Below are 57,671 nucleotides of genomic sequence, written 5' to 3' on the forward strand. Positions count from 1 at the left end.
CGTCGATACACCACTCCAGCGGACGTGACCCGGGGCCGCGGGCCAGCGTTCCGCTTCAGGGCTGCCGGGGACGCCCCCGGAGCCCCGGGCCCGGGGCTCCGGGCTGTGGTTCGGTTCGGGCCCAGAGCTCGGGGCTTTGCTCCCAGGCCCCGGCCGGGGGCTTTGCTCCCGGGCTCCGGGGTGGGGTTCGCGCTGGGTCCGGGCTCTGGGGCCCTTTCTGCGTGTATCGATAGGTGCGGCTTCGCCGTGGGGTGGGGTTCTGCCCTGGGGCCAGGGTCCAGGGGCGGGCCCCTGGTATCGGGAAGGGGCGGGGCGGGGGCAGATCCGGTGGGCGCCCCGAAGCCGTGCTGGCGAGAAACCATTAGGTGAGGGAGGATCGCCGGGCGATACTCGGGCGGGTGTTCTTGACGATATCCACCACCGGCACGGCCGAGCGCCCCGCGACCGATCTCGGGTTTCTGCTGCACAAGCATCCCGACAAGGCGCAGCGGTTCTCCACCTCCTACGGCACCGCACACGTCCTCTACCCCGAGGCCACCGCCGAACGCTGCACCGTCGCGCTGCTGTTGGAAGTGGACCCCGTGGCGCTGGTGCGGCGGGGCCGCGGCAAGGGCCGGGGCGGCGCCCCGGACTCCGCGCTCGCGCAGTATGTGAACGACCGCCCGTATGCCGCCTCCTCCCTGCTCGCGGTCGCGCTGAGCTCGGTCTTCTCCAGCGCTCTGCGGGGCCAGTGCAAGGCACGGCCCGAGCTGCCGGAGCGGGCGCTGCCGCTGCGGATCGAGGTGCCCGCGCTGCCCGCGCGCGGTGGTGCGGCCCTGGTCGAGCGGCTCTTCGCGCCGCTGGGCTGGGCGGTGACGGCCGAGCCGGTGGCGCTGGACGAGGAGTTCCCGGAATGGGGCGACTCGCGGTACGTACGTCTGGTGCTGGAAGGCGACTTGCGGCTGGCCGACGCCCTGCGCCAGCTGTATGTGCTGCTGCCCGTGCTCGACGACGCCAAGCACTACTGGGTCGCCCCGGACGAGGTCGACAAGTTGCTGCGCTCCGGTGAGGGCTGGCTGGAGGGCCACCCCGAGCAGCGGCTGATCACCAACCGCTATCTGGTCCGGCGCTGGTCGCTGACGCGCAGCGCGCTGGAGCGGCTGGAGCTGGCGCGGCTCGCCGAGGCCGATGACACCGCGGCGGAGGAGATCGACAACGCCGTCGGGGAACCGTCGGCGGCCGAGCTGGTGGGCGAGGACGAGAACGAGGCCGGGACCGGGGCCGAGGAGCCGTCCGTGCCGCTGGCGGTCCGGCGGCGGGAGGCGATACTCGACGCCCTGCGCGGCGCCGGGGCGGCCCGGGTGCTCGATCTGGGTTGCGGGCAGGGCCAGTTGCTGGGCGAGCTGCTGAAGGAGGCGCGGTTCACCGAGATCGTGGGCGTCGATGTGTCGATGCGCGCGCTCAACGAGGCGGCGCGGAGACTGCGGCTGGACCGCCCCGGCTTCGACACGGGCGCGGCCGAGCGGCAGTCGGCGCGGCTGAGGCTGACCCAGGGCGCGCTCACCTACACCGACTCCCGGCTCGCCGGATATGACGCGGCGGTGCTCAGCGAGGTGATCGAGCATGTGGATCCGCCCCGGCTGCCCGCACTTGAGCATGTGGTGTTCGGTGCCGCACGGCCCAAGGCCGTCGTGGTGACCACGCCCAACGCGGAGTACAACGTGCGCTGGGAGACGCTGCCCGCCGGGCGGATGCGCCACGGCGACCACCGCTTCGAGTGGACCCGCGAGGAGTTCCGGGCCTGGGCGGAGCAGGTCGCGGAACGGCACGGCTACGCGGTGGAGTTCCGCCCCGTGGGCCCCGAGGACCCCGAGGTCGGCCCGCCCACCCAGCTGGCGCTCTTCCGCGGCGCCGCCGAGGGCGGCGACGACGGCACCGACAGCCGGAGCGGAGACCGCGCCGCCACGACTGCCGTGGCCACCGCGGGCACTGCGGCTGATACGGCCACCGCGGCCACCGCGACCACCGCGAAGGAGGCGGCAGCATGACCGAGGAGAAGCGCACCATCGGCGTGCCCGACCTGTCCCTCGTGGTGCTCGTCGGCACCACCGGCGCCGGCAAGTCCACCTTCGCCCGGCGCCACTTCCTGCCCACCCAGGTCGTCTCCTCCGACGTCTGCCGCGGGCTGGTCGCCGACGACGAGAACGACCAGAGCGCCACCCCCGACGCCTTCGACCTGCTCCACTACATCGCGGGCAAGCGGCTGGCGGCCGGACGGCTGACCGTCGTCGACGCCACCAACGTCCGCAGCGAATCCCGCCGCAGCCTGATCGCGCTCGCACGCGAGCACGACGTCCTGCCCGTGGCCATCGTCCTCGACGTCCCCGAGGGCGAGTGCGCCCGGCGCAACGCCCAGCGCCCCGACCGCGCCGAAATGCCCGGCCATGTCATTCCCCGCCAGCGCCGTGAGCTGCGCCGCTCGCTGAAGTCCCTGGAGCGCGAGGGGTTCCGCAAGGTGCACGTCCTGCGGGGCGCCGATGAGGTCGAGGCCGCGGAGGTCGCCACCGAGCGCCGCTACAACGATCTGCGCCACCTCACCGGCCCGTTCGACATCATCGGCGACATCCACGGCTGCCGCTCCGAGCTGGAGACCCTGCTGGGCAAGCTGGGCTATGCCCTGCGCCGCGACGAGCTCGGCCGCCCGGTCGACGCCGCCCACCCCGAGGGCCGTACCGCGGTCTTCGTCGGCGACCTCGTCGACCGCGGCCCCGACAGCCCCGGGGTGCTGCGCCTGGTGATGGGCATGGTCGCCTCCGGCGCGGCCCTGTGCGTGCCCGGCAACCACGAGAACAAGCTCGGCCGCTATCTGAAGGGCCGCAAGGTCCAGGTCACCCATGGCCTCGCCGAGACCGTGGAGCAGCTGGACCGGGAGCACCAGGCGGACCCGGCCTTCGCCGACCGGGTGCGGGACTTCATCGAGTCGCTGGTCAGCCACTACGTACTGGACGGCGGGGGGCTGGTGGTGTGTCACGCCGGGCTGCCCGAGAAGTACCACGGCCGCACCTCGGGCCGGGTCCGCTCGCACGCCCTGTACGGGGAGACGACCGGCGAGACCGATGAGTTCGGCCTCCCCGTGCGCTACCCATGGGCCGAGGACTACCGTGGCCGCGCCGCCGTGGTCTACGGCCACACCCCCACCCCCCGCGCCTCCTGGCTCAACAACACCATCTGCCTGGACACCGGCTGTGTCTTCGGCGGCCGGATGACCGCGCTGCGCTGGCCGGAGCGCGAGCTGGTGGACGTTCCGGCCCAGCAGGTCTGGTACGAACCGGTCAAGCCGCTCACCACCGAGGCCCCCGGAGGCGCCGACGGGCGTCCGCTGGACCTGGGCGATGTGCGGGGCCGCCGGATCGTCGAGACCCGCCACACGGGCCGGATCGCGGTCAAGGAGGAGAACGCGGCGGCGGCGCTCGAGGTCATGAGCCGGTTCGCGGTCGACCCCCGGCTGCTCGGCTATCTCCCGCCCACCATGGCGCCGACCGCCACCTCCAAGGAGCCGGCCGCCGCCTCCGAGGAGGGCACCGGCGGAGCCGCCGACGGCGGCTTCCTCGAGCACCCGGCGGAGGCGTTCGCCGCCTACCGCGCGGACGGGGTGCGCCAGGTGATCTGCGAGGAGAAGCACATGGGCTCGCGCGCGGTGGCGCTCGTCTGCCGTGACGCGGACATCGCGCGAGAGCGCTTCAGCACGCCGGACGGCGTCTCCGGGGCGCTCCACACCCGCACCGGACGGCCGTTCTTCGACGACGCGAAGCTCACCGAGACGGTGCTGGGCGGGCTGAGCGGCTGCCTCGAGCGGGCCGGGCTGTGGCAGGAGCTGGACACCGACTGGGTGCTGCTGGACGCCGAGCTGCTGCCGTGGTCGCTCAAGGCCGAGGGGCTGCTGCGCCACCAGTACGCGGCGGTGGGCGCCGCCTCGCGCGCCGTCTTCCCCGGCGTCCTCGCGGCGCTGGAGGGCGCGGAGGCGCGCGGTGTCGAGGTGTCCGCACTGCTCGGCAAGCAGCGCGAACGGGCGTCGGACGCGGCCGCGTTCACCGCTGCCTACCGGCGCTACTGCTGGCCGGTCGACGGGCTGGACGGCCTCCGTATGGCGCCGTTCCAGATCTTGGCCGTCCAGGGCCGCAACCTCGCCACCGCGCTTCCGCACGACCAGCAACTCGCCCTGATCGACCGGATGATCGAGGCGGAGAAGCCCGCCGCCGACGGCACCCGGCTGCTGGCCCCCACCCGCAGGCTGATCGTCGACACCGAGGACGAGGCGTCGGTCGCCGAGGGCGTGCGCTGGTGGCTGGACCTGACGGCCGCGGGCGGCGAGGGCATGGTGGTCAAGCCGCTCCAGGGCTTCGTCCGCAAGGGCGACGGCCGACTGGTCCAGCCGGGCGTGAAGTGCCGGGGCCGCGAGTATCTGCGCATCATTTACGGCCCGGAGTACACCCGCCCGGACAACCTGGCCCGGTTGCGCGAGCGTCACCTGGGCCACAAGCGCTCACTCGCCCTGCGCGAGTACGCGCTCGGCCTGGAGGCGCTTGACCGGCTGGCGGAGGGCGAGCCCCTGTGGCGCGTCCACGAGGCGGTCTTCGCGGTGCTCGCCCTGGAGTCGGAGCCGGTGGACCCGCGGTTGTAGGGACGACGGTTCGGAGTCTCCGGGGGGGCGTGACGCCTGCGGCGGGCTGTTCCCCTCCCCTTCCCGAAACTGGGGCTCCGCCCCAGACCCCTGGGCCCCGGGCCCTGCGGTGGAGCCCCTGCCCTGCGGCGGAGCCGCGTGGAGCCGCCGCGTGGTCCGCCGGACACCCGCGCCTCGGGCCCGGCCGTGGCCGGGCCCGAGGCGTCAAGCGGCCGGGGGCCGGGGGCCGGGGCCTTCCCGGGCCAGCAGCTGGCGTCCGCGCCGCAGGCGTCCGGGCGGCCCAGCCCTCGAGCGGGCCGAGGGCCGACCGGGACGGCGTTCCTGGGCCCGGGGGCCCGGGCCGTCTGGGGTCAGACGGCCGACGGGGTTCGCGCTTCGCGGGAGCGGAAGGCGCGGCGGTAGTCGTGTGGGGGGACCCCGACCGCTCGGGCGAAGTGGCGGCGCAGGTTGGCCGCCGTGCCCAGTCCGCACAGTTCCGCGATCCGGTCCACCGGCAGCTCGCCGCCCTCCAGCAGCTCGCGGGCGCGCGCGATCCGCTGGCCCTGCAGCCAGCGCAGCGGCGTCGTGCCCGTGGCGGCGTGGAAGCGGCGGGCCAGGGTGCGCGGGCTGGTGTGGGCGCGGCGGGCGAGGTCGGCCACGGTCAGCGGCTCGTGCAGCCGCTCGGCGGCCCAGTGCAGCAGCGGGCCGAGCGAGTCATCGGTGCGCTCCGGCAACGGCGCCTCGATGTACTGGGCCTGGCCGCCCGGCCGGTGGGCGGGCGCGACGAGCTGCCGGGCCAGGGTGTTCGCCGCCTCGGTGCCGTAGTCCTCGCGCACCAGATGCAGACAGACGTCGATGCACGCCGTGGACCCCGCCCCCGTCAGTACGTCGCCGTGGTCGACGTAGAGCACGGACGGATCGAGCCGTACGGCCGGATAGCGCTCGGCGAACAGCGCGGCGTACATCCAGTGGGTGGCCGCCGTACGGCCGTCGAGCAGTCCGGTCGCGGCGAGGGTGAACGCGCCCGAGCACAGCGACACGATGCGGGCGCCGCGCCGATGGGCCTCGCGCAGCGCGTCGATCAGCTCCTGGGGCGGATCGCCGCGCACATCGGCCGAGGCCGGGACGATCACGGTGTCCGCCGTGATCAGCTCCTCGGTGCCGTACGGGGTGTGGGTGGCGAACCACGAGCGGGCGGCGACCGGTGCACCGGCCCCCTCACCGCCCGGCCCGACGGCACAGACCCGCAGCTCATACCAGGGGTCGGGGAGTTCGGGGCGATCGGAGCCGAAGACATGGCAGGGCACCGCCAGATCGAAGATCGGCATGCCCGGGGTGACGGCGAGGGCTATGGACCGCATGGCAGAAATGTAGCGCATGCTGTCACTCCTGCCACTCGTTCCGCCGGGTCCCGGGAACGATGCTGGACGGGCATGACGACCCCTTCCGCGAAGGGCCGGGGGAGCGGTGTGTCCGCACCCGCCACGGCCTCCGCCCCTGATACGGCCCCTGGCAGCGATACGGTCCCCGCCGCTGCCCCCGACCAGACCGACCCAGCCCCCGGCCGCCGCCGCTGGCTGATCCTCGCCGTCGCGTCGGCGGCCCAGTTCCTCGCCGTGCTCGACATGATCGCGGTCAATATCGCCTTCCCCGCGATCGGCGCGGACTTCAGCTCGGCGTCCACCGCCGACCTGTCCTGGGTGCTCAACGCCTACACCATCGTGCTCGCGGCGCTGCTGGTCCCGGCCGGGCGGTTGGCCGACGCGATCGGCGGGCGGCGCTCGTTCCTGACCGGTATCGCGCTCTTCGGGCTCGCCTCCCTCGCCTGCGGGGCCGCCCCCGGGCTCGGCACGCTGATCGCGGCGCGCGTGGTGCAGGGCGTGGCGGCGGCCGTCCTGGTGCCCACCTCCCTCTCGCTCGCGCTGCCCGCCTTCCCGGCGCGCGAACGGGCCACGGCGGTCGGCGTCTGGACGGCGGTGAGCGCGGTCGCGGCGAGTTCGGGGCCGGTGGCGGGCGGTCTGCTCGCCGCCACCGACTGGCGCCTGATCTTCCTCGTCAACCCGCCCGTGGTGCTGGCGGCCTGGGTGGCCGGGCTGCGGCTGCTGCCGCGCACCGGGCCCGTACGCGGTCAGCGCCGCCGCCTCGATCCGCTGGGCACGCTGCTGGTGCTCCTGGCCACCGGATCCCTCACCACCTCCTGCGTCGAGGCCGCCGACTGGGGCTACGGCGCCCCGGCCACCCTCGGCTTCCTCGCGGCGGGCCTGGTCCTGGGCGCGCTGGCCGTGGCACACGTACGCCGCCACCCGGATCCGGTGGTGGACCCGGCACTGTTCAGGACCCGTGCCTTCACCGCCGCCGCGCTCGGGCTGCTGAGCTACTTCCTCGCCTACGCCTCTCTGCTGCTCGCCGCGACGCTGCTGTTCACCGGGGCGTGGGGCTGGTCCACGGTCAGCGCGGGGCTGGCCGTCACGCCCTGGCCGCTCACCGTCCTGGTGGTGTCGATGCTGTCGGGGCGGATCGTACGGGTGCTGGGGGAGCGCACCGCGGCGATCACCGGCGGGCTGTGCTTCGTCGCGGGGCCGATGTGGTGGCTGCTCCTCGCGGGCGGCGACGGTACCCACTACGCCGTGGAGCTCATGCCCGGCCTGGTGCTCGCCGGGCTGGGGGCGGGGCTCTACCAGCCGGTGATGTTCGCGGCAGCCGGACTGCTTCCGGCCCGTCAGCTCTCGCTGGGCTCCGGGGTGTTGATGATGTCCCGGCAGGGCGGCTCGGCCCTGGGCGTCGCGGCCCTTGTCATGATCACCGGGGGCGCCGCACGGCCGGGGCTTGACGCGCTGCGCGCCGGGTGGGTCTTCACGGCCGTGACCGCCGCGCTCGCGGCCGTCGCGGGCACCGCCTTGCGCACCCGCGTTCGCACCGAGCCCGGGGAGGTGCGTACCGCGGAGGTCGGGGAGGCCACTGCCGAGGTCGGGGAGGCGCGTACCGGCCAGGGCGAGGAGACGCGTACCGGCCAGGGCGGGGGCAATGGATCCGGCGCGGCCCCGATACGGCGCTGTGGAACGGACCCGATACGGCACCATTGACGTGCCCGTGCCACCTGCCTAGCGTGCTGAGCGGTCCTTGGATTCTCCGCAGGCCATGACGACGACGAGCTGAGCGGGGAGGGCGGATGAGTCTCTTCGAGGACGGGCGGCCCTTTCTCCACGCGCTCCCCGCCGAGGACCGCCGCGCCCTGCTCGCCCTCGGCACTCCCCGCTCCTACGCCCCCGGCGAGGTCGTGTTGCGCGAGCACGACCGCACGACCTTCGTCGTGGCGATCACCTCCGGCTGGGCCACCGTCTCGGTGGAGACCGAGCGCGGAGTGCGGCTGATCCTGGCGCTGCGCGGGGCGGGCGAGGTCGTGGGCGACCAGGCCGCGGTGGACCACGGCTCGCGCAGTGCCACCGTCACCGCGCTCGGGCCGATGGAGGCGGTGGTGGTCTCCGGCGACCGGTTCCGGGCGTATCTGGCCGCCCGTCCCGTCGCGACCGTACTGATCATGCGTCAGTTCAGTTCCCGGCTGCGCAGCTCCGACGGGGAGCGGCGCTCACTCGCCTCCGAGAAGGTGCTCCAGCGGCTGGCGGCCCGCCTCGTGGAACTCGCCGAGCGCACCGGCCGCTCCGGCGCCGACGGCACCATCACCATCGATCTCCAGATGCCCCAGCACGACATCGCCGCCGCCGTGGGCTCGACCCGGGAGGCGGTCGCCAAGGCGCTGCGGCTGCTGCGCGGCCAGGGTGTGGTCCGGACCGCCTCGCGCCGCTTCGAGGTGATGGACATCGGGCTGCTGCGGCTGCTGGCCGAGGGCCGCGCGACGGGGGAGCAGATTCCGGCGCGGCCCCGGGACTGAGCGCGGGCGCGCACTCTCCCGCGACTGGGCGTGGGCGCACACTCCTTCGCTTTTCCGCGCGACTGTGTAAACGGCTACAGCCGTCCCGCCGCTCCCCGGCGACCCTGGAGTTGGCACAGGGCGCGGGACCGTGGGCGACGGGGGTGCGCACGGCCCGGCCACTGTCCGGTGACGGCCTGCCGGACAGGGCCCGAGCGCCCCGCACCGGAGAAGGGCGGCGGGGTGGGCAGGGGGACGAGGCCCCGCCGCCCGCTTCCGGCCTTCACCGGCCCCCGGTCACCACCACATCGCACCACATCGGACCACATCGCGGGACGGGGACCACGGCATGGAGGACGGCGGGCGATGAGCGCAGCGGAAGAGATGAGCACACCGGAAGGGGTGAGCGCCCCGGCACAGTCGCGGGGACGACGGCTGGACTTCCCCCAGGGCGACCCGCTGGACGGCGCGGGCCAGCCGGGTGGTGCCCGTACGGCCCGTGAGGCCCGCGCCCATCTGCACATCACCTACGGCCCCGCCCGGCCGTGCGCCGAACCGGCGCCGTACCCGGTGCCCGACGGCCCATTGCCCGAAGGCCCGGTGCCGCGCGAGGAGTTGGCCCGGCTGCGCCGACTCCACCGTGCCGTCCCCGGCCATGCCGCGATGCGCGACCAGCTGCGCCGCACCCATCTGCTGGCCCTGTGCGGCGAGCCCGGCACCGGCCGCGCCTGGACCGGGCTCGCCCTCCTCGCCGAGCTGGCCGAGCTGACCGGCGGCGGGGTCTCCCGGCTCCTCTACACCGGCCCGGACGGGGCGTCCGGCGTCGAGAAGGGCGTGGAGACGGGCGTGGAGAAGACCGAGCGCGGCCATGGCTATCTCCTCGAACTCCCCGCCGACCAGGCCGAATCCGCGCCCGAATCCGCGCCCGGGTCCACGGCCGGACACCTGCTGGACCGGCTGCGCGCCCACTTCGCCGAGCACGAGGCGTTCTGCGTGGTGCTGGTCGCGGGCGGCCCGGTCGCCGACCGGCTGTTGCGCGGCCGCCGCCACGCCGTGGCGTACCGGCCCCCGGCCGCCGCCGACGTCCTCGACCGCCACCTCACCGAACTGCTCGCCGACCGCCCCGCCGGACTGCTGGAGACGGCCCGGGCCACTGCCCGGCGCCCCGAGCTGGCCGAGGCGCTTGGCCTGGACGAGCCACGGCCCGGCGAGGCCGCCCGGCTGGCCGGGTACGTGGCCGCGCACGCCGAGGGGCGGCTGTCCGACGAGCGGCTGCTCGAGCACTGCCGTTCGTTCGCCCCGCACCAGGCCCGGGAGTGGTTCCTGGAGGCCGGGCACCCCGGCACACTGCCCGCCGCGCTGCCCGCGCTGCGCGCCGCCGCGCTGCGGATCGCGCTCGCCGTCTTCGACGGTTCGGCGCACAGCGTCATGGCGGAGGCCGCCGAGCTGCTGGCCTGGGAGCTGGCCGTGACGCTCGATCCGCAGTACGCGCCCGGCCGCCCGCTGTTCTCCGCCCACCCCGGGGCCTGCCTCGCCACGGCGCGCGCGGTGCACGGCGAGGGGGTGGAGGACCTGGGGGACGCCTCGGTGCCCGTGCGCGCGGTGTGGTTCGAAGGGCGGCGGCTGGCGCCCGCCGTGCTGCACGAGGCATGGGACGCCCACCACAACCTCCGCGGCCCGATGGCCCGTTGGCTGCGCGGGCTGTGCGACGACCCGCGCCCCCAGGTGTGGGTGCGTGCGGCGGTCGCGGCGGGCGTGCTGTGCGCCCGCGACTACCTCTACGGCCTGGTCGAACTGGCGCTGCCACTGGCCCGTACGGACAGCCCGGTGCAGCGGATGGCGGCGGCCACCGCGCTCGCCGAGGCGTCCCGCGCCCCGGAGGTGCGCCCGGCCATCAACGGGCTGCTGCACGCATGGGCGCGCGGCGACGACGAGCGGGAGCGCGAGACCGCCGCGCTCGCCCACGGCTACGGCCTTGCGGCGGGCTCGGTCGCGGCGTCCCTGGAGGAACTGGGGCGGCTCGCCCGCGCCGACGACGGCCGCACCACCTCCTACGGCGTGGTGCGGCTGCTGGCCGCGGCCGAGCCGGAGACCGTACTGGCCGCGCTCACCCACTGGCTGCGCGACACCCGGCGGGCCCGCCGGGACCTGGCGTTGCTCGCGGCACTGCGCGCGGTCACCACCCGCACCTCGCATCTGTGGGGGCTGTGCGAGGTGCCGGAGCTGGAGCCGTACGCCGCCTGGCCGCTGGCCACGGCGCTGCTCGCGGCCCATCCGGAGTGCGGCCCGCGCCTGGCCGAGCTGCTACGGGCCGCGCTGACCTGGGCCAGATCGGCCGGGGCGGCGGAGGACGCGCTGGTCGGCTGGATCCGGCGGGCGGCGGGGGACGAGCGGCAGCTGGCCGTGTTGTGCGACTTCCTGCCCCGGCTGGCACAGGACGGCGACGAACCGATCGACGCCGGGGCGGCCACGCGGATACGGGAGGTGCTGGAGGCACTGTGAGGAGAACGTCAATGGTGAGAGAGACAGAGGACCCGACAGGCACGCAGACCACAGGCAAACCCACAAACGACCCCACCGCCCGGCCCACCGACGGACCCACGGATGGGCCCACCGACGGGGCCACGGGTGGGTCCACCCGCGCGACCATGGCTGGGCCTACCGGCGGGCCCACGGGCGGGGCTACCCGCGAGACCACGGGCGGGCCTACCGGTGGGCCCACAGGCGCGGCCACCCGTGAGGCCATGGGTAGGCCCACCGACGGACCCGCGGGTGGGTCCACCCGCGCGACCATGGATGGGCCCACCGGCGGACCCACAGGCGGGGCTGCCCGCGAGACCACGGGCGGGCCCATCGCCTGGCCCACCGACGGGGCCACGGGTGGGCCCACTCGCGCGCCCATGGCTGGGCCTACCGGCGGGCCCACGGGCGGGGGCACCCGCGAGGCCATGGGCGGGTCTACCGGTGGGCTCACGGGCGGGGCTGCCCGCGAGACCACGGGCGGGCCCATCGCCTGGCCTACCGGCGGGCCCACGGGCGGGGCTACCCGCGAGACCACGGGCGGGTCTACCGGTGGGCCCACAGGCGCGGCCACCCGTGAGGCCATGGGTAGGCCCACCGACGGGGCCACCGGCAGGGGCGCCCACGGGCTCACGGAAGGGCCGACCGGCGGCGCCACCCACGGGACCACTGGCAGGGCCACCCATGCCCACGGCCATACCGGGAGCCCGGCGAGCGCGGGGGCGCGCCGGACCTCGGTCGCCGGGGCGCGGATGCTGCGCGAGGCGCTGCGCCACGGCGGGGACGCCCTGTCCGCAGTGCTGCGGGAGGCCGACGACGGACAGCTGCTGAGCGCGCTCGACGAGGGGCTGCCCGCCGAACGGGCCACCCGCGTCGTGGTCGAGCTGGTGCGCCGCGCGCCCGAGCGCGGACCGGAGCTGGCGGACGCGGTCTGCGAGAAGGTGCTGCTCGCCCAGCTCTACCTCGACCCGCCGCACCGTGCCCCGGGCGGCGTGGGCGCCCCGGGCGGCCCGGCCCCGGACCCCGACCGCAGACTGCGGGTGCGCAACGCGCTGATGCTGTACGAGGGGCTGGTCCGCCCGTATGCGCGGCGCGGCGCGGTGCCGGAGCTGATGGCGTGCGTCCTGCCCGGCCTGTGGACGGCCGGGGACGGCGCGGGCCGTGAGGTGGTGCGCCGGATCGTCGGCACCCGGCAGAGCACGGGGTTCGGCGAGAAGGGCTGGAAGGCGCTGTTCGGCGGCATGGCCGAGGAGCGCCGCGAGCACCAGGAGGCGGCGGCCCGCGCCGCCCGCCGCGCGGCATGGCGCCGCCGTCGGCGCGGGCGCGCCGAGGACGGCAACCGCATCGACCTGCAACCCGGCCAGCTGTGGGTCTCCGCCCTGCTGGGCTTCATCGCGGTGGCGCTGGTGCTGATCGTCGTGATCGCAGCCGGATAGCCACACGCCCCGGCCCGGGCCCGCCACCGGAACCACCCCGAGCCCCACCCCGCCGTGGCCGACCGGGGCACTGCGCGCCGCTGCGGCTGATACGGGCACCGCCCGCGCTGGGGCTGACGGGGGTGCCGCCCCCCACCGGGGGCGACGGGGGCGCCGCCCCCGCCGTGGCTGACACGGACCCGGCTACGGGGCACCACCCGCCGCCGGGGCCGACAGGGCGCCGCCCCGCCCGTGGCTGACACGGGCCCCGCTGGGGCCGACAAGGACGGCGTCCGCTGCCGCGGCTGGCACGGACCCGGCGCCCCTGCCGGGGCCCACCCGCACCCCGGACCCCGCGCCCTTGCCCTGGCAGGCACGGGCGGACCCGGACCCCAGGCTCCCGCCGGGGGCGATTGGGGCGCCGCCCCCGCCGAGGCCCGGGACCGAGCCGGGCCCTGCCCCGCCGTGGCCGATACGCACGCCGCCCGCCGCCGGGGCTGGCCGGGGTCCCGTACCCGCCGAGGTCGGCAGGGCCTCCGACCCCCATCGCCGCGGTCGGCGCGGCCTCCGCCCCCCCCACCGGGGGCGACTGGGGCGCCACCCTTGCCGTGGCCGGTGTCGTGGCGGGCACGGCCCTGCCCCTGGTGGGGCTGGCACGGGGCCCGCCCGCTGCCGGGGTCGGCCGGTGGGTAATTTTCGCGGGGCCCGCGGCGGGGGCCGACCGGCGCCTGATCGTCGCCCGGGTGGCGGGCCGCGGGGCGCTTCCCGTGCGGCGCGCGGGTCCCTCTACGACTCCGCCGAAGGCGGATCCGTGTCGCTGAGCGTTCAGAATGGGTCGCGAGCGGCGAAGATGGGGTCATGGGATTCCATGTCGACTCCGAGGCCGGGCGGCTGCGCCGCGTCATACTGCACCGTCCCGACCTCGAGCTCAAGCGGCTCACACCCACCAACAGGGACACCCTGCTCTTCGACGACGTCCTGTGGGTGCGCCGGGCCCGCCAGGAGCACGACGGCTTCGCCGACGTGCTGCGGGACCGCGGGGTCGAGGTGCATCTCTTCGGGGACCTGCTCACCGAGAGCCTGACCCTGCCGGACGCGCGGGCGCTGGTGCTGGACCGGGTCTTCGACGAGAAGGAGTACGGGCCGCTGGCCACCGATCATCTGCGCGCCGCCTTCGACGAGCTGACCGCCCCCGAGCTGACCGAGGCGCTGATCGGCGGCATGACCAAACGGGAGTACCTGGAGCGGTATCCGGAGCCGGTCTCCGTCCGCTTCCACGCCATGGAGCCCGATGACTTCCTGGTCAATCCGCTGCCGAACCACCTCTTCACCCGGGACGCCTCCGCGTGGGTGTACGACGGGGTGTCGATCAACGCGATGCGCTGGCCCGCCCGCTGGCACGAGACGGTGCACTACGAGGCCGTCTACCGCCATCACCCGCTCTTCGCGAAGGAGGAGTTCCACGTCTGGTCGGAGGGCCAGGCCGCGTACCCCTCCACCATCGAGGGCGGCGATGTGCTGGTGCTCGGCAAGGGCGCGGTGCTGATCGGGATGAGCGAGCGGACCACCCCGCAGGCGGTGGAGATGATCGCCCACCGGCTCTTCGAGGCCGGTTCGGCCCGGACGATCGTGGCGCTCGACATGCCCAAGGGGCGGGCCTTCATGCACCTGGACACCGTGATGACCATGGTGGACGGGGACACCTTCACCCAGTACGCGGGGCTGGGGATGCTCCGCTCGTACACCATCGAGCCGGGCGCGGGCAGCCAGGACCTCAAGGTCACCGACCATCCGCCGGAGCATATGCACCGCGCGATAGCCGCGGCCCTCGGCCTGGACTCCATCCGCGTGCTCACCGCCACCCAGGACGTCCACGCGGCCGAGCGCGAGCAGTGGGACGACGGCTGCAATGTGCTCGCGGTGGAGCCGGGCGTGGTGGTCGCCTACGAGCGGAACGCGACGACCAACACCTATCTGCGCAAGCGCGGGATCGAGGTCATCGACATCCCGGGCAGCGAGCTGGGCCGGGGCCGGGGCGGGCCGCGGTGCATGAGCTGCCCGGTCGAGCGGGACCCGGTGGAGCCGTAGGGCCGAAGCCTCGCCCGCTGGCCGTAAGGCCGGGGTTCATCCACCCGTCTCCGTATATATGCAGAGCGTCGTATATGCTTCCATGGTTCCGGGCCGCGGCACCCCGCCGTAGCCGCTGATCCGCCACGTTCGCCGTGACCTAGGAGCCACCCATATGGCGATTGACCTCACCGGCCGCCACTTCCTCAAGGAGCTGGACTTCACCGCCGACGAGTTCCGCCGCCTGATCGAGCTGGCCGCCGAGCTGAAGGCGGCCAAGCGCGCGGGGACCGAGGAACGGCGGCTGCGGGGCAGGAACATCGCGCTCATCTTCGAGAAGACCTCCACCCGCACCCGCTGCGCCTTCGAGGTCGCCGCCGCCGACCAGGGCGCCTCGACGACCTATCTCGATCCGGTCGGCTCCCAGATCGGTCACAAGGAGTCGGTGCGGGACACCGCGCGGGTGCTCGGCCGGATGTATGACGCCATCGAGTACCGGGGTCACGGCCAGGGCGTCGTCGAGGAGCTCGCCGCCCACGCCGGGGTGCCCGTCTACAACGGACTCACCGACGAGTGGCACCCCACCCAGATGCTCGCCGATGTGCTGACCATGACCGAGCACAGCGAGAAGCCGCTGGACCGGGTCGCGTACGCCTACCTCGGCGACGCCCGGTACAACATGGGCAACTCCTACCTCGTCACCGGCGCCCTGCTGGGCATGGACGTCCGGATCGTCGCGCCAAGCCTGCTGTGGCCCGACAACACCATCGTGGAGCTGGCGCGGCAGCTCGCCACCGCCTCCGGCGCCCGCGTCTCGCTCACCGAGAACGTCGAGGAGGGCGTGCGGGGCGCGGACTTCGTCGCCACCGATGTGTGGGTGTCCATGGGTGAGCCCAAGGAGGTCTGGGACGAGCGGATAGCGCTGCTCGGGCCGTACGCGGTGACGATGGACGTGCTCCGCGCCACGGGCAACGACGCGGTGAAGTTCCTCCACTGCCTGCCCGCCTTCCACGACCTGGGCACCGACGTCGGCCGGGAGATCCACGAGCGGCACGGGCTGACCGAGCTCGAGGTCACCGACGAGGTCTTCGAGTCCGAGCACTCCGTCGTCTTCGACGAGGCGGAGAACCGGATGCACACGATCAAGGCGATGCTGGTCGCGACGCTGGGCGCTCGGTAGCGCTTCGACGGGCGGTCGTCGGTCGTTGGCGATCGTCAGTCGTCAGTCGTTAGTCGTCGGTGGGGGGGGCTCTCAGTCATCCGCGGGTGGGAGGACGAACCAGACGGCCTTGCCGTACGGGGTCGGCCGGTAGCCCGCGTCGGCGCTGAGGGTGCGGATCAGCAGCAGACCGCGTCCGCTCTCGGCGAGGCCGTCGGGTCTCCTCGGCCCCTCCGGGCGCCCCAGCGAGTCCAGCCCGCCGGGCGGATTCGGGTCCTGGTCGTGCACCTCGACCTGCCAGCCCCCGGTCGGCACCAGCTCCACCACCAGCTCTATCGGCTCGTCGCCGGTCGTGTGCCGCACCGCGTTGGCCACCAGCTCGGCCGTCAGCAGCTCCGCCGTGTCGCCGTCCACGGGTGCCCCGATGTCGGCCAGGGTGTTCCGGATCAGCGCACGCGCCAGCGGTACGGCTGCCGTGGTGTGCGGCAGGGCGAAGCGCCAGGTGGCGGCGTGGGAGGGATCGGGCACGGAAGGCGTCCAGTCGGTCGGCGTGAAGCGGAGTACCGCAGCCCTTGACGGTATGAAGCGGACGATAGTTCCGGAAGGGGCTGTGGGCCACTCTTGACGGGACCTAGGGACCGAAAGGCGCATTCGCGCCATACGAGGCAAATGGGCGGCTTCGGTCGCCCGGCGGCAGGGCAGCAGCAGGCTCCGCGCGCGGCACGAGGCCGTGCCGTCAGCGACCCCCATGACCGCTTCAGGCGTGCGCCGCCAACCGCGCCGCCAACCGCTTCAGGCGCGCGCCGCCCACGCCCCGTCCGTGAGTCCGAGCAGCCGCCCGACCGTGGCGGCGTCCGGCAGCGGGCCATGGTCCCCGGTCACCCCGAGCGCGGACCCGGCCGTGATGTGGCCGAGCCGCAGTGCCGAGGTCAGTGGCCCGCCGCGCAGCAGCCCCGCCAGGAAACCGGCGGCGAAGGCGTCCCCCGCGCCGACCGGCTCCACCACCTCCGTGCGCGGGGCCGGGACCGTGACCTCCGGCCCGTCGCCGAAGGCGGTCGCGTCCCGGCCGCCGTCCTTGACGACGAGCAGACGCGGACGCGGCAGCAGGGCGCGTACGCCGCCCGCGTCGAGGTCCGCGCCCCACAGGTGCCGCGCCTCGTCGAGGCCGACGAAGACGATGTCGGCGCGGTCGGCCAGGCCGCGCAGGACCGTGGCGGCGGCCGTGCGGTCCGGCCACAGCGCGGGGCGGTGGTTGACGTCGAAGCTGATGGCGTGGCGGCGGTCGGCCGGAGGGGTCGCGAGGGCCCGTTCCACCAGGGCCCCGCAGGACGGCGAGAGCGCGGGGGTCACGCCCGTGAGGTGGACGAGCGCCGCCGACCCGAACCGCGGATCGTCCAGGACGTCGGGTCCCAGCGCCGAGGCGGCGGAACCGCGCCGGTAGTAGTGGACGCGGGTGCCCGTGGGGCCGGGCTCCTTCACCAGCAGGCCCGTCGGCCGGTGGGGGTCGGACCGTACGCCCGAGACGTCGACGTTCGCCGCGGCGACGGCGGTGCGCACCCGGCGGCCGAACGGGTCGTCGCCGAGGGCCGAGAGCCATGCGGCGGAGATGCCCAGGTCCGCGAGGTACATCGCCACGTTGGACTCCGCGCCCGCCACGGCGAGCCGCAAGGCATCGCCGGTGTCCAGGGACGCGGTCGGCTCGGGAGCGAGCGCGGCCATCGTCTCGCCGACGCAGACCACGCTGCCGCCGGTGGGGGGCCAGGACGCGTCGGTCCGCGATGCCTCGTCACCGGCGAGCGACGGGCCGCCGGTCGGCCATGACGAGGCCGCCCCCGCCGCCGCACTTGGCGCGGGCCCGCGCGCTCCCGTGCCGCCTGCGGAACGCGGCGCGCTCACACCGGACCCCCGGTCGGCCGGGCCGCGCTCGGGCGGTACGCCGCCGCTGGCGGTCCCGGCACCTCCACCCGGACCGAGAACAGGGCGCCGTCGTCCCGGCCCGGTGACGTGAGGCCCACCGTGGCCGTCGTGATGTGCAGGACGTCGCCCTGGAGACACACCCCGGCGGGCTGGCTCGCGGGCAGCCGTACGGTGCGGTCCAGCGTGCCGTCCGGCAGATGGCGGCGGACCGTCCCCGTCCCCCAGACCGCCATCCACACCGCGCCCTCGTCGTCGACGGCCATCCCGTCCGGGCTGCCGTCGTCGACCGTGAGATAAGTCGTCGGCGGGCCGGGCGTGCCCGTCGCCGGGTCGACCGGGTAACGGCGGACGACCCCGCGGGCGCTGTCGGCCAGGTACATGGTGCGGCCGTCGGCGGTGAACGCCGGTCCGTTCGGAATGGTGATGTCCGTCAGCACCCGCACCACCGTGCCGTCGTGGTCCACCCGGTAGAGGGAGCCCGCGTCCTCGTCGGCGTCGTACGCCATGCTGCCCGCCCAGAACCTACCGGACGGGTCGGCGGTGCCGTCGTTCATGCGCCGGGCGGGACGGGCACCGGCCTCGGGCCGCGCCAGCCAGGTGGTGGTGGAGTCCGGCCCGAGCAGGCAGATCCCGGTGCCCGCGGCGGCGATCCAGGTGCCGGGCCGGTCCGCCACGGGTGCCACCGCGCCCAGCGGGACGGGCAGTTCGGCCAGCGTCTCCAGGGGCGCGGCCGGGTCCTGGGGGGCCGTCAGCAGACGGCCCTCGAGGATGTCGACGAGTATCAGGGCCTCGCCGGTCCAGCGGATGCCCTCGCCCAGGCCGAGGCGGTCGGGACGGGTGGGGCGCGGACCGATGGGCCCGGTGGGGTTCTCGGTCACGGCGTGGCCTCCAGGACCGCGGTACGGAAGGCGTGGGCGCGGGCGCGCAGGGCGTCCAGGCCGCCGCCGTCCGCGCCTCTGTCGCCGTTCCCGCCGCCGCTATCCGCGCCGCCCCCACCGCCCCCGCCCGCATCGCCGCCGTCCGCGGCCTTGCCGACCAGCGGCGAGCCGATGCCGACCGCGGTCGCTCCGGCGGCCAGATGGGCGCGGGCCGCGGCCTCGTCGATGCCGCCGACCGGTACGAACACCTCGTTCGGGAACGGGCCCCGCAGCGCCTTGAGATAGCCCGGCCCGCCCGCCTGGGCGGCCGGGAAGATCTTCAACGCCTCGGCGCCGAGCGCGCGTGCGGCGATGATCTCGGTCGGGGTCATGACCCCGGCCAGCACCGGCAGGCCCAGTTCGCGCGCGGCGGACAGCCCCTCGCCCAGGCCGGGCGTGACGGCGAAGTCGGCGCCCGCCCGGTGGGCGGCGCGGGCGTCGTCGGCGGTGAGCACGGTGCCCGCGCCGAGCGGACGGCCGGGGCCCAGGGCCTTGCGGGCCCGCTCGATGACGGTCAGTGCGTCCTTGCCGGTCAGCGACACCTCGATCAGTTCGATGCCCTCGTCGGCCAGGGTCAGTACGGTGCGCAGCGCGGCCTCGGGGTCGCTGCCGCGCACGATGGCGACCAGCCGATGGGCGGCCAGGGCGGCTCGCAGGTCCACGGGCGGAACTCCTCGTAACACTCGTAGCAAGGGACGGTTCAGGGGCAGCGGCAGGTCGTGGCGAGCGTGAGCCGCCAGTGGACCTCGCCCGAGGCGGGGACCCGCGCGGCGTCGGCGGGCCCCGCCTCGGCGAGGTCGAAGGCGCGGCCGAGCATCGGCTCGACTCCGGTGCTGCGGTAGGGGTTTCCGGCGGGGAAGCCGCCGAGGTTGCGCCACACGGCGACGGACAGCGGCTGCCCGTCGGCCTCGAGCGCGAGGGCCAGGCACCGTTCGCCGTCGTGGACGCGGGCGCGCGGGGTGTCCACGACCGCGCCGACCGCGGTGGAGTCGTCCGGTCCGAACCGGTCGAGGGCCAGGCCCAGGGGTGCGGGCCAGTCGCCCTCCACCCACGGCGCCCCGGTCGGCCAGGGCCGGTCCAGCAGCGGCGCGGCCTCCGGGAAGAGCCGGGTGCGCGCCCCCTCGCGCAGCCGCAGGGTCGCCCGCGGGGTCAGGTCGAGCAGGGCGTGGGCGGCCCAGATGAAGCGGAAGCCCGGGTCGGCGGTGAGGACGTAGTCGGCCTCGGCGCCGTCGGCCGTACCGCGGATCGTGCGCGCCAGCGCGAACCGGTCGCAGCGCACGGTGTCCGCGTCCCCCTCGCGCCGCCACGGACGCGACCAGGCGTCGCCGTGGTCGGGGGTGCCGCGGACGGTGGGGACGCACTCCTCCAGGCCGCCCGCGTCCACGAAGTCGTCCCCGGGCGACACCCGCTCCCGCTCCGGAGCCGGGCGGCGCCACAGCCATTCGTGCCCGTCCGCGCGGAGCGAGGTCCAGCGGCCGCCGTGCGCGGGGTCGGTGACGATCTCCAGCACGCGGTCACCACTCCGCGAACGAGCCGTCGGGGTGCCGCCAGACCGGGTTGCGCCAAGCGTGCCCGGTGCGGTCGGCCGCGCGCACGGCCGCCTCGTCAATCGTGACGCCGAGGCCCGGCGCGTCGCCGCGGGACGCATGACCGGCCACGAAGCGGAACGGCTCGGGGTCGACGAGGTACGACAGCAGGTCGGCGTCCCTGTTGTAGTGGATGCCGCGGCTCTGCTCCTGGATCAGGAAGTTCGGCGTCGCGAACGCCACCTGGAGGCTGGCCGCCAGCGCGATGGGGCCGAGCGGGCAGTGCGGGGCGAGCTGGGCGCCGTAGGTCTCGGCGAGCGAGGCGATGCGGTGGACCTCGGAGATGCCGCCCGCGTGGGACAGATCGGGCTGCGCGACGGCGATGCCCGCGGCGAGGACCGGCAGGAACTCCGTACGGCCGTAGAGCCGTTCACCGGTGGCCAGGGGCACCGGGCTCGCGGCGACCAGGCCGGGGAGCAGGTGGCCGTGCTCGGGGACCACGGGCTCCTCCACGAACAGCGGGTGGAGGGCGGCCAGTTCGGGCAGGACACGGCGGGCCGCGGCGGCGCTGAAGCGGCCGTGGAAGTCGACAGCCACATCGCGGTCCGGGCCCAGCGCCTCGCGGGCGGCGGCCACGCGGTCCACGACCGCGGTGGTCTCGGCCGCGGTGGGCATCGGCGATGTGGCCCCGGCGCCGTTCATCTTCACCGCCGTGAAGCCCGCCTCGACCTGCGCGGCTATCTGCTCGGACAGCTCCGCGGGCTCGTCGCCGCCGACCCAGGCGTACACCCGGACGCGGTCGCGCACGGGGCCGCCCAGCAGGGCGTGCACGGGGGCGCCGTAGGTCTTGCCCGCGATGTCCCACAGGGCCTGGTCGAGACCGGCGACGGCGCTGGACAGGACGGGTCCGCCGCGGTAGAAGCCGCCCTTGGTGAGCACCTGCCAGTGGTCCTGGATGCGCAGCGGATCCTGGCCGATCAGCTGGGCGGCGAGGACGTCGACGGCCGTGCGCACCACCTCGGCGCGCCCCTCGACCACGGGCTCGCCCCAGCCGACCACGCCGTCGTCGGTCTCGACGCGGCAGAACAGCCAGCGCGGCGGTACGAGAAAGGTCTCGATACGAGTGATCTTCACTGACCGGTGGGCCCTTCCGTGTTGGTGTCCGAGCCGCCGATCCGGTCCAGGTCGCGACCGGCCTGGTCGAGCAGGGCCCGCATGGCGGCCTCGGCGGCCCGCGGGTCCCGGTCGCGCACGGCGTCCAGGACGGCGCGGTGGGCGGGTACGGGATCCTGGCTGTGCGGGGAGCTGTGCACGATGCGATCGCGGTAGGCGAGGCCCGACTCGATCACCATCTCCATGCGTTCGAGGAGTTCGTTGTGGGTGGCGGCGAGCAGCGCGCGGTGGAAGGCGAGGTCGGCCTCGACGGCGTGGGCGGCGTCGGAGCCGTCCTGCCCCATCGCGTCCACGGCGGTGTCCAGCGCGGCGAGGTCGTCCTCGGTGCGCCGCTCGGCGGCCAGCCGTACGGCCGCGGGCTCGATGATGCCGCGCACCTCGGCGAGGTTGCGCAGCAGCGCGCTGTCGGCGTCGGCGGTGCGGTCGCTCTCGAACTGCCAGCGCAGGACGTCGGCGTCGAGCAGGTTCCAGTCCGAACGGCTCCGCACGAAGGTGCCGCGCTTCTGCCGGGCGTCGACCATCCCCTTGGCGGCCAGGACCTTCAGCGACTCGCGCAGGGCGGTGAGGCTGACATCCAGTTCGCTCTGCAGGGCGACCAGGTCCAGGGTGGATCCCTCGGGGAGTTCGCCGCTCAGGACGCGGCGGGCCAGGGCCTCCACGGTCTGGCCGTGCACGCCGCGGCGGGCGTAGGGCGTCATGTCGTACTGCCTTTCTGGTGCGAGCTGATCGCGGTGGTCATGCGGAGGACTTGACGACGCTCCAGCCGCCGTCCACGAGAAGACTCGCACCGGTGATGTACGAGGACTCGTGGGAGCCGAGGAAGGCGATGGCCGCGGCCACCTCCTCGGGGGTGCCGAACCGCCCGGCCGCGGTTTCTGCGACGCTGCGCGCACGGTCCTCGGGGGACACCCGGTCCCAGGCCGCCGTCAGGATCGGGCCGGGCAGCACCGCGTTGACCCGCACCTCGGGCCCGTACTCGACGGCGAGCTGCCCGCACAGCGACAGCAGCGCCCCCTTGGAGGCCGCGTAGGCGGGGTGGCCGGGGATGCCCTTGTGGGCATGGACGGACGAGGTCAGGACGACGGCTCCGCGGCGGGCGCGCAGATCGTCGAGGACGGCCCGGAAGCCGAGGAAGGCACCGGTGAGGTTGACGGCGAGCTGCCGCTGCCAGGAATCCAGGGACGTCTCGTGGGCGGGGGTGACATCGACCGTGTAGGCGTTGCTGACCAGCACGTCGACGGGGCCGAAGCTGCGGGCGGCGGCGGCGATCCGCCGCCAGCCCTCCTCCGTGGAGACGTCGGCGGTCACGAAGCGGGCTCGGCCGCCGTCCCCGCCGATCCGCTCGGCGACCGCAGTGCCGCGCTCCTCGGCGATGTCGGCGAGCACGACGGCGGCGCCCTCCTGGGCGAGGCGTTCCGCGGTGGCGGCGCCGATGCCGGAGGCGGCTCCGGTGACCACGGCGGTGCGGTCGGTGAAGCGGTCACCGCGGCGGCGGGGCTGTTCCATCGGGGGTCGGGCTCCTTCGCTGGACGTCGGGGGATGTGCCGTCGGCAGCCTCTACTGCCGCATCAGCACCACCAGTTCCGCATCATGGTCGGCGCTCCAGGCGAACGGCAGCCCGTAGTGCAGCAGATGGGCGCCGCTGTAGCTGGTCTCGGACGCGGCGTCCCGGTAGCGGGCGCCCGGGTCGAGGCCGCGCAGCCGGAGCCGGGCCGGACGCCCCGGGACGAGCGGGGCCCCGTCCAGGCGGCCGGTGCCGAGCGCGGCGACGACGGTGCGTCCGTCGGGTCCGTCGTACTGCACCCCGCAGGTGGCGTCCGCCGGACCGCCAAGGAGCCGGGCCTCGCCGAGGTGGATGACATCGCGCACCTCCTTGTAGCGGGCGATCCAGCGGGCGGCCTCGGCGCGCTGCCCGGCGTCCCAGCGGCGTAGGTCGGCGCCGATGCCCAGCACTCCGCACATGGCGGTGACGAAGCGGAAGGCGAGGCTGCGCGGACGGGGGTCGAAGACGCCGGGGGCGTCGGTGACCCAGGAGCTCATCACATGCGGGGCGTGGGCGTGCAGGAAGCCGTACTGGACGGCCAGCCGGTCCAGCGGCGCGGTGTTGTCGCTGGGCCAGACGACATCGGTGCGGGCGATCGTCGCGTGGTCGATACGTGCGCCGCCGCCCGCGCACCCCTCGACGGTGACCCGCGGGTGGGCGGCGCGCAGCTGGTCCAGGACGCGCAGATAGCCCGCCACGTGCTGGGCGTCGAGGTCGAGGCGGTCGGCGGGACCGGCGCCGGGCCGGCCGCGCTCGGTCGGCGGCCGGTTCATGTCCCACTTGAGGTAGCTGATGTCATGGCCGGTCAGCAGCCGGTCCAGGGTGGCGATGACGAAGTCCTGGACGTCGGTCCGGCCCAGGTCGAGCAGGAGCTGGTGGCGCACCAGCCGGGCCGGACGGCCGTCGATCCGGTACACCCAGTCCGGGTGTTCGGCGTACAGCGCGCTGCCGGGGCTGACCGCCTCCGGCTCGATCCACAGGCCGAAGTCGAGGCCCAGGGCGCGTACGTCCGCGACGAACCGGCCGAAGCCGTCCGGGAACGCCGCCGGGTCGGGGTACCAGTCGCCAAGGCCGCCGGTGTCGTCGGCGCGGCCGGTGAACCATCCGTCGTCCACGACGAACAGCTCGGCCCCGATGTCCGCCGCCGCCTTCGCCAGCTCCAGCTGGTCCGCCGCGCCGACGTCGAAGGTGGTGGCCTCCCAGGAGTTGTAGAGGACCTTGCGGGGGCGGTGCAGCCGCTCACCGGTCAGCCGGCGTTCGTAGCGGTGCCAGACGCGGGACAGCCCGTCAAGGCCCTCGGCGCTGAAGGCGCAGGCGAGCCGTGGTGTGATGAGGGTGTCGCCGGGCGCCAGCCGCACCTGGCCCTCGTGCGGTACGCGGCCCGCGCGCATCCGTACGGCGCCACCGGGTTCGGCCTCCGCGGTGAGGTGCCAGTTGCCGGGCCACTCCAGGGCCAGGCCGTAGGCGGGGGCGTCCTCCGGGTCCGCGGCGTCCTGGACCGCGAGCCAGGGCGCGTAGGCGTGTCCGGGCACGCCCTGGTGGCTGCCCATGGTGAACGTGCCCCTGGACAGGGTGAGTTGGGTGCGCTGGAACTCCTGGGACCACTGGCCCGCCAGATACGTCAGCCGGGCCCCGGCGGTGACGGGGACGTTCACGGCCGCCGAGTCGAAGCGCTCGAGCCACAGCTCCTCGTCGCCCGTGCAGCTGAGCTCGGTCCAGCGGTGGATGACGTCGGTGCCCGGCACGGTGGCGTAGCACAGGACCGTGCGCAGACCGAGCACATCGTCGGTGAAGGCGAGCCGCAGGCTCTCCGCCTCCCGCGCGGCCCCCTCGAAGGCCCACCACGCGCCGCGCTCCCCGCCGGGGCGCGCGGCCACCAGCTCGGCGCCGGTGAACGGCCGCAGCCCGTACGGCAGATACTCCGCGGGTGCCGCGTCGGCTGGGGTGATGAAGTGGGTGCGGTGCGACCAGTCCAGCGCGGACGGGCCGGTCTCGACGCCCAGCGGGCCCCAGGCCTCGAGTTCGGCCCAGGGGCCGTCCGGGGACAGCCGCACCGTGTAACTGGTGTGGTCGGTGTGCAGCGTCCAGCGCTGGTGCGGCGTCACTTCACCGCTCCGGGGCCGGGACCGGTCGTTTGTCGTCACTTCACCGCTCCCAGGTTGAGACCGGCCACGAAGTGGCGCTGGAACCGGAGGAAGACGGCCACGGTGGGTGCCGCGGCGATGACGGACCCGGCGGCGATCACGTTCCACATCGACACGAACTGACCCTGGAGCCCGATGAGGGCGGCGGTGATGGGCATCTTGGTGTCGCTGCGCAGCACCGTGATGGCCCACAGCAGATCGTTGAAGATCCAGGTGAAGGACAGGGCGCTGAGCGCGGCGAGGGCCGGGCGGCTGAGCGGCAGGATGATCCGCCAGAAGATCTGCCAGGGACCGGCGCCGTCCACGACGGCGGCCTGCTGGATCTCGGCCGGGATGGCCCGCATGAAGCCGTACAGGACGAAGACGTAGAAGCCGACGCCGAAGCCGATCTGCACACCGATCAGGGCGGGCAGGGTGTCGTACACGCCCATCAGCTCGCTCATCTTGGACACCGGGATCAGCAGGATCTGCGGCGGCAGCAGATTGCCGCCGAGCATCAGCAGCAGCAGGGAGCGGCGGAAGGGCACCTCGTAGCGGCTGAGGGCGAACGCGGCCATGGCGGCCAGCGCCAGGGTCACCAGGACGCACGGCACGGTCACGATCAGGCTGTTGATCAGGGCGCGCTGCTGGCCGCCGTCGCTCCACGCCTGCTGGAAGTTGCCGAGGGTGAAGGAGCGGGGCCAGCTGCCCAGTCCGTGGGCGGAGATGTCGTCGAAGGAGCGCAGGCTCGTCACCACGACCAGGGCGATGGGCAGCAGCCACAGTACGGAGAGCGCCCCGGCCCCGAGGTGGAAGCCGGCGGTGGCCGCGCGGCGCCGGCGCAGGGCCGCGGAGCTGCGAAGTGCCGTCATCAGTCGGCCTCCCGGAAGGCGCGGACGAGGTAGGAGGCGATGACGCCGAAGGCCAGCACGAAGATCACGACGGCCAGGGCGGAGCCGTATCCCAGGCGCAGGGACTGGAAGGCGGTGGAGTACATATAGGTGCTCAGCAGTTCTGACGAGTGGTAGGGGCCGCCCCGGGTCAGGGACCACACGACGTCGAAGGAGCGCAGCGAGTCGATGATGATCACCGAAAGGACGACGGCGTTGACGCTGCGCAGCTGGGGCAGCGTCACATGCCGGAAGCGCTGCCACCGTCCGGCGCCGTCCACCTTGGCCGCCTCGTACAGGACCGGGTCGATGCCCTTGAGCCCGGCCAGGTACAGCACCATCACATAGCCGACCTGGCGCCACAGAGCGGGCACGATGACCGCGTAGAGGGCGGTGTCCTGGTCGGCGAGCCAGGCATGGCGCAGGCTTTCCAGGCCGACCGACTCCAGGATCCGGTTGAGGACGCCGTCGGGCTGGTAGATGGCCTGCCAGACGAGGGCGGTGGCCACCAGGGAGAACACCACGGGCAGGAAGAGGGCGGCGCGGTAGAAGCCGACGCCCCGGCGCTCCTGCTGGAGGAGCAGCGCGGCGCCGAGGCCGAGCAGCGCGGACAGGCCGCCGAAGAGCACCAGCCACAGCACGGTGTCGACGGCCGCGGTGCGGAAGACCTCGTCGTGGGCCATCTCGGCGAAGTTGCCCAGGCCGACGAACTCGGGTGCCGAGACCCCGTCCCACTTGTTCAGGGCGAGGTAGAAGCCCTGGAGCGCGGGCCAGAACACCCACAGCGACTCGGCGAGCAGCGGGACGAGCAGGAAGGCGAGCACCAGCGGCGGGGTGCGCCGGGCCCCACGGGCCCGCCTGCCGCGGGGCCGGGGCGCGGCCGGGGAGGTGCGCTCGGGCGCGGTGAGGACGGCCACGTCACGCCTTCCAGATCTTCTCGGCGTCGCGCTGCCAGTCGGTGAGGATCGAACCGACGCTCTTCGGCTTGGCGAGGAACTTGGTCAGCGCGGTGTCCGCGGTGGGCTGGAGGGCGTCGCTCGAGTCGCGGTTGAAGAACTGCGTTATCTCGGCGGCCTCCTCGACATGCTTGCGGCCCTTCTTCACCAGCGCGGTCCCGGCGTCCTTGGCGTCGGGGTGGCAGGGCAGGACGGTGCCCGAGGAGCCCTTGATGTAGATCTCCTGGGCCTCGGCGGTGGCGAGGTAGCGCAGCAGCTCGAAGACCCCCTCGCGGCGTCCGGTGCGGGCGCTGGCGAAGTAGCCGTCCGTGGGCGCTTCCTCGGCGAGCGGGACCTTGGGGTCGATGACCGGGAAGCGGAAGAAGTCGATGTCGTCGAGTGCGCCCTTGGGCGCGGCGTCGGCGAAGAAGGTGCCGATGAGCATCATGCCGGTCCGCCCGGCGAGCAGCGCGGTCGTGGCGTCCTGGAAGGCGAGGGCGGTGCCGTCGGGGTCGAAGTAGGGCAGCGCCTCCTGCCAGCGGTCGAAGACCTTGCGCACCTCGGGGTCGTCGAAGCGCCGCTTTCCGGCGAGGAGCTGGCGGTGGTAGTCGGCGCCGTTGATCCGGATGTTGAGGTAGTCGAACCAGGCGGAGGCCACCCAGGGGGTGTTGCTGCCCGCGCCGAGGCCGATCGGCGTCACGCCCCTGGCCTTGAGCTTGTCGCACAGGTCGAGGAAGTCGTCCCAGCTCTTGGGCTCCTCGACGCCCCACTTGGCGAAGTTGGACTTCCGGTAGAACACGCCCCACCAGTAGTAGGTGCTGGGCACGAAGACCTTCTTACCGGCGGTCGAGGTGCACTGGGCGGTCAGCGCCTTGGAGTAGTGCTTGAGGTCGGGCGAGGAGGACCACACCTCGCCGAGGTCGAGCAGCAGGTTCTTGCGCGCGTACGCGTCCGCCACCGAGCCCGGGTACCAGGTGTACACATCGGGCGGGTTGGCGGAGGTCAGATAGGTGGGCAGCTGGGTGCGGAAGGTCTCGGCGGCCACGGTGTTGAGGGTGGCGCGCCCGGAGCCCTCCTTGGCGTAGGCGGCGACCAGGTCCTCCATCGCCGCCTTCGCCTGCGGCGCGGACAGGTTGGACTGGAAGGTCACCGCTCCGCCCCCGGAGGAGCTCTTGCCGGAGGAGGCGGAAGTGACACAGCCGCTGAGCAGCGCGGTGCTCCCGGCGGCGCCGAGGCCGGCGAGGAACAGCCGTCGGCTGGGGTGTGGGTACGTCATGAAGTGCTCCTTGTGGATCCACTCGACGGGCCCGGCCCCGCTGACGGGGCCGGGACGCGCTCGCGGCGGATCCAGGGTCGCGTGGCGCACGCACCACGTCAATATTAATTCCTAATTTATTTGAGTTGGGTTCGGTGTACGGATCCGTCGACCCCGCGGTACACGACGTCGACCACGCCGTCCGGACCCGCGACCGCCCCGAGCGCGCCGTCGAACGCGGCGCCGGGGAACTCCGGCCGCTTGCTCCACCCCTCCCAGTCGCCGTTCTCGTACCGCCGCTGCCAGAGCGTGTAGTCGGCGGCCCGCGCGTACAGCACCACCGCGTCGCCCACGGCGACCAGCGTCGGGCTGCCGCTCACCGACCCGCCGAGCGAACTCCACTCCGACCACTGCCCGGAGGCGTCGCGCGACCGCGTCCACACCTCGTCCGCCGAGGTCCGGACGGCCACATGGATCCGGCCCCGCGCGTCCACGACGGCCGACGGCCTGCCGTACGTCGGCCGGTCGCCCGGCGCGCCCAGCGACGACCAGCCGGCCGACGGCCCCCGCTGGCTGATCCGTCCGTCCGCGCCGCGCGCGGTCAGCGTCCAGTGCGACCCGTCGGTGAACGCCACCGAGGGCGCGTCGGTCAGCCTCCCGCCGAGGTCCTGCCAGCCGCCCCAGCGCCCGTGCGCGAACACCCGCCGGTACGCCCGGGAGTCGGCGCCCCGCACGAAGACGTCGATCCGCCCGCCCGCCGAGGCGTGGGCGGCGGGCTGGCCGAGGATCCTCCCGTGCGCCGGGCCGCCGAGGTCTCGCGTCCGCGGCCTGCCGTCGCCGCCCTCGCTGTGCTGGACGAGGGTGCCGCCCGGTCCGCGGAAGAAGGTGGTCAGCGCGTCGCCTTGGCGTACGACGGCCGGACTCGCCGAGGCCCGCTCGCCCAGGTCCGCACCGGGGAGCGCGTCCGCGCCGGTGAGCGTGAGGAACGCGGTGCCGTGCGCGGGCACCTCGACGGTGTACGACCCGGTGTGCGTCCCGCGGTCGGCACGCGCCCGCAGGTCGCGCACCGCGACCGGGCCGCCCAGCGCCACATCGGAGAAGGCCACCGTGCGCTCGGCGGGCCGGTCCGAGCGGTTGAGCAGGACGACGGCGCGCCGCCCGTGGCCCGAGAGGACCTTGCTGTAGACGTCGCCGACGGAGTCGGTGGCCACCCGCACGCCCTGGACGGCCAGCGGGTCCTGGTCAACGGCGATGATCTCCGGGTTGCGCAGCGTCCTGAGCATCGCGTCGGAGAGGGTGCGGGGGTCGGAGCCGAGGACGAGCGGGGAGCCCATCTCGGCCCACATCACCAGCTGGGTGGTGGACTCCTCCTCCGTCAGCTCCAGCGAGCCGTCGGCCATGCGGCGCATGGGGATGAGGTAGTCGGGGTCGTTGTAGTGACCGGGCCCCTGCGCCTCGGGGTGCCAGGCGTTGGCGTCCATGTTGCGCAGTACGTTGGGCCACTGGCCGGGGCTCGGGGTGCCCCAGGCGATATCGGTCCCGGTGCGCCAGGAGTCCGCGATCGTCGGGGCGAAGGCGTAGGAGTTGTGGGCGTCCTGCTCGGGCGTGTGCGGCAGGCCCCAGTCGTCGGTCAGCGGATTGCACAGGTTCAGCAGCATCCGGCGCCCGGACTTCGCGACCGCGTCGCCGAACTCCTCGAAGGCCGGGCCGGGATCGAGCTTCTCACCGATGCCGCACAGGAAGTCGACCTTGATCGCGTCGATCTTCCAGTCCGCGAACTGCCGCGCGTCCTCGGTGTAGTGGCCACGGCTGCCGAGCCCACAGCTCTTGCCGCCGTCGTAGGTGCCCGCGTCGGTGTAGATGCCGGCCCGCAGACCGCGCTGGTGCAGATACGAGACGAGGGCCGGGATGCCGGAGGGGAAGCGGTCCGGGTGGGCCACCAGCCGCCCCCGCGCATCACGCGGGTCGTCGGCCTGCCAGCCGCCGTCCAGCCACACGATGTCATAACCGCTGTCGCGCAGCCCGCTGCTGACGATCCGGTCGGCGACCGCGCGCACCTCCTTCTCGGTGGGCGCGCCCAGTCCGTAGTACGTGTTCCAGCCCATGTAGGGCGTCGGGGCGAGCCCGCTGTCGTAGTAGTCGGGCGCGCCTTGGTCCACGGTGGGCGCCTTCTGGCCCATGGCGGGTGCCTTCTGACCTACGGCGGGTGCCTTCTGGCCCATGGCGGGCGCGGCCGTGGCCGTGGGGACCGCGGGCGCGGCCGTCGCCAGGACCACGGCGATCGCGGTCGCGACGGCGCCGCGGGTGAGGGTGCGGTGGTGGGGTCTCCGTGCGGGCTGGGATGACGTCACGTGCCTCTCCCGAGGGGTGGGAAGCGGAAAGGAGACATGACGCGGCGGCCCTCGGACGGGCGTCGGCGGCGTCACGGCGAAGACTGTGGCCCGTGGCCGAAACCCTGTCAAGAATTATTCCTAATTTATTTAAACAGCCCCCGCTCGCGCCGCGGACCGCGACGACGCCATGCCGCACCCCACCGAACCCGCCTACGCGCGGGCCCCGGTGGGGTGCGGAGGTCTGCCCCGACAGGGGCTCTCAGATGTCGCGGAAGGTCTCGATCTGGGCGCCGATCGAGTTCAGCCGCTCCGCGAGGTCCTCGTAACCGCGGTTGATGACGTACACGTTGCGCAGTACCGAGGTGCCCGGCGCGGCCATCATCGCCAACAGGACCACCACGGCGGGGCGCAGGGCGGGCGGGCACATCATCTCGGCGGAGCGCCAGCGGGTGGGGCCCTCGACCAGGACGCGGTGCGGGTCGAGGAGTTTGACGTGGGCGCCGAGGCGGTTGAGCTCGGTGAGGTAGATCGCGCGGTTGTCGTAGACCCAGTCGTGGATCAGCGTCGAGCCCTGGGCGGCGGCGGCGATCGCCGCGAAGAAGGGCACGTTGTCGATGTTGATGCCCGGGAACGGCATCGGGTGGATCTTGTCGATGGGGGCCTGCAGCTTGGACGGGCGGACGGTGAGGTCGACCAGCCGGGTGCGGCCGTTGTCCGCCGCGTACTCCAAGCCGCGCTCGTGGTCCAGCCCCATCTCCTCCAGGACGGCCAGCTCGATCTCCAGGAACTCCACCGGCACCCGGCGGATCGTCAGCTCCGACTCGGTGATGACGGCGGCGGCCAGCAGGCTCATCGCCTCGACCGGGTCCTCGGAGGGGGAGTAGTCGACATCGCGGTCGATGCGGGCCACGCCGTGGACGGTCAGCGTCGTGGTGCCCACGCCCTCGACCTTGACGCCCAACTCCTCCAGGAAGAAGCAGAGATCCTGGACCATGTAGTTGGACGAGGCGTTGCGGATCACCGTGACGCCGTCGTGCCGGGCGGCCGCCAGCAGCGCGTTCTCGGTGACGGTGTCGCCGCGTTCGGTCAGCACGATGGCTCGGGTGGGGGCGACCGAGCGGTCGACGTGGGAGTGGTACATCCCGTCGGTGGCGGTCACTTCGAGGCCGAAGGGGCGCAGGGCGGTCATATGCGGCTGCACGGTGCGGGTGCCGAGGTCGCAGCCGCCCGCGTAGGGGATCCGGAAGCGGTCCATCCGGTGCAGCAGCGGGCCGAGGAACATGATGACGCTGCGCGTCCGGCGCGCGGCCTCGGTGTCCATCGCCTCGAGGTCCAGCTCGGCGGGCGGCACGATCTCCAGATCGGCACCGTCGTTGATCCAGCGGGTGCGGACGCCGATGCTGCCCAGGACCTCGAGGATGCGGTAGACCTCCTCGATCCTGGCGACCCTCCGCAGCGTCGTACGGCCCGCGTTGAGCAGCGTGGCGCACAGCAGCGCCACGCACGCGTTCTTGCTCGTCTTGACGTCGATGGCCCCGGACAGCCGACGGCCGCCGACCACCCGGAGGTGCATCGGGCCCGCGTAGCCGAGGGAGACGATCTCGCTGTCCAGCGCCTCGCCGATCCTGGCGATCATCTCAAGACTGATGTTCTGGTTTCCCCGCTCAATGCGGTTGACCGCGCTCTGGCTTGTGCCGAGTGCCTCCGCGAGCTGGGACTGGGTCCAGCCCCGGTGTTGACGGGCGTCACGGATGAGCTTGCCGATGCGTGAGAGGTAGTCGTCAGTCATGGAGAAGAGGCTATCTCACATATGAGATGCCCGCGCGACGGGGGAGATGGGTGGAGTGACGGCTCTCCACTCGGTATTGTTCTATTAGTATGCAAACAAATGGTGAGGAGAAGGGGTCCCCATGCGCTCTGCCCGGTGGCGTGTGCTCGTTGCCGTTCTGCCCTCTGTGCTGGCGTGGGCCGTGGTCCTGGCGACTTTCGTCGGGCTCCGCGACCGGCTGCCGGATACGCTCGCCACGCACTTCGGCGCGGACGGCAAGGCCGACGGATTCACCGGTACGGGTGCGTTCCTCCCGGTAATGACCGCCTTTCTCCTCGGCTCCGGCGTCCTCACCCTCGTGCCGATCCTCCGCTCGGCCAAGGGCCTCGGTGCCCAGCGGTTCGCGGTCGCCCTCGGCTACAGCATGTCCGGGCTGCTGGGCTACGCCTTCGCCGCTCTGCTCTTCGCCAACGCCGATGCGGGCGCCGGCGCCGTCCGTGCCTCCCGTGCCTCCCTGCCTCTGTGGCAGCTGGGCATCACCTTCGCCGTCGCGGCCGTCATGGGCGCGCTGGGCTGGCTGATCGCGAGCCGGGACACGGCGTCCGCGGCCGAACCCGGGGAGCGGGCCGCCGCACCCCGGCTGCCGCTGGCCAAGGGCGAAGTGGCCACCTGGACGCGGACCGTCGGATCGCCCGTGCTGCTCGCCGTGGGGGCGGGGACCGCGCTGCTGGGCGCCGTGCTGACGGCCGTGGGGGCGGGGACGGGGGCGTGGCTGATCGTCATCGGGCTGGTCTCCGCGGTGCTGGCCCGCTGCCGGGTGACCGTCGACCGCCGGGGCCTCGCCGTCGCCTCGTGGTGCGCCCCGCGGCCCCGGGTGCGGATGCCGCTGGACCGGATCGAGCGGGCCACCAGCCGCGAGGCCACGGCGCTGAGCCTCGGCGGCTGGGGCTACCGGATCCGCGGCGGGGGCAGCGCGCTGGTGTTCCGCTCCGGCGACGCGCTGTTCCTGACGCTCGCCACGGGCCGGGAGTTCGCGGTGACGGTGGACGACGCCGCGACCGCCGCCGCGCTGCTCAACACCCTGATCGAGCGCGACCGCCGCGCGACGGGGGAGCGCGGCTGAGATGCTCTTCCGCGTCGACCCCGGCTCGGCGGTCCCGCTGGCCGACCAGATCGCCGCCTCCGTGCGCGGCGCGATCGCCGACGGCGCCGTACGTCCCGGCGAACGCCTCCCCGCCGCCCGCGCGCTCGGCGAATCCCTCGGCGTCAACGTCCATACGGTCCTGCGCGGCTACCAACGGCTCCGCGAGGAGGGCCTGATCGAACTCCGCCGCGGCCGCGGTGCGGTCGTCACCGGCGACCAGCCCACGGCCCGCGCCCGGCTCCTGGAGGGCGTCCAGGGCCTGGTGGACCAGGCCCGCGCCCTGGGCCTCTCAGACGAGGAGGTCCTGACCCTGGTCAGAACCCGCCTCGCGGGCGGCTGAGCCCCCTCAGAACTCGGCGGTGTCCAGCTCCAGGCCGAACGGCTCCGGGAGCGGGAGCGCGGCGCCAAAGGGATGGGGGCCGTCCACCTTGGTGTAGCCGAGGCTGCCGGGCACTGAATAGAGCGTGCAGGCGCGCTGCTGCCGGTCGACCAGGAGGTACAGCGGCGCGCCGTACTCCGCGTACCGGCGCCGCTTGACCACCCGGTCGGTGTCTCCGTTCGAGTCGGAGGTCACCTCGACGATCAGGAGGGTCTGGTCGGGGAGCAGGGCTCCAGCGCCTTTGGCGAGCTCGCGTGGCACAACGGCCAGATCCGGTACGTACCAATTGCTGCTGCCCGGCAAGTCCAGATTTCCTGACCCGGCCCTGCAGTCGAGCTTGCGCATGACCGGCCCGATCTGTTCACGGATCACGTCGGCGGCGTTCTCGTGGTCCCATGTCGGTGACAACCGTTCGATGACCCCCTCCACGATCTGCACCCGGTCATCCCCCCGGATGTGCTGGATCGCGTACTTCAATGCGGTTTCGGGGTCGTCGGCCGCATACGAGGCCGTTTCCGAATGGGGTTGCGCGCTCATCGGTCCTCCACCTGGCGACGTAGCTGCGGCATGACGACTGCGCAAGGTCTATCGCAATCCTCCACGGGCAGGGGCAAATGTGCCCAGTAGTCACCCATACCGGTGACGGTCCCCCGTGACCACCGCCGCCAGCGTCCGGGCCGGGCCGTCGACCGCGGGGCCGTGGAGGAGTTCGGTGCGGTGGACCAGGCGGGGGGCGATCAGGGGGGCCGTGACGATGCCGGGGGTGCCCTTGGCGGCGGGGTGGGGGAGGAGGACCAGGCCGTGGCCCGCGGCGGTGAGGGCCAGGAGGCCGCGTACATCGGTGCCCTCGTACGTCACCGAGGCGCGGAAGCCGTCGGTCCGGCTGACCGCGCGCAGCTGCTCGAGCGGCATGGCGGCGTCCGGGGCGTCCAGCCACCGGGCATCGGCGAGGTCGGCCAGCCGCAGGCCGAGGCGGCGGGCCAGCGGGTGGCCGGTGGGCAGGGCCACCACCAGCGGGGCCTCCGCGACCGTGACCGCGGTGAGCGGGCCCACCTCCGGCAGCGGCAGCGCGTCGGCGGCGGTGGCAGGGCCGTCGACCAGCCCCAGGTCCAGGGTCCCGGACGCCACCGCGGCCGGGATCTCCCGGCGCCCGAGGATCCGCAAGTTAGCCTTGGCCGCCGGATGCGCCCTCCGCACCCGGTCCAGCGCCGTGGCGATTCTCGGCGTCATCGCCAGCGGCGAGGCCCCCACGACCAGCCGTGCGGCCCCCGCCGCCGAAAGCCGCTCGACGTCGGCCCGCGCCGCGTCCAGACGGAGCAGCAGCGGACCGGCGTGTTCCAGCAGCCGGGCACCCGCGCTGGTGAGCATGACCGGCCGCCGGGTCAGCAGCGGCGTCCGCAGATCCGCTTCGAGGGACGCGATGTGCTCGGAGACGGCCGCGGGGGTGAAGCCCAGCTCATGGGCGGCATCGGAGAAGGATCCGCAGCGGGCCACGGAGATGAACGTGCGGAGCAGATGCGGGTCCATGCCAGCAGTATCGCGGTGGCGGGGACGGCTCAGTCGGCGATCACCCTTACAGGTGAAGACGAGTGATTGTGCGTGAGCACCGATGCCCCGGCCGCCCTCGGACCCGTGTCCTGTCACCGTGAAGGTTGAGCGACGCGCGACGCCGTTCGCGACGAACGGATCCTGCGTCGCGTTGAGAGTGCGGCGGTTGTCGTACTGCGAAGGCACAATCGACGCATGTCTGAGAACTTCGTCGACCTGGGGAAAGTCAATGCGCCGTCGGGTGTGCTGGTCCTCGGCATGGCCGGGTGGATCGACGAGTGGCGGGAATTGGGCCAGCCCCTGTCCGAGCGCGCCAGGGCGGCCGCGGCGACGGGAGGGGGTCATCTCCGTGAGGGTTTCTGCGAGGCGGTGGCCGTTCCGGCGGCCGATGACCGGCCTTTGACGGTGCGGGCGAGCACCTCGCCGTCTCCGTTCGACGGGGAACCGACGATCGCGACCCTGGAGATCGGTCTCGCTCTCCCGTGGCCCGAGACCGCGGACCGGCGGGTGCCGGTCCGGCTCGGGGACCTGCCCGTCGACCGGTGCGGCATGGTTGTCGGCGATGCCGCGGGGCTGGACGCGTGGACGGGATTGGGCGCCGAGTCGGTGGACGGGCTCGCCGATGTCTTCTACTGGGGCCTGTACGCGGACGACGCACATGCGCGGTTCGGTGGTGAGCGGATCGCTCGGCACGGCGTCGACGGGCCACACGGTTGGTTGGACCTCCCGGTGGCTGAGGCGGCCGCACGCGCGGCCGAACTCACCGCCTGGCGCGACCGCCTCCACGGCAGGGGCCTCATCGTCTCGGTCGACGAGCACACCGATTTCCACCGCTTCCAGCGGGCCGGATGGCACCACCCGCTCCACGTCGGTGCGATCGACGTCGGCGGTTGCCAGGTGCTCGGCATCGAATGGGACCAGGGTGACCACTCGATCAGGCACAACGGCGAGCGGGAGGCCGACCAGGTCTACGCGGTCACGCTCGGAGCCGACGAGACGGGAACCATGGTGATGCGATGGACCATTCCGCCCTACGACCACGACCACGACCACGACCACGACCACGACCACGACCACGACCACGACCACGACCACGACCACGGCGACGAAGACGGGTGACGGGCCCCGAGACACGAGCTGCGGAATGGCCCCGCTCCACTCCTCGGGGCGGCGGGTCGCCGTCGTGCCAGCACAGCCAGCCCCACTGCGAGCGATCACGGGCGACACCAGGGCAGGACATGACCGCACGGGGGCGATGTATTAGAGTTATCTCGACATCGAGATATCTGCTGGAAGGCGCATCGCCGCCCCGTGCCGGTAAGGCTTACCTAACTTAGCCCTACCTTAGCGGATTGGCCCGGGCATGTGACGGCAGCATTGCGGTGGTACGCGCGAAATCATGCATGAAGGAGACTGTCGTGTCGGCGAACAGCTTCGACGCCCGCAGCACCCTGCAGGTGGGCGACGAATCGTACGAGATCTTCAGGCTGGACAAGGTCGAGGGGTCGGCCCGGCTCCCTTACAGCCTCAAGGTGCTGCTGGAGAACCTGCTCCGCACCGAGGACGGCGCGAACATCACCGCCGACCACATCCGCGCGCTGGGCGGCTGGGACTCGCAGGCCCAGCCCAGCCAGGAGATCCAGTTCACGCCGGCCCGCGTGATCATGCAGGACTTCACCGGTGTGCCCTGCGTGGTCGACCTCGCCACCATGCGTGAGGCCGTCAAGGAGCTCGGCGGCGACCCGGCGAAGATCAATCCGCTGGCCCCGGCCGAGCTGGTCATCGACCACTCCGTGATCGCCGACCGCTTCGGCACCCCGGACGCCTTCACCCAGAACGTGGAGCTGGAGTACGGCCGCAACAGGGAGCGGTACCAGTTCCTGCGCTGGGGCCAGACCGCCTTCGACGAGTTCAAGGTCGTCCCGCCCGGCACCGGCATCGTCCACCAGGTCAACATCGAGCACCTGGCCCGCACCGTCATGGTCCGGGGCGGCCAGGCGTACCCGGACACCCTGGTCGGCACCGACTCCCACACCACCATGGTCAACGGCCTCGGTGTGCTCGGCTGGGGCGTCGGCGGCATCGAGGCCGAGGCCGCGATGCTGGGCCAGCCGGTCTCCATGCTGATCCCGCGCGTCGTCGGCTTCAAGCTCACCGGCTCGCTGCCGACCGGCACCACCGCCACCGACCTGGTGCTGACGATCACCGAGATGCTGCGCAAGCACGGCGTCGTCGGCAAGTTCGTCGAGTTCTACGGCGAGGGCGTGTCCTCCATCCCGCTGGCCAACCGCGCCACCATCGGCAATATGTCGCCGGAGTTCGGCTCCACCGCCGCGATCTTCCCCATCGACGGCGAGACCATCAACTACCTGAAGCTCACCGGCCGCAGCGAGCAGCAGCTCGCGCTCGTCGAGCGCTACGCCAAGGAGCAGGGCCTCTGGCTGGACCCGGCCGCGGAGCCGGACTTCTCCGAGAAGCTGGAGCTCGACCTGGCGACGGTCGTCCCGTCCATCGCCGGTCCCAAGCGCCCGCAGGACCGGATCATCCTGGCCGAGGCCGCCGAGAAGTTCGCCCAGGACGTCCGCGCCTACGCCCCCGTGGCCGACCTGGACGAGGCGGGCGTCGAGTCCTTCCCGGCCTCCGACGCCCCGGCCGTCTCCAACGGCGCGCCCACCAACCCGACCCCGGTGATCGCCCCCGACGGCTCGCAGTACGAGATCGACCACGGCGCCGTCACCGTCGCCGCGATCACCTCCTGCACCAACACCTCCAACCCGTACGTCATGGTCGCGGCCGCCCTGGTGGCCAAGAAGGCCGTCGAGAAGGGGCTCACCCGCAAGCCCTGGGTCAAGACCACCCTGGCCCCCGGGTCCAAGGTCGTCATGGACTACTACGACCGCGCGGGGCTCACCCCGTACCTCGACAAGCTGGGCTTCAACCTCGTCGGCTACGGCTGCACCACCTGCATCGGCAACTCCGGCCCGCTGCCGGAGGAGGTCTCCAAGGCCGTCAACGAGGCCGACCTGGCCGTCACCTCGGTCCTCTCCGGCAACCGCAACTTCGAGGGCCGGATCAACCCCGACGTCAAGATGAACTACCTGGCGTCCCCGCCGCTGGTCGTCGCGTACTCCATCGCGGGCTCCATGAAGGTGGACATCACCAAGGACGCCCTCGGCGTCGACCAGGACGGCAACGCGGTCCACCTGAAGGACATCTGGCCCTCCGAGAAGGAGGTCGAGGAGGTCGTGGCCTCCGCGATCGGCCAGGAGATGTTCAACACCAGCTACGCCGACGTCTTCGCCGGTGACGCCCAGTGGCAGTCGCTCCCGGTGCCGACCGGCAACACCTTCGAGTGGGACCCGGAGTCCACCTACGTCCGCAAGCCCCCGTACTTCGAGGGCCTGACGATGGACCCGGCCCCGGTCGAGGACATCGCCGGTGCCCGTGTGCTGGCCAAGTTGGGCGACTCGGTCACCACCGACCACATCTCCCCGGCCGGTGCGATCAAGGCCGACACCCCGGCCGGGCAGTACCTCACCGGGCACGGTGTCGAGCGGCGTGACTTCAACTCCTACGGCTCCCGCCGGGGCAACCACGAGGTCATGATCCGCGGCACCTTCGCCAACATCCGGCTGCGCAACCAGATCGCGCCCGGCACCGAGGGCGGCTTCACCCGCGACTTCACGCAGGAGGGCGGGCCGGTCTCCTTCATCTACGACGCCTCGCAGAACTACCAGGCGGCCGGGATCCCGCTGGTCATCCTGGCGGGCAAGGAGTACGGATCCGGCTCGTCCCGCGACTGGGCCGCGAAGGGCACCGCGCTGCTCGGCGTCAAGGCCGTCATCGCCGAGTCGTACGAGCGCATCCACCGCTCGAACCTCATCGGCATGGGCGTGCTGCCACTCCAGTTCCCCGAGGGCGGCTCGGCGGAGTCGCTGGGCCTGACCGGCGAGGAGACCTTTGAGATCACCGGCGTCACCGCGCTCAACGAGGGCGGCATCCCGGAGACCGTGAAGGTCAGGGCAGGTGAGGTTGAATTTGACGCCAAGGTGCGCATCGACACCCCCGGCGAGGCGGACTACTACCGGAACGGCGGCATCATGCAGTACGTGCTGCGCTCGCTGATCCGCAAGTAGGCGCCGCCCAGCGGCTCACGGCAGCGGCGGCGGGCCGCACCCCCGGGGCGGGGGTGCGGCCCGTCCGCGTACCAGCCGCCCCGCCGGTCAGAGGAACGTCCCCGAGGGGATGTACGGCTCCGGGGGCGGCATGCCGCGCAGACACACATAGCCGCCGGTGGACAGCTCGAGCCCGGCCTCAAGACCCACGTCCACCGCCCACTGCTGCTCGGCCGTCAGCCCCGGGACCCGGGCGTCGGTGCCCTCCGGTAGGCACAGCAGCGCCGCGGTCAGCAGCCGCTTCGCCAGCCGTCGGGAGGTCGCGGCCAGCAGCTCGACCTTGCCGTCCTCGGCCACGTAGCAGTAGCCGCTGCCCGCCAGGTCGTCCACCACCAGCAACCGCCGTTGGCTGAGCAGCAGTTCGTGGTCGGCGCCGTGTGCGCCGCCCCGGGTGCGGCGGTCCACCGAGTCCAGCAGGTCCCGGTGGCGGGCCACGCCCTCGTGCACCGCGCCGTCCGGCGGGGGCAGCCGCTCCTTGGTCTCCGGTCCGACCGTGCCGCGCAGCCGCATCGCCGGGTGGAGCGCGAAGCCCGCCCGCCGGTAGGTGCCCGCCGCACGCGAATCCTCCGATCCGACGATGATGCCGCGCAGACACCCCCGTCCGTACAGCAGCGCCGCGGCCAGCAACTCCCGGCCGACGCCCTGCCGCTGAGCCCGTGGCAGCACCGCGAACACCGACAGCCCCCAGGTGCCCTCGCGCCGGGCCGACACCGCCACGCCGAGCGGCATTCCGGCCTCGTCCAGGGCGAGCCAGCAGCCGCCAGGGTCGGTGCGGGCGAGATGGCGGTTCCGCTCGTGGACCTCGGCCACGTACGACGGCGGCCATCCGTCCTCGCCCGCGAAGGCGGCCGAGTCGCCGAGGGACGTCGAGCGGCCGCGGGCGGCGGAGCCGTTGGGGGCGGTCGAGTCCCCGGAAACGGCCGAGCCTCCGAGGGCGGCCGAGCTCCGGAGGGCGGTGGAGTCCCCGAATGCCGCGGCTATCACCTCCCATGCCGCCTCGGCGTCCTCGTCGGTGTCACGTAGCTGGCGGAGGATCATGCGCCCATGATGGCGCGTGCGATGAGCGATTGTCGGTACGTGGTGGCGGCTTGCTCGACCGGCGAACGCGACAACGTTGTCAAGCTGGCTGTATCGATCAGTACGCCGTTAACCGGGTGTCCCTGTCAAGACCTCCCCGCACCCTTACGGCCGACGCCCCCCGTGCGGTACGGTCCCCACGGCTTGCTCGACCCGGCGATCGCGGCCCTTCCGAACAAGGTGGGACCGCAATGCCCTCAAGACCCCTGGCCGCCCTGGCGGCCGCGGCCCTGACCGCGGGGCTCCTCGCCACCGCTGCGCCCGCGCCCGCGTCGGCCGCCCCGCCGCCGCCGCTGGTCAAGGACCCGGCGGCGTACGTCGATCCGCTGATCGGCAGCTCGGCCGGCGGCAACACCTTCCCCGGTGCCGTCGCGCCCTTCGGCATGCTGTCGTGGAGCCCGGAGAACACCCGCGGCGACGCCACCCGCACCGCCGCGCCCGGCGGCTACCACTACGACGCCACCCGCGTCCGCGGCTTCAGCCTCACCCATATGTCCGGCACCGGCTGTGCCGGCGGCGCGGGCGACATCCCCTTCTTCCCCCACGTCGGCGAGGTGACCTCCTCACCCGCCGCCGACACCAAGGACAAGGTCTACGCCTCCGGCTTCAGCCACTCCGACGAGACCGCGGAACCCGGCCGCTACAAGGTCTCCCTCGCCTCCGGCGCCGGTGCGGAGCTGACCGCCACCGCCCGCACCGGCTCGGCCCGCTTCACCTACCCCGCGGACAAGACCGCCTCCCTGCTGATCCGCACCTCCTCCTCCGAGGTCGGCAGCTCGGCCGCCGACCTCACCATCGACCCGGCGCACCGCACCGTCTCCGGCTCGGTCACCAGCGGCAACTTCTGCGGCTATCTCGACCCCGAGGGGCGCCGCAGCTACTACACGCTGCACTTCACCGCCACCTTCGACACCGCGTTCACCGCCCAGGGCACCTGGCGGGACGGCACCCTGCGGCCCGGCACCACCAGCGCCGAGGGCGGCTCCGGCGGCTATGGCAGCGACGGCCGCCCGGTGGCCGGGAAGGGCTCCGGCGGCTATCTCCAATTCGCCCCGGGCACCCGCCGGGTGGGCGTCAAGGTCGGCATCAGCTATGTCAGCGACCGGGGCGCCCGGGCCAACCTCGCCGCCGAGAACCCGCCGCGGCGCGGCTTCGACCAGGTGCGGAGCGCGGCGTATGACGCCTGGCGGCGGCAGTTGTCGGCCATCCGGGTCGGCGGCGGCGCGGACGCGGACCGCACCACCTTCTACTCCGCGCTCTACCACTCGCTGCTGCACCCCAACGTGATCAGCGACACCGACGGCCGCTACCGGGGCAGCGACGGCGAGGTGCACCGGGTGAGCCGGGGCCACCGGGCCCAGTACGGCACCTTCTCCGGCTGGGACGTCTACCGCTCCCAGCTCCAGCTGCTCACCCTGCTGGAGCCGGACAAGGGCTCGGACATCGCCCAGTCGCTGCTGAACCTCGCCCAGCAGAACGGCGGTGTCTGGGACCGCTGGCTCCAGGGTGCCTCGGGGACGCACGTGATGAACGGCGACCCCTCGCCCGCCGCCCTCGCCGGGATCCGGGCCTTCGGCGGCGGGGACTTCGACCTCGACGCCGCCCTCGACTCGCTCGTCAAGGCGGCCACCGAGCCGACGGAGAAGGACCTCAGCCCGGCGGGCAAGCCCATCATGTCGGTCGGCCAGCGGCCCTCCCTCGACACCTACCTCAAGCTGCACTACATGCCGTCCGTCTCCAACGCCTGGGGCGGCGCGGCCGAGACGCTGGAGATGTCCGGCGCCGACTTCGCCCTCTCCCAGCTGGCGCGGGCCGCGGGCCGTAAGGGCACCGCCGAGACCTTCGCGCGCCGCGCCCAGTGGTGGCAGAACAACTTCAACGCCGCCGCCGACCCCAAGACCGGCGGCTATGCCGCCAACCGTAAGGCCGATGGCAGCTGGGTCACCGGCTTCACCCCGGCCACCGGCAACGGCTTCGTCGAGGGCACCAGCGCCCAGTACACCTGGATGGTCCCGCACAACCCCGCGGGGCTCTTCGCCGCCATGGGCGGTAAGGACGCCGCGGTGAAGCGGCTGGACGCCTTCTTCCACGACGCCGACGGGGGCTGGGCGCTCACCGGGGCGGGCGGCGAGAAGTCCGAGCTGGACAACGAGCCCTCGATCAACGTCCCCTACCTCTACGCCTACGCCGGGCAGCCGTACCAGACCCAGGAGACCGTGCGCGCCGCGATGCGCCAGCTGTGGACCACGAAGTCCGACGGCATCCCCGGCAACGACGACCTCGGCGAGATGTCGTCCTGGTACGTCTTCTCCGCCCTCGGCATGTATCCGCAGGTGCCCTCCCGCGCCGAACTGGTCCTGGCCTCGCCCCTCTTCCCGCGGATCGAGATCGACCGCGGCGGCCGGGACATCTCCATCCGCGCCCCGCAGGCCGCGCCCGGTGCGCCGTACGTCCAGGCGCTGAAGGTGAACGGGCGGGCGAGCGACCGCCCCTGGCTGCCGGAGTCCTTCGTACGGCACGGCGGCACGCTGGACTACACCCTGTCCGACGCCCCCGACCGCGCCTGGGGCTCGGCCCCGTCCGACGCCCCGCCCTCCTTCCGCGAGGGTGAACAGCCGTACCAGATCGGGGTCGGGCCCACCACGGGCACGCTCGCCCCGGGCGACGGCCTGACCGTGAAGGTGGCCGCGGTCCCGGTCAGCGAGGGCGACCGCCCCGAGGTGCGCTTCACCACCGAAGCGCCCGAAGGGATCACCGCCGCACCCGGCTCCGGGACGGTGGGCCCGGACGGCACGGCGGAGATCTCGCTGCGCGCGGGGAAGGACACGGCCGAGGGGTTCTACGACGCGAAGGTGACGGTGACCAGCGAGGACACCGAAGTCGTCCAGCCGATCACCCTGACCGTCGCCGCCCCCGGCTCACTGCTTGCCGCGTACAACAACGTCGGCGCGACCGAAGACGCCGGGGAGCATGAGGAGGGCGACTACGACGGCGGCGGCTGGAGCTACTCCCGCCAGGCCCTCGCCGCCGCCGGCCTCGAACCGGGCGCCAAGGGAACCACCCAGGGCCTGGACTACACCTGGCCCGCCTCCCCGGCGGGCCGCCCCGACAACGCCTCCACCACCGGCCAGACCCTCACCCTGCCCGAGTCCACCGCGCTCTCCTTCATCGGCAGCGCCGTCAACGGCGACCAGAAGGCCACCGCCAAGGTCACCTACACCGACGGCACCTCGGCCGAGGCGGACCTCTCCTTCACCGACTGGACGGTGGGCGGCGGCGCCGGAACGGTCCAGTACGGGAACGTGACCCTCGCCGAGACCGCGTACCGCAACATCAGCGGCGGCGACAAGGACGTGGTGGACGCATACATCTTCGCCACGAAGGCGTTCCACGCCCCGCAAGGCAAGACGATCAAGAGCGTCACCCTGCCCGACAACGCGGATCTCCACGTCTTCGCGGTCGCCCGCGACTGAGCGCGTCACCGCGAAGAGCGGCGATCCGCGATCGAGTGAGGCGAGGGCGAGCGCCACCGGCGCTCGCCCTCGCCTCACTGGGTTTCGAGTGCGAAGGCGCGCGGCTCAGCTCAGGAGTTCCACCTCCGCCAGGGTCGCCTTGGCGGTCGGCACCAGCCGGTAGTGGGCGTACGTACCGGGGGTGCGCACCGAGAAGGCGCGGGTCTGCTTGTCCCAGCTGAAGGACTCTCCCGACCTCCGGTCCAGGTCCTTCCAGCTCTTGCCGTCACGCGAACCCTGGAGCACCCATCCCGCCGGGGCCTTGCTCCGGTCCGACGAGGTCAGGGTGTACTGCACCGCGCGGCCCGCCTTCGTGACCGGGAGGTTCACCGAGTCGAAGGTGGCCTCCGTCCCCGAGGCGTTGTCCAGCAGCGCCGTACCGCCGCTCGGCACCGTCAGGTCGTGGCGCGGGGTGGGCACCTCGTCGTCCTGGGTGATGGAGGACGGCGCGGCGTTCTTCCCCGTGCCCCAGGCCGACGGCTTCGGGCCCATCGCGAACTCCAGGGTGCCGCCCTTGGCGATCACCGAATGCGGCAGCGCGGTGGAGTTCCACGCCTTGCCGTTGACCTTCAGACCCTGGACGTACACGTTCCGCGCGCTGTTGCGCGGGGCCTTGACCACGAGGTCGCGGCCGTTCTCCAGATGCACCGTGACCTTGGTGAACTGCGGTGATCCGATCGCGTACTCCGAGCCGCCCATGACCAGCGGATAGAAGCCCAGCGAGCTGAAGAGGTACCAGGCGGACTGCTCGCCGTTGTCCTCGTCACCGTGGTAGCCCTGGCCGATCTCACTGCCGGTGTAGAGGCGGGAGAGCACCTCGCGCACCTTCTCCTGGGTCTTCCACGGCTGGCCCGCCGCGTCGTACATGTAGGCCACATGGTGGGCGACCTGGTTGCTGTGGCCGTACATGCCCATGCGGACGTCCCGCGCCTCGGTCATCTCGTGGATGACGCCGCCGTAGGAACCGGCGAACTCCGGCGAGGCGGTCTCCGGGGTGGAGAAGTAGGTGTCCAGCTTCTTCGCCAGACCCGCCCGGCCGCCGTAGAGGTTGGCCAGGCCCCGGCTGTCCTGGGGCGCGGTGAAGGCGTAGCCCCAGCCATTGGTCTCGGTGTAGTCGTAGCCCCAGATCCGGGGGTCGTACTCATCGGAGGGCACGCGCCACTTTCCCCCGGCGTCCTTGCCCTGGAAGAAGCCCGCCTTGTCGTCGAAGAGCGAGACATAGCCCTGCGCACGGTGCAGGAAGTACTCGGACTCCTCCTTGTAGCGGGCCTTCTTCGTCTTCGCGTAGAGCGCCTTGCCCATGTTGGCGATGCCGAAGTCATTGAGATAGCCCTCCAGCGCCCAGGACAGCCCCTCATGGGTCTCGGTGCTGGTGTAGCCCAGGAAGGGCGAGGAGGCCATGCCCTTGCGGCCGACGCCCGACGAGGGCGGCACGGTGGTGGCGTTCTTCAGCGCCGCCTCGTACGCGGCCTCGGCGTCGAACCGCACGCCCTTCAGATACGCGTCGGCGAAGGCCACGTCCGAGCTGGTGCCGGTCATCAGGTCGGCATAGCCCGGTGAGGACCAGCGGGATATCCAGCCGCCGTCCTTGTACTGCTGCACGAAGCCGTCGACCATCGTGCCCGCCCGCTTGGGGGTGAGCAGGGAGTAGGCGGGCCAGGTGGTGCGGTAGGTGTCCCAGAAGCCGTTGTTGACGTACACCTTTCCGTCGACGATCTTCGCGCCGGTGTGGGTCGGGGTGTTCTCCCCGGTGGCCGGAGAGAAGGCGCTCGCGTACTGGTGGCGGGGCCTCGCCGCCGTACCCGTGTTCTCGAAAGCGGAATTGGGATAGAGGTACAGCCTGTAGAGGCTGGAGTAGAGCGAGGTGAGCTGGCCGCGGTCCGCGCCCTCGACCTCGACCCGGCCGAGGATGCTGTCCCACTCCACCTGGGCGGCCCGCTTGACCTGCCCGAACGACCGCGACGCGGGCAGCTCCCGGTCGAGGTTGGCCTTGGCCTGGTCGACACCGATCAGCGAGGTGGCGAGCCGGAGGGTGACCGTACGGTCCTTCCCCGGCTTGAAGCGGAAGTAGCCGGTGACATCCTTGCCGCCGCCTCCGTCCAGCTTGCCGCCCGCGCTCACCGGGGTGTCGAAGACCCCGTAGACGAACAGTCGGCTGGCGCCGGTGGACAGGCCGCTCTTGACGTCGGAGTAGCCGCTGACGACGCCGTGCTCGGCGTCGAGGGTCAGCCCGCCGTTGTTGTTGACGTTGTCGAAGATGACGCTCGCGTCCTCGCCCGGATAGCTGAAGCGCATGGCCGCGGCGTGGTCGGTGGGCGCCATCTCGGCCTTGAGGCCGTTCTCGAAGGTCACCCCGTAGTAGTAGGGGCGCGCGGTCTCCTGCTCGTGGTGGAAGGGGAGCGCGCGGGCGGTGCGCCCGGCGTCGGGGGTGCCGGCCGCCCCGGACGGCATCACCTGGAAGGTCTGCCGGTCGCCCATCCAGGGGCTGGGCTCATGGCTGGCGCTGAACGACTGGATGGTGGGGAGGTTGTCGGCGTTGTTGGCGCGGGCGTACTGGTAGAGCCAGTCGGTGGAGCCCGCGTTGGTCACCGGCGTCCAGAAGTTGAAGCCATTGGGGACGGCGGTGGCCGGGAAGTTGTTGCCGCGCGAGAAGCTGCCGCTGGAGTTGGTGCCGCGGGTGGTCAGGGCGTAGTCCGACAGGTGTGCCAGCGGCTTCTCCGGCGCCTTGGGGGCGATGGAGATGTCGTCCACCCAGCCGCGGAACTGCGCGGGGCCCTTGGGGGAGTCGTAGGCCACGAGGATCCGGTCGACGGTCTTGCCCGCGGCGACCGCGCCGATCCGGGACTCCTTGTGGTTCCACTGGTTGACGTAGAGCGTCTTGGAGTCGGCCTGGCCCCGCGGGCTCATCCGGGCGCCGTGCTGGTCGACCGCGCCGGGCAGCTCGCTGAGGTAGCTGCCGTCGGTGAACGCGAGGTCGACGGAGACATGGGTGGCCGGGTAGTCGAGGTCCGTCTCGGTCATCGACGGGAAGATCCGGTAGGACAGCCGGGTGTCCCGGGTGACGGCGGTGTCGACGTCGAAGACCTTGTTGTACGAGTACGCCCGGCCGTCCGGCTTGTGGGTGCCCGCGTAGCGCAGGGCACGGGTGCCGGTGAAGCCCGCGTTGGGCTTGGCGGTGGGGGAGCCGGTCGGGCCGCGGTCGGTCTGGGTCTGCATGTCGGAGGCCGCGGGCGGCGTGGTGTCGCCGTTCGCCAACTGCACCTCCGCGAGCTGGACGATGTCGTCCCCGGCGTTGCGGGTGATCTCCAGCCGGAAGTGCCGGTACGCCGTGGAACTGCCGAAGGAGAACTCCCGCGTCTGCTGGCGGGATGAGAACTCCTGGTCCTCACGGGTGTCCAGCGTCGTCCAGTCGGAGCCGTCGGCCGAGCCCTTGAGGGTCCAGTCCTTCGGGTCCCGGCCGGGGGCGTCGTTGGCGGAGGTGAGGGCGTAGCGGACGGCCTCCACCGGCTCGCTCAGGTCGAACTCGAGCCAGCCGGTGGTGTCGAAGGTCAGCCACTTGCTGCTGGTCTCACCGTCGACGAGGTTCTCCTTGATCTCCCCGCCGTCGGTGTTCTCGCCGCTCGCGCGGACCTCGGTGACCTTGTCGGTGACATTGCCGGGGATCCCGGAGGAGTAGCCTCCGTCGACTCCCGACGCCTTCTTCCTTCCGTCGGGTCCCGTCTCGACCGTGTTCCGCCAGTCGGGCTGGGGATCGCCCGACTCGAAGGACGAGGCGAAGGTGCGGTCGGCGTGGTGCGCGGAGTCCGGGCGGGCGGGGGCGGCGACCGCACCGCCCTGGGCCGTCACCGCCAGCAGGACGGCCGCCACCAGGGCGGCCGGCCGTCCGATCCCACGCCATCGTCTCTGGGGTCGTCTCTGTCGCATACTCAGCCTCTCAACGAGTCTGACAACGTTGTCCACTGGGTCGGGCAGAGATAAGTAGGGAGGCAGGGGGAGGGCGGTGTCAAGGTTGCGGACAGCGCTCAATGGGCGCCCGTGCGGCGGATGGTGCGGCGCGGGCCGTACCATCCGCCGGTGGTACGGCCCGCGTTCGGAGGGGCGGTTCCGCGTGCCCCTTAAGGTCGCCGCTTGCGGGTCGTCAGCCCGCGTTGTTGGACTTGGTGGCCAGCGACAGCCGGCACTTCTTCGCCTTGTGGGAGCTGTCCGCCTTGATCCCGGTGACCTTGATGGTCTTGTCGGAGCCGCCCTCCACGGGGGTGTCGGACTCCACCCCGGTGGTCACCACCTCGTCGGAGCTGTCGACGAAGCCGACCAGCAGCGAGTAGTAGGCCTTGCTGGAACCGGAGTTGCTGATCTTCACATTGGCGTAGGGCTTGCCGTTCGAACCCCATCCGCAGGTGCCCATCTTGGCGTCCGGGGTGATCAGGCCGGAGCCGCCGCTGGGGGAGTCCGAAGGGTCGTCGTACGGGTCGTCGGTGGGATCCTCGGTCGGCTCCTGGGTGGGCTCCACCGGCAGCTGGGCCATGCCCTTGCCGATCGCCGCGCCGCCCTTGCTGTCCCCGGCGGAGGAGCCCCCTCTGCTGGAGCCGCACCCGGCGGTGGCCGCGAGTGTCGCGGCCACGACAATGCTGGTGGCGAGGGTGAACTGCTTCCGGGACACGGGAACCGCCTTTCGGGGAGCGCGCACGGCGGTGTGCCGCACGGCAAGTCTCCCCTTACGGTATGTCGTGCAGGTCTCAACTCGGGAAAGACTGATACCCGATGACCTCTCGATCTTGCCCATACGAGGCCCAGTGGACTATACCTGTCGCCCCAGGGGGAGGGCCGCAGCGCGGCCCATATCGGAGGGCCTCGGCGGGTCATCCGCTCTCCCGGCGTACACCCAGTAATACTCCGCTTGATGCTCCAACTGACCCGCGGTGTCGGGCCCCTCGCCGGAGGCGAGTTCGTACGGGAGACCGTCACACCGCCTGAGTCCTGACGAAGGCGAGGACTTGAGCATGGGATCCACCTCAGATGTCGGCCGTCGCGATCTGATCAAGCGCTCGGCGGCGCTCGGATTGATCACCGTGCCGGCGATGAGCGCGCTGTCCGCCTGTGCCAGTGGCGGTGACGACGACTCCAAGAAGGTCGACAAGGGCAAGAAGACCGCCAAGAACCCGCTCGCCGTCAATGAGAGCGCCGCTCTCGACGTCGTCATCTTCGACGGCGGCTTCGGCCAGCAGTACGCCAAGGACGCCGAGGCGGAGTACGCCGCGGCCTTCCCGAAGGCCAAGGGCAAGGTCAAGCACTCGGCCACCCAGAAGGTCCAGACCGTGCTCCAGCCGCGCTTCAACGGCGGCAGCCCGCCGGACCTGGTCGACAACTCCGGCGCCGAGCAGATGGACATGGGCACCCTGGTCGCCAAGAACCAGCTGACCGACCTCACCCCGCTGCTGGACGCGCCCTCGCTCGACGACCCGAATAAGACGGTGCGCGAGACGCTGCGCCCCGGTGTCGTGGAGATGGGCCAGTTCGACGGCAAGCCGGTGTGGATCCTCTACTACGCCTACACCGTCTACGGCGTCTGGTACTCCAAGACCAATCTCGCCAAGCTCGACGAGGAGTACCCCGAGACCTGGGACGACATGCTCAAGGTCTGCGAGAAGGCCAAGAAGAAGGGCATCGCGGGCTGGACCTACCCCGGCAAGTTCCCGTACTACCTGCCGTTCAGCCTCTACCCCTTCATCGCCAAGATCGGCGGCCGGGACGTGCTGGACTCGATCGACAACCTGGAGGAGAACGCCTGGAAGCACCCGGCGGTCAAGGCCGCCTTCGAGGCGTACTACGAGCTCTACAGGAAGGGCTACATCCTCAAGGGCACCCCGGGCCTCACCCACATCGAGTCCCAGACCGCGTGGAACCAGGGCAAGGCGCTGTTCATCCCGAACGGCTCCTGGGTGGAGAACGAGGCGAAGAAGACCACCCCCAAGGACTTCCAGATGACGGTGGCCGCGCCGTCCAGCCTGGACAAGAGCGACAAGCTGCCGTTCGGCACCCTGTGGGCCTCCGGCGGTGAGCCCTTCATCGTCCCGAAGTCGGCGAAGAACCCCGAGGGCGGCATGGAGCTGCTGCGGATCATGCTCGGTGAGAAGTCCACCAAGAACTTCATCAAGCAGGTCTCCTCGCTCTCCTCCCTCAACGGCGGCACCGAAGGGCTCAGCCTGCCGCCGGGCCTGGCGTCGGCGCAGGCGGCGCTGACCAAGGCGGGCAAGAACGTGGTCAACCCGCGGATCCAGGACTGGTACGTGACGCTGGAGAAGCAGCAGATCGGCGTCGGCGCGCTCGGCGAGATGATGGCCGGCCGGATGACCCCGGCCGAGGCGATCAAGAAGTGCCAGAAGTTCGCCGATGACACGGCCAAGGACGACGCCGTCAAGAAGTACAAGCACGTCTGATGCGGGTCCACGCGTCGCCGGCGGCAGTATCCGTAGGGGAAGACCGAGGTCGGTAGAAATGCAGCATGGGAAGTACCGGTTCATCGCGGGGTTTCTGGCCCTGCCGGTGATCCTTTACGCGGTCTTCGTGATCTCGCCGTTCGTCCAGGCCATCTATTACTCCTTCACGGACTGGACGGGCCTGAGCTCCGACTTCCAGATGGTCGGGTTCAGGAACTACGACTGGCTGCTGCACGACGACCTCTTCTGGAAAGCGGTCGGGCACAATGTCGTGCTGCTGCTGGTGGTGCCGCTGGTGACGCTGGGCCTCGGGCTCTTCTTCGCCTTTATGCTCAATGTGGGCGGCCGGGGCCGTAAGAACGCGGCGGTCTCCGGGGTGCACGGGTCGAGCCTGTACAAGGTGATCTATTTCTTTCCGCAGGTGCTGTCGATCGCGATCGTCGCCCTGCTGTTCCAGTTCACCTACAACCCGCGCAACGGCGCGATCAACTCCTTCCTCGACGGGGTCGGTCTGGATTCGCTCCAGCAGCAGTGGCTGGCCGATCCGAAGCTGGCGCTGTGGTGCCTGATGGCGGTGATGGTCTGGAGCAACGTCGGCTTCTACGTCGTCCTCTTCTCCGCCGGGATGAGTTCCATCCCGAGGGACTTCTACGAGGCGGCGCTGCTCGACGGGGCCAACCGGATCAAGACCTTCTTCAAGATCACCCTGCCGCTGCTGTGGGACACGGTCCAGACCGGCTGGATCTATATGGGCATCATCGCGCTCGACGCGTTCGCCGTGGTGCAGATCATGACCGTGGGGCCGGGCGGCCCCGCCGACTCCACCCAGGTCATGGGCTACTACGTCTACACCAAGACCTTCCACGACGGGCAGGCCGGACGGGCCACCACGATCGGCGTCGCGATGCTCATCGTCACCCTGATCTTCGCGGTCATCGTGACCAGGCTCGGCCGGCGCGAACGGCTGGAGTACTGATGCCGATCACACCGACCACACCCGGCCACCGCCGCCCGACCGCCGATCTGGGGGTACCACAGTGACCTCGCACGCAGAGCCCTCGGAGCTCCCGGGCGTCACCAAGGAGGACGAGGCACCGGCCACCGGGCCCGTCGCCAAGCAGCCGCCGCCGGACTTCACCCCCGGGGGCCGGATCGGCAGCGAGGGCAAGGTCCTCAACGTCTTCTCGCACGGCATCCTGGTGGTCTGGGGGCTCCTGGTCACGCTGCCGCTGCTGTGGGCGGTGATGAGCTCCCTCAAGACCGACAAGCAGATCTTCACCTCGCCCTGGGGGCTGCCCACGGTCCTGCACTTCGACAACTGGACCAGGGCCTGGAGCAAGTCGAACATCGGCGACTTCTTCCTCAACACGATCCTGGTGGTGGGCTGCTCGCTGATCGGGACGATGCTGCTGGGCTCGATGGCGGCGTACATCCTGGCCCGCTTCGAATTCCCGGGAAAGCGGTTCATCTATTTCATGTTCGTCGGCGGGATGAGTTTCCCGATCATCCTGGCGCTGGTGCCGCTGTTCTTCGTGATGAAGAACATGAGCCTGCTCAACACCTTTCATGGGCTCATTCTGGTCTATATCGCCTATTCGCTGCCGTTCACGGTCTTCTTCCTGACCTCGTTCTTCAAGACGCTGCCGTCCTCGGTGGCGGAGGCGGCCCTGATCGACGGGGCGTCCCATACCCGGACGTTCTTCCAGGTCATGCTGCCGATGGCGAAGCCGGGGCTGATCAGTGTGGGGATCTTCAACTTCCTCGGGCAGTGGAATCAGTACATGCTGCCCACGGTGCTCAACACCGATGAGGACAAGCGGGTGCTCACCCAGGGCCTTGTGCAGCTCGCGGCCAGCCAGCAGTACAAGGGCGACTGGTCGGCCCTTTTCGCCGGTCTGGTGCTGGCGATGCTTCCCGTCCTCGCCGTCTATATCATCTTCCAGCGGCAGGTCCAGGCGGGTCTGACCGCGGGCGCGCTCAAATAGGGGCACCGCACGGAGGCACATCACCGAGGGGCTTTTCCCGGTCCCGTCACCGATGGCCTTTACCGGTCCCGTCACGAGGCCTTTCGCGGTCCCGTCCTCTCCGCCCCGCGGAAAGGGCGGGACCGTGCCGCTGTGGGCGGCGGAGGGTGCCGCGAGCGGTCCCACGACGGTAGGGGGCTTGACGTGGGACAACCGTGGCGGCTCAGCTTAGAGTTCACATGTTGGAGACACAGCCGGGCCTCACTGCTGCGGTCCGGTCGGCGGAGCGGCCGTCGTGCCGCCCGCGAAGGCGGGAGTGGATGGGCGTGGAGACTCCGGGATCGCAGTCGTCGCTGCACCGGGCCAACCTCGAGCGGGTGGTCCGTGCGGTGCGCATGGCGGGCTCGCTGACCCAGGCGGAGATCGCCAGGTCCACCGGGCTGTCCGCGGCCACCGTCTCCAACATCGTGCGCGAGCTCAAGGACGGTGGAACGGTCGAGGTCACCCCCACCTCGGCGGGCGGCCGCCGGGCGCGCAGCGTCTCGCTCAGCGGCGACGCGGGCATTGTCGTAGGGGTGGATTTCGGCCATACGCATCTGCGTGTCGCCATCGGCAACCTCGCCCATCAGGTGCTGGCCGAGGAGGCCGAGCCGCTGGATGTGGACGCCTCCTCCTCCCAGGGCCTGGACCGGGCAGAGCACCTGGTCAGCAGGCTGATCACGGCCAGCGGGCTGAGCCAGGACAAGGTGGTCGGGGTCGGGCTCGGCGTTCCGGCGCCGATCGACGTGGAGACCGGCACGCTGGGCTCGACCGCGATCCTGCCGGGCTGGGCTGGCACCAATCCGCGCGATGACCTGGCCCAGCGGCTCGGGGTGCCGGTGCACGTGGACAACGACGCCAACCTCGGCGCGCTCGGCGAGCTGGTCTGGGGCTCGGGGCGCGGGGTCGGCGACCTGGCGTACATCAAGGTGGCCGACGGTGTCGGCGCGGGGCTGGTGATCAGCGGGAAGATCTACCGCGGCCCCGGCGGTACGGCGGGCGAGATCGGTCACATCACCCTGGACGAGTCGGGCCCGGTGTGCCGCTGCGGCAACCGCGGCTGTCTGGAGACCTTCACCGCGGCCCGCTATGTGCTGCCGCTGCTGCGTTCCAGCCATGGCGCCGACCTCACCGTGGAGCGCATGGTGCAGCTCGCCCGCGAGGGCGACCCGGGCTGCCGCCGGGTGATCGGGGACGTCGGGCGGCACATCGGCAGCGGGGTGGCCAACCTCTGCAATCTGATCAACCCGAGCCGGATGGTGCTGGGCGGCCAGCTGGCCGAGGCGGGGGAGCTGGTGCTGGGCCCGATCCGGGAGTCGGTCGCGCGGTACGCGATCCCGAGCGCGGCGAATCAGCTGTCGGTGATGCCGGGGGCGCTCGGCGGGCGGGCCGAGGTGCTGGGCGCGCTCGCGCTGGTGCTCAGCGAGATGGGCGACTCGACGCTGCTGGACGGTGCGCTCCCGGCGGGGGCTCCGGCCCTCACCTGACCCCACCGGGCGGGGCGCTGGCCCTCATCTGACCACCGGGCGGGGCTGCGGCCCTCATCTGACCGCCGGGCGGGGGCCGTTGGGCCGTACCTGAACGCCGCGCGGGGGCTGTTGGTCCGCGGGCTTGCCTGGGAGACTTTGTCCGGTCACGCTCCGTCTATCCGGCCTGTCCGGCTGCGTTCACTCAGATAACGAATGGCACCGTTGCCATCTCGTTAAGGATTTACTTCTTGACGCCATGCGGGCAGCCGAGTTGACTTCCAGCCACCTCGGCCGCAATGACGCGGCCTCGTCAGGGAGGTCACCCCTAAATGAACGCAACGATGCGTCGCGTCGCTCTCGCCGCTTCTGTCATGTCGATGACGGTCGCCCTCGCCGCCTGTGGCTCGGCGAAGGAGGCCAGCAACGACAGCAAGGACGACAAGAAGAAGACGGGTCCGCTCACGATCGGGCTGCTGCTGCCTGAGGATCAGACGGCCAGATACGAGAACTTCGACCGGCCCTTCGTCACCAAGAAGATCAAGGCACTCTGTGCCGACTGCAAGATCCTTTACGTCAACGCCAAGTCGGACCCCTCGGTCCAGCAGCAGCAGGTCGACTCGATGATCACCAAGAAGGTCGACGCGATCATCCTTGACTCGGTGGACTCCAAGTCCATCGCCAGCTCGGTCAAGAAGGCCGACGAGGACGGCATCCCCGTCATCGCCTACGACCGGCTCGCCGAGGGCCCGGTCTCCGCGTACACCTCGTTCGACAACGAGACGGTCGGCAAGGTCCAGGGCAAGGCCCTGCTCAAGGCGCTGGGCGACAAGGCCAAGAGCGGCAAGATCGTCATGCTCAACGGCTGGGAGGCCGACCCCAACGCCGCCATGTTCAAGAAGGGCGCGCTGTCCGTCCTCAAGGGCAAGGTGGACATCGGCAAGTCCTACGACGTCGACCGCTGGCTGGCGGACAAGGCCAACGAGGCCATGACGGGTGCCATCTCCTCGCTCGGCAAGGACAACATCGTCGGCGTCTACTCGGCCAACGACAGCATGGCGGGCGGCGCGATCACCGCGCTCAAGAGCGGCGGCTTCAACCCGCTGCCCCCGGTCACCGGGCAGGACGCCGAGATCGAGGGTGTCCGCCGCGTCGTCACCGGCGAGCAGTACATGAGCGTGTACAAGTCCTACCTGGACGAGGCCACCGCCGCCGCCGAGATGGCCGTCGCGCTCGGCCGCGGCGAGAAGGTCAACGAGTCCAACACGGTCGACAGCCCGACCACCAAGGACATCCCGGCGACGCTGATCACCCCGGTCTCGCTGACCAAGGAGAACATCAAGGACACCGTCGTCAAGGACGGCATCTACAAGATCGACCAGATCTGCACCGCCAAGCTCAAGGCGGCGTGCGCCGAGGCCGGTCTGAAGTAACGGCCGGTCGCCGGCGCACAGCCGGTCCCCGGCACACCTGGGAGCAGGGCCGTCCGCATCCGCGGACGGCCCGCCTCCCTGACTCACCCCCCAATCGAGGGGAGGGCGCGCTCTCCCCTCCGTCACTCAGCAGGGGCCACCCTGCCCGGAACGGAGATGGCCATCGTGCCGAACGGACCCGTGTTGGCGTTGCGCGGGATCTCCAAGCGGTTCGGCGCCGTCCAGGCGCTCACCGACATCCATCTGGAGGTCCACGCCGGTGAAGTCGTCGCCCTGGTGGGCGACAACGGGGCCGGCAAGTCGACCCTCGTCAAGAGCATTGCCGGAGTCGGCCCCGCCGACGAAGGCGTCATCGAGTGGCAGGGCAAGCCCGTCGAGGTCAGCCGGCCGCACGACGCCCAGGAGCTGGGCATCGCGACCGTGTACCAGGACCTCGCCCTCTGCGACAACATCGATGTCGTCGGCAATCTCTTCCTCGGCCGCGAGATCCTGCGCGCCGGGGTGCTCGACGAGGTCGAAATGGAGCGGCGCTCCCGTGAGTTGCTCCAGACCCTGTCGATCCGCATCCCCAGTGTGCGGATCCCGATCGCCTCGCTCTCGGGCGGCCAGCGGCAGACCGTCGCCATCGCCCGTTCGATGCTCGGCGAGCCCAAGCTGGTGATTCTGGACGAGCCGACCGCCGCCCTCGGCGTCGAGCAGACCGCACAGGTCCTTGACCTGGTCGAGCGGCTGCGCGACCGCGGCCTCGCCGTCATCCTCATCAGCCACAACATGGCCGACGTCAAGGCCGTAGCGGACCGGGTCGCGGTGCTGCGGCTGGGCCGCAACAACGGCATCTTCGATGTGAAGGCCACCTCTCAGGAAGAGATCATTTCCGCCATCACCGGCGCCACGGACAACGCCGTGACCCGCCGCAAGGCGCGTAGCGGGGAGGTCGCGAAGTGACCACGAACGTCGACAAGACCAACGGCGGCCCGTCGAACGGCGCCAACAAGGCGGGCGGCCCGGCCGACGCCAACCCCGTCGCCAAGGACGCGGTCACCGTCGTCGACCCCCGGCTGCTGGTCCGTCAGGAGGGCTTCAAGGGCTATCTGACGGAGTTCGGCCGCAAGATGCGCAGCGGCGACCTGGGCGCGGTCCCGGTCATCGTCGGCATCGCCATCATCTGGGCGGTCTTCCAGGCGAAGGACAGCGCCTTCCTCTCGCCCAAGAACCTCTCCGACCTCTCCATCCTGCTCGGCGGCACCGGCATGATCTCGGTCGGGATCGTCTTCGTGCTGCTGCTCGGCGAGATCGACCTGTCCGTCGGCTCGCTCAGCGGTCTGGCCGCGGCGACCCTGGCGGTGCTGAACGTCAACCACGGGGTGCCCGAGGGGATCGCGGTGCTCGCGGCACTCGCCAGCGGCGCGGTGCTCGGCGCGGTGCACGGCTTCTTCTTCGCCAAGATCGGCGTACCGGCCTTCGTGGTGACCCTGGCCGGTCTGCTGGCCTGGAACGGTCTGATGCTCCAGGTGCTCGGCACCACCGGCACCATCAGCATCGCCGACGACAGCTTCGTACGCGATCTCACCGCGCACTACTTCAGCCAGCTCATCGCAGCGTACGGGGCGGCCACGGTGGCCACGGCGGGCTTCTTCCTCGCCCAGTTCCTGGACAGCAGGCGCCGTAAGGCGGTCGGGATACCCTCGCGGCCGCTGAGCGAGATCCTGGTCCGCACGGGTGTGCTCGCGGTGATCGTCTACGCCGCGGCCTGGCGGCTCAACGAGTACAAGGGCCTGCCCCTCGCGCTGGTGATCTTCGTGGCGGTCCTGGTGATCCTGGACTTCGTGGTCCGCCGCACCTCCTACGGGCGCAAGGTGATCGCCCTGGGCGGCAGCGTCGAGGCCGCCCGCCGCGCGGGCATCAACGTCGTCGCCATCCGGATCTCGGTCTACTCGCTGGCCGGGCTGATGGCCGCGAGCGGCGGCATCATGATCGCCTCCCGGATCGGCTCCGCCAGCCAGCAGGCCGGTACCGGCAACCTGCTGATGGAGGCCATCGCGGCCGCCGTCATCGGCGGCACCAGCCTCTTCGGCGGCCGGGGCTCGGTCTGGTCGGCGCTGCTCGGCATGCTGGTGATCGGCTCGATCTCGTCCGGGATGAACCTGCTGGGCGTCGCGAACTCCGTCCAGTACATGATCACCGGTGGGGTGCTGCTGGCCGCCGTCGTCATCGACTCGGTGTCGCGCAGGACACAGCGGTCCGCGGGTCGCGGCTGACCCCGGACGCCTCCTCCGTCCGTCCGGCTGCCCGGTGCCTTCACGGAAGGCACCGGGCAGCCGTCTCGGGAGCGCCCGCGTGATGGAGATCGCCTCGGGGGGAGGCAGCCGCCGGAGAGCGGAACATTAGACTCGGGCGGACGGCAAGCTCCATGGAGACGCTCGAAGCAAGGAGGCACGGGTGCTGCTGA

The 57,671-nt window shown here is 72.1% G+C and carries 41 protein-coding genes (1 of these 41 running past the window's edge); 21 read left to right on the forward strand and 20 right to left on the reverse strand.

What is annotated here, in order from left to right; genetic code table 11:
• The first annotated feature begins 398 nt into the window (after window positions 1–398).
• Together VT50_RS23145 and VT50_RS23150 are read left to right on the forward strand one after the other, a co-directional pair.
• On the forward strand, window positions 399–2,027 hold the full coding sequence (locus VT50_RS23145; RefSeq protein ID WP_079343873.1) for a 3' terminal RNA ribose 2'-O-methyltransferase Hen1: 1,629 nt from the start codon (window positions 399–401) through the stop codon (window positions 2,025–2,027).
• Window positions 2,024–4,660: a polynucleotide kinase-phosphatase gene (locus VT50_RS23150; RefSeq protein ID WP_079343874.1), complete on the forward strand. Its 2,637-nt coding sequence runs from the start codon at window positions 2,024–2,026 to the stop codon at window positions 4,658–4,660. The genes VT50_RS23145 and VT50_RS23150 overlap by 4 nt, the downstream gene beginning before the upstream one ends.
• Before the next feature lie 350 nt (window positions 4,661–5,010).
• Here VT50_RS23150 and VT50_RS23155 read toward each other — a convergent pair whose 3' ends face one another.
• On the reverse strand, window positions 5,011–6,018 hold the full coding sequence (locus VT50_RS23155; protein ID WP_420822214.1) for a GlxA family transcriptional regulator: 1,008 nt from the start codon (window positions 6,016–6,018) through the stop codon (window positions 5,011–5,013).
• Between the two features lie 54 nt (window positions 6,019–6,072).
• Between VT50_RS23155 and VT50_RS23160 the strand changes: the two genes are divergently transcribed.
• From VT50_RS23160 to argF, 6 genes are all read left to right on the forward strand, one after another.
• On the forward strand, window positions 6,073–7,722 hold the full coding sequence (locus tag VT50_RS23160) for an MFS transporter (protein ID WP_078840552.1): 1,650 nt from the start codon (window positions 6,073–6,075) through the stop codon (window positions 7,720–7,722).
• 86 nt (window positions 7,723–7,808) lie between these two features.
• Window positions 7,809–8,528, forward strand: coding sequence for a Crp/Fnr family transcriptional regulator (locus VT50_RS23165; protein ID WP_046084396.1), 720 nt, complete (start codon window positions 7,809–7,811; stop codon window positions 8,526–8,528).
• Window positions 8,529–8,873: 345 nt separating this feature from the next.
• A complete protein-coding gene (locus tag VT50_RS23170; protein ID WP_240529273.1) occupies window positions 8,874–11,009 on the forward strand; it encodes a hypothetical protein in 2,136 nt (711 codons plus the stop codon).
• Window positions 11,010–11,611: 602 nt separating this feature from the next.
• Window positions 11,612–12,463, forward strand: coding sequence for a hypothetical protein (locus VT50_RS23175; protein ID WP_240529279.1), 852 nt, complete (start codon window positions 11,612–11,614; stop codon window positions 12,461–12,463).
• 837 nt (window positions 12,464–13,300) lie between these two features.
• Entirely contained in the window at window positions 13,301–14,530 is a 1,230-nt protein-coding gene (locus VT50_RS23180; RefSeq protein WP_046084398.1) for an arginine deiminase, read from the forward strand.
• A gap of 154 nt (window positions 14,531–14,684) precedes the next feature.
• Complete coding sequence (argF, locus tag VT50_RS23185; protein ID WP_046084399.1) at window positions 14,685–15,689, forward strand: ornithine carbamoyltransferase; 1,005 nt, start codon at window positions 14,685–14,687, stop codon at window positions 15,687–15,689.
• Between the two features lie 72 nt (window positions 15,690–15,761).
• Here argF and VT50_RS23190 read toward each other — a convergent pair whose 3' ends face one another.
• From VT50_RS23190 to VT50_RS23255, 14 genes are all read right to left on the reverse strand, one after another.
• On the reverse strand, window positions 15,762–16,196 hold the full coding sequence (locus tag VT50_RS23190; RefSeq protein ID WP_046084400.1) for an ATP-binding protein: 435 nt from the start codon (window positions 16,194–16,196) through the stop codon (window positions 15,762–15,764).
• Window positions 16,197–16,460: 264 nt separating this feature from the next.
• Window positions 16,461–17,408 (reverse strand): sugar kinase, encoded by a 948-nt coding sequence (locus VT50_RS23195; RefSeq protein ID WP_046084401.1) that lies wholly within the window; start codon window positions 17,406–17,408, stop codon window positions 16,461–16,463.
• A gap of 152 nt (window positions 17,409–17,560) precedes the next feature.
• Entirely contained in the window at window positions 17,561–18,463 is a 903-nt protein-coding gene (locus tag VT50_RS23200) for an SMP-30/gluconolactonase/LRE family protein (RefSeq protein WP_046084402.1), read from the reverse strand.
• Window positions 18,460–19,164, reverse strand: coding sequence for a bifunctional 4-hydroxy-2-oxoglutarate aldolase/2-dehydro-3-deoxy-phosphogluconate aldolase (locus VT50_RS23205; protein WP_046084403.1), 705 nt, complete (start codon window positions 19,162–19,164; stop codon window positions 18,460–18,462). The genes VT50_RS23200 and VT50_RS23205 overlap by 4 nt, the downstream gene beginning before the upstream one ends.
• 38 nt (window positions 19,165–19,202) lie before the next feature.
• Window positions 19,203–20,012 carry a hypothetical protein gene (locus VT50_RS23210; protein WP_046084404.1) on the reverse strand — a complete coding sequence of 270 codons (810 nt, stop codon included), beginning with the start codon at window positions 20,010–20,012 and terminating at the stop codon, window positions 19,203–19,205.
• 4 nt (window positions 20,013–20,016) lie between these two features.
• Window positions 20,017–21,162 carry a galactonate dehydratase gene (gene dgoD / locus VT50_RS23215; protein WP_046084405.1) on the reverse strand — a complete coding sequence of 382 codons (1,146 nt, stop codon included), beginning with the start codon at window positions 21,160–21,162 and terminating at the stop codon, window positions 20,017–20,019.
• Window positions 21,159–21,899 carry a FadR/GntR family transcriptional regulator gene (locus VT50_RS23220; protein ID WP_046084406.1) on the reverse strand — a complete coding sequence of 247 codons (741 nt, stop codon included), beginning with the start codon at window positions 21,897–21,899 and terminating at the stop codon, window positions 21,159–21,161. Before VT50_RS23220 ends, dgoD begins: the two co-directional genes overlap by 4 nt.
• 37 nt (window positions 21,900–21,936) lie before the next feature.
• Window positions 21,937–22,707 carry an SDR family NAD(P)-dependent oxidoreductase gene (locus tag VT50_RS23225; protein WP_046084407.1) on the reverse strand — a complete coding sequence of 257 codons (771 nt, stop codon included), beginning with the start codon at window positions 22,705–22,707 and terminating at the stop codon, window positions 21,937–21,939.
• Between the two features lie 51 nt (window positions 22,708–22,758).
• Window positions 22,759–24,849, reverse strand: a complete 2,091-nt coding sequence (locus VT50_RS23230) for an alpha-galactosidase (RefSeq protein ID WP_046084408.1) — start codon at window positions 24,847–24,849, stop codon at window positions 22,759–22,761.
• Window positions 24,850–24,884: 35 nt separating this feature from the next.
• Entirely contained in the window at window positions 24,885–25,739 is an 855-nt protein-coding gene (locus VT50_RS23235) for a carbohydrate ABC transporter permease (RefSeq protein ID WP_046084409.1), read from the reverse strand.
• Window positions 25,739–26,674, reverse strand: coding sequence for a carbohydrate ABC transporter permease (locus VT50_RS23240; RefSeq protein ID WP_046084410.1), 936 nt, complete (start codon window positions 26,672–26,674; stop codon window positions 25,739–25,741). Before VT50_RS23240 ends, VT50_RS23235 begins: the two co-directional genes overlap by 1 nt.
• A 1-nt stretch (window position 26,675) precedes the next feature.
• Window positions 26,676–27,968, reverse strand: coding sequence for an ABC transporter substrate-binding protein (locus VT50_RS23245; RefSeq protein WP_046084431.1), 1,293 nt, complete (start codon window positions 27,966–27,968; stop codon window positions 26,676–26,678).
• Window positions 27,969–28,084: 116 nt separating this feature from the next.
• On the reverse strand, window positions 28,085–30,298 hold the full coding sequence (locus tag VT50_RS23250; RefSeq protein ID WP_046084411.1) for a DUF8189 domain-containing protein: 2,214 nt from the start codon (window positions 30,296–30,298) through the stop codon (window positions 28,085–28,087).
• Between the two features lie 241 nt (window positions 30,299–30,539).
• Window positions 30,540–32,069: a helix-turn-helix domain-containing protein gene (locus VT50_RS23255; protein ID WP_046084412.1), complete on the reverse strand. Its 1,530-nt coding sequence runs from the start codon at window positions 32,067–32,069 to the stop codon at window positions 30,540–30,542.
• 121 nt (window positions 32,070–32,190) lie between these two features.
• On the opposite strand from VT50_RS23255, the gene VT50_RS23260 reads away from it, so the two are divergent.
• Together VT50_RS23260 and VT50_RS23265 are read left to right on the forward strand one after the other, a co-directional pair.
• Complete coding sequence (locus VT50_RS23260; RefSeq protein ID WP_046084413.1) at window positions 32,191–33,171, forward strand: DUF1648 domain-containing protein; 981 nt, start codon at window positions 32,191–32,193, stop codon at window positions 33,169–33,171.
• A 1-nt stretch (window position 33,172) separates the two neighbouring features.
• Window positions 33,173–33,532: a GntR family transcriptional regulator gene (locus VT50_RS23265; protein WP_046084414.1), complete on the forward strand. Its 360-nt coding sequence runs from the start codon at window positions 33,173–33,175 to the stop codon at window positions 33,530–33,532.
• Between the two features lie 6 nt (window positions 33,533–33,538).
• Here VT50_RS23265 and VT50_RS23270 read toward each other — a convergent pair whose 3' ends face one another.
• Complete coding sequence (locus VT50_RS23270) at window positions 33,539–34,108, reverse strand: Uma2 family endonuclease (RefSeq protein ID WP_046084415.1); 570 nt, start codon at window positions 34,106–34,108, stop codon at window positions 33,539–33,541.
• Between the two features lie 90 nt (window positions 34,109–34,198).
• Window positions 34,199–35,098 (reverse strand): LysR family transcriptional regulator, encoded by a 900-nt coding sequence (locus VT50_RS23275; RefSeq protein ID WP_046084416.1) that lies wholly within the window; start codon window positions 35,096–35,098, stop codon window positions 34,199–34,201.
• 216 nt (window positions 35,099–35,314) lie between these two features.
• Here VT50_RS23275 and VT50_RS40020 point away from each other — a divergent pair, with 216 nt between their 5' ends.
• Complete coding sequence (locus tag VT50_RS40020) at window positions 35,315–36,238, forward strand: hypothetical protein (protein ID WP_075200255.1); 924 nt, start codon at window positions 35,315–35,317, stop codon at window positions 36,236–36,238.
• 299 nt (window positions 36,239–36,537) lie between these two features.
• On the forward strand, window positions 36,538–39,255 hold the full coding sequence (gene acnA, locus VT50_RS23285) for an aconitate hydratase AcnA (RefSeq protein ID WP_046084417.1): 2,718 nt from the start codon (window positions 36,538–36,540) through the stop codon (window positions 39,253–39,255).
• Between the two features lie 87 nt (window positions 39,256–39,342).
• Here the strand turns inward: acnA and VT50_RS23290 are convergent, their stop codons facing one another.
• Window positions 39,343–40,332: a GNAT family N-acetyltransferase gene (locus tag VT50_RS23290; RefSeq protein ID WP_046084418.1), complete on the reverse strand. Its 990-nt coding sequence runs from the start codon at window positions 40,330–40,332 to the stop codon at window positions 39,343–39,345.
• Between the two features lie 230 nt (window positions 40,333–40,562).
• On the opposite strand from VT50_RS23290, the gene VT50_RS23295 reads away from it, so the two are divergent.
• The gene (locus tag VT50_RS23295) at window positions 40,563–43,844 is read left to right on the forward strand and encodes a GH92 family glycosyl hydrolase (protein ID WP_046084419.1); all 3,282 of its coding nucleotides are present in this window, start codon (window positions 40,563–40,565) and stop codon (window positions 43,842–43,844) included.
• A gap of 105 nt (window positions 43,845–43,949) precedes the next feature.
• Here the strand turns inward: VT50_RS23295 and VT50_RS23300 are convergent, their stop codons facing one another.
• Both VT50_RS23300 and VT50_RS23305 read right to left on the reverse strand, forming a co-directional pair.
• Window positions 43,950–47,807, reverse strand: a complete 3,858-nt coding sequence (locus VT50_RS23300) for a GH92 family glycosyl hydrolase (RefSeq protein ID WP_046089273.1) — start codon at window positions 47,805–47,807, stop codon at window positions 43,950–43,952.
• A 214-nt stretch (window positions 47,808–48,021) separates the two neighbouring features.
• Entirely contained in the window at window positions 48,022–48,543 is a 522-nt protein-coding gene (locus tag VT50_RS23305; protein ID WP_240529274.1) for a hypothetical protein, read from the reverse strand.
• A 340-nt stretch (window positions 48,544–48,883) separates the two neighbouring features.
• Between VT50_RS23305 and ngcE the strand changes: the two genes are divergently transcribed.
• From ngcE to dxs, 8 genes are all read left to right on the forward strand, one after another.
• A complete protein-coding gene (gene ngcE / locus VT50_RS23310) occupies window positions 48,884–50,320 on the forward strand; it encodes an N-acetylglucosamine/diacetylchitobiose ABC transporter substrate-binding protein (RefSeq protein WP_046089275.1) in 1,437 nt (478 codons plus the stop codon).
• 58 nt (window positions 50,321–50,378) lie between these two features.
• Complete coding sequence (locus tag VT50_RS23315) at window positions 50,379–51,296, forward strand: carbohydrate ABC transporter permease (RefSeq protein WP_046089276.1); 918 nt, start codon at window positions 50,379–50,381, stop codon at window positions 51,294–51,296.
• A gap of 175 nt (window positions 51,297–51,471) precedes the next feature.
• Complete coding sequence (locus tag VT50_RS23320) at window positions 51,472–52,305, forward strand: carbohydrate ABC transporter permease (protein WP_046089286.1); 834 nt, start codon at window positions 51,472–51,474, stop codon at window positions 52,303–52,305.
• A gap of 305 nt (window positions 52,306–52,610) precedes the next feature.
• Entirely contained in the window at window positions 52,611–53,810 is a 1,200-nt protein-coding gene (locus VT50_RS23325) for an ROK family transcriptional regulator (RefSeq protein ID WP_046089287.1), read from the forward strand.
• 311 nt (window positions 53,811–54,121) lie between these two features.
• Window positions 54,122–55,222: a substrate-binding domain-containing protein gene (locus VT50_RS23330; RefSeq protein ID WP_075200502.1), complete on the forward strand. Its 1,101-nt coding sequence runs from the start codon at window positions 54,122–54,124 to the stop codon at window positions 55,220–55,222.
• Between the two features lie 156 nt (window positions 55,223–55,378).
• Entirely contained in the window at window positions 55,379–56,167 is a 789-nt protein-coding gene (locus tag VT50_RS23335) for an ATP-binding cassette domain-containing protein (protein ID WP_046089277.1), read from the forward strand.
• Window positions 56,164–57,480, forward strand: coding sequence for a sugar ABC transporter permease (locus VT50_RS23340; RefSeq protein WP_046089278.1), 1,317 nt, complete (start codon window positions 56,164–56,166; stop codon window positions 57,478–57,480). Before VT50_RS23335 ends, VT50_RS23340 begins: the two co-directional genes overlap by 4 nt.
• Before the next feature lie 181 nt (window positions 57,481–57,661).
• Window positions 57,662–57,671, forward strand: partial view of a 1-deoxy-D-xylulose-5-phosphate synthase gene (dxs, locus tag VT50_RS23345; protein ID WP_046089279.1) — the 5' portion only. Its footprint extends 1,964 nt past the window's final position; the window shows 10 of its 1,974 coding nt (coding positions 1–10); its start codon is at window positions 57,662–57,664; its stop codon lies beyond the right edge, outside the window.

The organism is Streptomyces antioxidans, assembly GCF_000968685.2.
GTDB classification, from domain to species: domain Bacteria; phylum Actinomycetota; class Actinomycetes; order Streptomycetales; family Streptomycetaceae; genus Streptomyces; species Streptomyces antioxidans.

Bases quoted from the DNA above. Each gene is read 5' to 3' on its own strand.
- VT50_RS23235 (WP_046084409.1), bottom strand. From the start codon at position 25,739: ATGACGGCACTTCGCAGCTCCGCGGCCCTGCGCCGGCGCCGCGCGGCC.
- VT50_RS23170 (WP_240529273.1), top strand. From the start codon at position 8,874: ATGAGCGCAGCGGAAGAGATGAGCACACCGGAAGGGGTGAGCGCCCCG.
- VT50_RS23160 (WP_078840552.1), top strand. From the start codon at position 6,073: ATGACGACCCCTTCCGCGAAGGGCCGGGGGAGCGGTGTGTCCGCACCC.
- VT50_RS23260 (WP_046084413.1), top strand. From the start codon at position 32,191: ATGCGCTCTGCCCGGTGGCGTGTGCTCGTTGCCGTTCTGCCCTCTGTG.
- VT50_RS23245 (WP_046084431.1), bottom strand. From the start codon at position 27,968: ATGACGTACCCACACCCCAGCCGACGGCTGTTCCTCGCCGGCCTCGGC.
- VT50_RS23255 (WP_046084412.1), bottom strand. From the start codon at position 32,069: ATGACTGACGACTACCTCTCACGCATCGGCAAGCTCATCCGTGACGCC.
- VT50_RS40020 (WP_075200255.1), top strand. From the start codon at position 35,315: ATGTCTGAGAACTTCGTCGACCTGGGGAAAGTCAATGCGCCGTCGGGT.
- VT50_RS23225 (WP_046084407.1), bottom strand. From the start codon at position 22,707: ATGGAACAGCCCCGCCGCCGCGGTGACCGCTTCACCGACCGCACCGCC.
- VT50_RS23315 (WP_046089276.1), top strand. From the start codon at position 50,379: ATGCAGCATGGGAAGTACCGGTTCATCGCGGGGTTTCTGGCCCTGCCG.
- VT50_RS23220 (WP_046084406.1), bottom strand. From the start codon at position 21,899: ATGACGCCCTACGCCCGCCGCGGCGTGCACGGCCAGACCGTGGAGGCC.
- VT50_RS23175 (WP_240529279.1), top strand. From the start codon at position 11,612: ATGGGTAGGCCCACCGACGGGGCCACCGGCAGGGGCGCCCACGGGCTC.
- VT50_RS23335 (WP_046089277.1), top strand. From the start codon at position 55,379: ATGGCCATCGTGCCGAACGGACCCGTGTTGGCGTTGCGCGGGATCTCC.
- VT50_RS23165 (WP_046084396.1), top strand. From the start codon at position 7,809: ATGAGTCTCTTCGAGGACGGGCGGCCCTTTCTCCACGCGCTCCCCGCC.
- VT50_RS23290 (WP_046084418.1), bottom strand. From the start codon at position 40,332: ATGATCCTCCGCCAGCTACGTGACACCGACGAGGACGCCGAGGCGGCA.
- VT50_RS23275 (WP_046084416.1), bottom strand. From the start codon at position 35,098: ATGGACCCGCATCTGCTCCGCACGTTCATCTCCGTGGCCCGCTGCGGA.
- VT50_RS23150 (WP_079343874.1), top strand. From the start codon at position 2,024: ATGACCGAGGAGAAGCGCACCATCGGCGTGCCCGACCTGTCCCTCGTG.
- argF (WP_046084399.1), top strand. From the start codon at position 14,685: ATGGCGATTGACCTCACCGGCCGCCACTTCCTCAAGGAGCTGGACTTC.
- VT50_RS23300 (WP_046089273.1), bottom strand. From the start codon at position 47,807: ATGCGACAGAGACGACCCCAGAGACGATGGCGTGGGATCGGACGGCCG.
- VT50_RS23270 (WP_046084415.1), bottom strand. From the start codon at position 34,108: ATGAGCGCGCAACCCCATTCGGAAACGGCCTCGTATGCGGCCGACGAC.
- VT50_RS23180 (WP_046084398.1), top strand. From the start codon at position 13,301: ATGGGATTCCATGTCGACTCCGAGGCCGGGCGGCTGCGCCGCGTCATA.
- VT50_RS23155 (WP_420822214.1), bottom strand. From the start codon at position 6,018: ATGCGCTACATTTCTGCCATGCGGTCCATAGCCCTCGCCGTCACCCCG.
- ngcE (WP_046089275.1), top strand. From the start codon at position 48,884: ATGGGATCCACCTCAGATGTCGGCCGTCGCGATCTGATCAAGCGCTCG.
- VT50_RS23295 (WP_046084419.1), top strand. From the start codon at position 40,563: ATGCCCTCAAGACCCCTGGCCGCCCTGGCGGCCGCGGCCCTGACCGCG.
- VT50_RS23330 (WP_075200502.1), top strand. From the start codon at position 54,122: ATGAACGCAACGATGCGTCGCGTCGCTCTCGCCGCTTCTGTCATGTCG.
- VT50_RS23265 (WP_046084414.1), top strand. From the start codon at position 33,173: ATGCTCTTCCGCGTCGACCCCGGCTCGGCGGTCCCGCTGGCCGACCAG.